The sequence below is a fragment of the Streptomyces sp. CB01201 genome, assembly GCF_002803085.1.
GTDB classification, from domain to species: domain Bacteria; phylum Actinomycetota; class Actinomycetes; order Streptomycetales; family Streptomycetaceae; genus Streptomyces; species Streptomyces hundungensis.
In genome coordinates this window covers 57,672-102,344 of sequence record NZ_NNBJ01000025.1, presented here as the reverse complement: position 1 = coordinate 102,344, position 44,673 = coordinate 57,672, and the positions used below count along the sequence as shown (strand labels likewise).

Genomic DNA, 44,673 nt, shown 5'->3' with positions numbered 1-44,673 from the left:
ACCCACACCGGACTCACCATCCACCCACCACACCCACCGAACTTACGAAAAGATCAGTAATGGAGTGACCCATCACCCCGGCCTGCTGCGGACCGCTCCCCTGCCGAGGGAGACGACCTCGTCGCTGATCTGCCGCATCGCGAGCCGCTACGGGATGGAAGCGAAGGTGTTGCGGTCGTGCTGGCAGTGGCGCAACTACCCGCCGGGGCACGACGGCGGGGGCGCGCGGGCCGACGCCGAGGTGCTGCTGAACGTGGCCGGACGGCAGCTCCTGGCAGACCTGTGCGGTGTCGAGGAGGACATCCTGGCGCGGGCGTTGCCGTCCTGGGGACAGGAGGACTCCAAGCTGTCGGCCGGAAGAAACGGGGTGCCGGCGGCGGCGTGGCGGACCGGGGGCGCGGTCGCCGGGCCGGTCGCCTTCGGCTGCCGCCTGTGCACCGCCGGGCGTACGGGGACGGCGGTGCGGGCGGTGCAGTACGCGCCGCGCTGGGAGCGGGTGTGTGTCCGGCACGGGCGGTGGCTCTTGGACGCGGACGCCGACCAGCCTCTTGAGTATCTGGACGTGCGGGGTGTGCCGGAAGTGGCTGCGGCGCAGCGGCGGTGGGCCAAGGTGGCGCAGCGGGCGGCACGGGCCGGAGTAGAGCCGGCGAGGGTGTTCGCTCTGGCTTATGCGGTGGTGGCCCGGTGGTGGGAGCAGGCCCTGCACTGGGAGCGCGAGGCGCTCTGGCCGCGGCGGCTGCACCAGGTCGCGGGCGGCAACGCCGGGACGGAACTGGAGCGGTGGCGGATCGTGGACCGGGACGCGGTCGTCTTCCCCGAGGTGGTGGCCGTGGCCGCCGCGCTGCTGGACCCGGCCATGGCTGAGCTGGCATGGACCGACAGCGGGGCCGGGCGGCCGCAGCCGCTGCCCGCCGACGGGGCGTTCTGCCGCCGGCTGGGCGAGCGGGTCGGGCGGGGGTGGCTGGGGCCGCTGGCCGCCACCGACTACGGCGGCCCGCTGACCTCGTGGATGGGCGCCGTCATCCGCCTGCGCCGTGGCGCCGGCGGGCCTCCTGCCTACGGCAACGATCCGTGGTGGCTGAGGCAGGAGCACCAGCCCGCGTCCATGGCCGCCCAGCTGCGTGTGTCCTGTCGAAGGAACGCAGCGCGCCCGGCTCGGGCACCACGTGGCGCTCTGCGGTGCCGGCCGAGCAGCGGGCGCTGATCACCAGCCTGGTCAACGACGCCGAAGAGCAGCTGACCCAGCTGCGCGGTGCCCAGTACGGCAAGACCGCCGACGCCGCTCAGCAGTTGCTGGGCAACCTCGGCCATGCCGCCACGCTGATCGAGCAGGCCGTACAGGAGACCGCAGCGGCAGCCCTCGGGGCCGGGATGGCACTGGAGGATCTGGCGCGCTGGGCCCGCCTGCCGGCCGATGTCCTGGCCGAGGCACTCGCGGACCACCGCAACGGGCGGCCGGGAAAGGAGCGGTGAGCAAGTGTCAGGAGGCAGGCAGGGTGTGCACGGACCGTGATCCGCAGGGCATACCCCATCGCCCGGCGCTCGTGATCAAAATCCGTGAAGCCGCCCGCCAGTGAGGCGGGACGGGCTTGACTGGGTCGCGTGGGCAGCAAGGACGCAGCGGCCGCAGCAGGTGGCCGCTCACAGCACATGCAGACGGACACCGGATCCGAGTGGGAGGCGGTCTTCGTCGACCCCATCGGGCAAGTGGTGCAGCAGCGGTGGGCGGACGCGGTCCTCGCGGTGGCCTTCGAAGAGCTGGAGCCGGTGTCGGCGTTCCCGGTAGTGCCGGGGCGGCGGTGGGGGCCCGGCCAGTGGTGGTCGGCCACGACCGGCCGGCATGTGGCCTGCGGGCCGGCTGCGATGCGGGCACAGCTGATGCTGCTGGACCGCGACCCCGAGGTGGTCGGCCTGGCCGGGCGGCCGGTCCGTCTGCTGTGGCGGGATGCGCGTGGCCAGGTGCGCTCGTGGGTGCCGCAGCTCTTCGCCCGCCACCGCGACGGCACCGCTGTGCTGGCCGACTGCCCCAGCCACCCGGAGGCCGGCGGCGAGCGGGCGCAGCGGGCTGCGACGGTCCTGTAGGCGGCGTGCGTGCAGGCCGGCTGGAGCTACCGGCGCCTCAAGCCGCTGGAGAAGACGCTTTCGGCGAACCTGAAATGGCTGGCCGGCTACCGCCACCCCCGCAACGCCGGCCGTCCCTCTCTCTCAGCCGCCGTCCGTGAGGCGTTCACACAGCCGGCCGCTGATCGAGGGCGCCGAAGCGGTGGGCGACCCGATCGAAGTCCTGCCCGCTGTCTTCCACGCCCTGTGGCACGGAAAGCTGACGACCGACCTGGCGACGCCGCTTAACGAGAGGGTCCTTCGTCAGCACCGGCACCGGCACCGGCAGGGTGAACGGCCGTGGCGGCCCGGGCAGCGGGGATGGGTGGTGAGCGTGCGGCGTGGCGGGCGGCCGGTGCTGCAGGTCGGAGCGCACGTCCGCTTCCGTGAGAGCACCTGGCAGGTCATCGCTGTGGCGGGTCAGCAGGTCCACCTCGCTGGTGAGACAGGCGAAGACGAGACGGTCGTGGCCGGGCATCTGTTCGCCGACGCGTCCTTCGCCATCGTGGGCGCCGAGATGCCCCAGGCCGTGACGCAGTGGGGACTGTTCGAAACCGCGTCCGAGGACGCGCGGCGCAAGGCACTGGCCTGGCAGCGGCACATCCGCGAGGTGGAGTCCGGACTGCCCGGCGGGACGGACAGCGGCGGGGTGCCCCGAGCCGAGTACGACCCCAACCGGTTCACGCTCGCGCAGCGCGAGGAGGCCAAGGCAGCAGAGCTGACCGCGATCGGCGTCGGACCGGTCTCCCGGACCACGGTGCAGCGCACGCGCCTGGCCTACCGCAAGCAGGGACTGTGGGGGCTGGTCGACCACCGCACCACCCGCCGGCCCGTGCCTACCGGGCGCACCGACGAACGCGTCATCGCCGCCATCGAGGAAGCGCTGCGCCGCCAGCGCGGCCGTTCCAAGGACACCGTCAAAGGCCTGACGCCCCTGGTCGCGCAGATCCTTACCGACCGGCACGGGCGCGGCACCGTGCCGATATCCTCCCAGGCCACCTTCTACCGGCTCGTCCACCAGCTCGCCGGTCCCGCCGAACACCCCCACCGCCCCGCCCGGACTCTCCCCTCCCCCACCGGCGGACGGGCGTTCACCCCGACCGTGGCGCTGCGGCCGGGCGAGCAGGTACAGGTCGACACCACCCGCCTCGACGTCCTGGCCGTCTTCGACGACGGGACCACCGGCCGGCCCGAACTCACCATCGCCGTCGACGTCGCCACCCGCGCCATCCTCGCCGCCGTCCTGCGCCCCGCCGGAACCAAGGCCGTCGATGCCGCCCTGCTGCTCGCCGAAATGGCCGTCCCGCACCCGGCCCGCCCCACCTGGCCCGACGCACTGCGCCTCGCCCACACCCAACTCCCCCAGCTACAGCGGCTTATAACCCTGGACGAACGCCTTCAGGGCGCCGCCGCCCGGCCGGTCGTGGTGCCCGAGACGATCGTCGTGGACCGGGGCAAGATCTACCTGTCCACGGCGTTCAGCGCCGCCTGCGAGACCCTCGGCATCAGCGTCCAGCCCACCCCGCCCCACGCCCCCGCCGCGAAAGGCATCGTGGAGCGCACCTTCGGCACCATCAACGCCCTGCTCTGCCAGCACCTGCCCGGCTACACCGGATCCGACGTCACCCGCCGCGGACCCGCTGCCGAAACCGAGGCCTGCTTCAGCGTCCCCCAGTTGCAGGACCTGCTCGACGAATGGCTGATCCACTACCACCACCGCCCCCACGAAGGCCTGCGCCACCCCACCCTGCCGAAGAAGGCGCTGACACCGAACCAGATGTGGGCCGCGCTGGTCGCCGTGGCCGGCTACGTTCCCCTCCCCTTGAGCGGCAGCGACTATCTCGAACTGCTGCCGGTGCGCTGGCAGGCCATCACCGAACGCGGCATCCGCATCGACCACCGCACCTACGACCACGACTGTCTTGCCCCCTACCGCGGCCAGCCCTCACCCGTCACCGCGCGGCGGGAAATGGGAAGTCCACACCAACCCCCGCGACGCCCGCCAGGTCTGGATCCGCCTGCCCGACGGACACCTGACAGAGATCCCGTGGATCCACCGCGACCACATCCACCAGCCGTTCAACAGCGCCACCTGGCAGCACATCAAAACCATCACCGCCCGCCACGGCGACCGCGACACACACGAGGCCGACCTCGCCGACGCCCTCGACCAGCTCATGCGCCGCGCCCAGACCAGCACCGCCACCGCAGGCGAGCAACGCCTGATCACCCGCACCGCACCGCTGAAAACGCCCCCGCCGGCGGCCGATCACCGCACGCCCCACACCCCGGGCCCTCAGGCCGACGGATGGGACGACGACAGTCTCGACGACCTGCCTGACGACCTAGAGCAGGCTGATGGCGAGGAGGAAACCATCGACAACGGCGACGCGCCCGTCCCGTACACCGGACTCGGCCTCTACGACCCCGCCCAGGAAGCCCTCAACTGGTGACCAGCCCCGCACACAACCACCACGCCACCACCGACACCGAGGCACCGCTGCCCGGCACGCACGCGGCAGAGCCGGAGTGGCCGATCACCACCTGGCAGGGCTGGCAGCACTTCGCCACCACCCCGCCCCTCGCCCCGCCCCAGCCCGGCGACGCACCCCGCAGCACGGAAGAACGCCTCGCCTACCACTCCGCGTTCGTCACCGTCCGCACCCCCGCCATCAACACCCTCGCCACCCAGGTCCGCACCCTCATGCTGCTCGGCCGCCACCAGCAGACCACCGCCCGGCCCTCACTGATCGTCACCGGCCCCGCCACGGCCGGGAAAACCACCGCCCTCCTCGAAGTCGGACGCACCTGCCACCTCGCCCACACCCGCAAACACCCCGCCCCGCCCGGACGCACCCACCAGCAGGTGCCGGTCGCGTACCTGCTGGTGCCGCCCGGCGCCACCGCGAAAACCCTCGCCATCGAATTCGCCCGCTACCTCGGCATCCCCGTCACCACCCGCATGACCCAGGCCCAGATCACCAGCGCCGTCTGCCACACCTACACCCAAGCCGGCGTCCACCTGGTCCTCATCGACGAGATCCACCGCCTCAACCCGCGTACGACCACCGGTGCCGAAGCCGCCGACCTGCTGAAGGATCTCACCGAACGGATCAAAGCGACCTTCGTCTACACCGGCATCGACGTCGCCGCCACACCCCTGTTCAGCGGCATACGCGGCGCCCAACTCGCTGGCCGTGCCAGCCTCATCACCTGCGGCCCCCTCCCCGCCCGCCACGGAAACACCCGCCCCTTCACCGACCTCATCACCGACATGGAGAACGCCCTCGACCTCACCCAGCACACACCCGGCACACTCCCCCGCCACGCCTCCTACCTCCACCAGCGCACCGCCGGCCGCATCGGATCCCTCGCCCGCCTCATCCGCCAAGCCGCCATCACCGCCATCTGCGACGGCACCGAACGCATCACCAAAAAGGCGCTCGAAGCCATCCAGCTCGACCACCTCGCCGAAGAAGCAAGCCGCCCCCGAACCCGCCAACCCGCCAGAACGGCATGATGCGGACATGAAGACGACCACCGAGACGCCGGGCGGCGACGATTTCGCTGCCCTCTGCCGGCAGGCCTGGGACACCCTGACCCCCGCCCGCGTCGGCTACCTCGCCGGCGTCTCACCTCACTACGACGAGGTCCTCCACGACGTCGCGCAGCGCACCGAGCACACCGGCAGCCTCGGCAAGACGGACATCGCAGCCCTCGTCGTCTGGAAACGGCTCTCCGCGCAAACCCGCTGGGTGACAGACCTCATGTCCCTGCCCGACACCCACGTACGAGCCGTCACCGAACGGGCCGTCACCGCCGTCCGCGACACCACCCTCCCGCGCAGCGAGGCCGGCCGCACCGGACGCGGCATCATCTGGGAACTGCCCGGCTTCCGCACCGGCGACGCCCTCGCCTCCGCCATCCTCACCGCAGCAGCACCGCACCGGATGGCCGTCTACGACCGCCGCGTCCAACACGGCCTGGACACCCTCGGCTTCACCCTCACGCCCACACCGGGACGCTACGGCCGCTACCTCCAGCTCCTCGACGACCTCCTCGAGCACGGCGCAGCACCCGCCGCCGGCTGGACCGCACGCGACATCGACACCGCGCTGTACTGGACCGGCGCCAACCCGCTCCAGCCGATACCGGTGTAGGCCCACCCACACAAGCCCTGACCACGGAACAAGCCGCTGACCAGCACAAAACCGCACCAGCTCTTTCGATGCCAGACACCATCACCAGCACCACACCTCCGTTATCAACGAACCCCGAACAACCGCAGACCAGACGCCCCATCACCACCCCCTTCAGCGTCCCGCAAGCACCGGAATCGTTATCAGAGAATCCGCAACACCCCAGCTCAAGCAACTCACACCACACCAACTAATAACCCCGGAATCACAGCCTGCGCCGGTTACGCATGCCGGCGAGGCTGTGGAGTGATAGGTGACGGATCCGTTTTCCCCGCGGCCCGCGGCCGGTGTCGTCCGGCTGGCCCCGCTGGCAGGTGAAACGACAATGTCCTTCGTGAACCGGCTGGCCGCTCGCTACAACGTCACCGTGACGGGCTTGTTGGCTGCGATGGCGGGCCCTGGCGTGCGTGGTGTCTGGGGAAAAGACTGTCTCCTCGGCGAGGTGTTCCTGGCGCCCGCTGTGCGGCACCGAGTGGCCTCCCTCTGCCAGGTGCCGGAGTCGCATCTGTCCCGGGCGTTGCCTTCTTGGGATGGGGGCGCTGATACGAACGCGAACGGTGAGCAGCCGAACGTGCGCTTCGCCTCCGGCAGCGCGGTTCCTACGGTCATGCTGGGATGCCGTCTGTGTACAGCGGCTCGGACAGGTGCTCCGTGTTCTGCCCGTCTGTACGCCGAGCTGCGTTCAAGGATCTGCATCAAGCACCAGTGCTGGTCTCTCGACTCACTGGCGCTGGACAGAGTCACGCTGGTCGAGGGACAGGTGGGCCTCGCCGGGCTCCCGGAGGTGATCCGTGCGCACCAGCGCCTTCTGCCGCTGCTGCGCCGTAGCGGCTCGTGCAAGAACGCTTTTGCCGTGGCCCAGGCGGTCGTTGCCTCCTGGTGGGATGTGCACTGGCGGGACGAGGTGCTCTGGCCGGCGCGACTTGGCCGTCTCGGCGCCGATCTTCCCGAGGGTGAGGTAGCGGTGCTCGCCCGGGACGTGGTGACGTATCCGGAGGCTGTCGCGGTCACGACGGTTCTGTGTGACCGGTTGTGGCGACAACGCGTCTTGGAAGACACGCACGGTCAGATGCCGCACACGCTGGCCGAGGTTCCCCGTCTGCTGACCGAGCTGGCTCGCCGTCTGGGCCGCCCGTGGCTGGTGGAACTGCTTGCCGCCTCCAGCGCAGGAGCGCTGTTCGCCTGGGTGCGGGCGTGTGTGCGGCGGGAGCGCGGAGCAGTGCCCGAGGAAGATGTGTGGGCGGTTCCGGTCGCGCACCGGCCTCGTGGGCTTGCGGCGCAGGTGCGGGAGCTGCGCCTCCAGCACGTCGGCAGTGTTCCAGTGGGAGGAAGGCTGTCCCGTGCAGAGCAGGCATATCAAGTCGGCCTGGCACACGCCCGTTCCTACGCGGCGCGTCACGGGCATCTCGCTGTTCCCAAGTACGGCCGTCACGAGGGATTTGCTCTGGGAGCGTGGCTGGCCAATCAGAGAATCGGAGTAGCAGCGCTCCCCATAGAGCGGGCACAGGCGTTGCATCGCATCGATCCCTGGTGGAACGGTCCCTGGCCCATCTCTTGGCGCCGGACGTACCACCGCGCCCTGGTACGCGTTCGAAAGCATGGCCCCGTCGACGCCACGGCAGGATTCCCCGGCACCAGTCTCGCCTTGGGCGAGTGGCTCCATGAGCAGTGTTCCCGGTATGACGCCCTTCACGTAGGCCAGCAACGCCTGCTCGCAGATCTCGGGATCCGGCCCGCGCACGCCCGCTCAGCACACCCTCGCCGCAAGAGCCTGGCTCAGGCCTTCGCGGCCGGCTTGGACCACGCCCGAGCCTTTGCCGCCGTCCACGGCCACCTCGCCACGTCCAAGAGCACACGCCAGGGCGGTTTTCCTCTTGGGCAGTGGTTGATGAGTCAACGCAGCCGGGCCCGTGTGGCGGAGAAGGAAACCGAACGGAGCCGTGCACTGTCTGCCATCGACCCGTGGTGGAACCCACCCTGGCGGGTCTCCTGGAACCACAGCTATCACCAAGCCCACGCCCACCACACCGCCGGCCACGCCTTCCCCGGCACGACCACTAAGACGTCGTTTCACTCGGTGAGTCGTCGGTAGTTGATGAGGCTGGTGGCGATGGCTGTGAACGCGAGGAAGTGCTCGGGTTTGCGTTCGTAGCGGCGGTGCAGGCGTCGGCATCCGTTCAGCCAGGACATGGTTCGCTCGACCACCCAGCGGTGCCGGCCCAGTCGCTGGGAGGTGTCGATGCCACGGCGGGCGATGCGGTGTGTGATGCCTCGCTCGCGAAGCCACTGTCGCAGGTGGGGATAGTCGTAGCCCTTGTCCCCGTGGAGTTTTCCGGGGCGTCGGCGCCGGGGTCCACATCGACTGCGCACGGGCGGGATCGAGGTGATCAGCGGTTGCAGTGCGAGGCTGTCGTGGGTGTTCGCAGCGGAGACAGCGACTGCGACGGGCAGGCCGTTGCGGTCCACGGCAAGGTGGATTTTCGATCCGCTCTTGCCCCGGTCGGTCGGATTCGGTCCGGTCAGCTGCCCCCTTTGAGCGCGCGGACGCTGACGGAGTCGACGGCGAAACGCGACCAGTCCAGCTCGCCCCGCACACCGAGCTCGTCGAGGATGACGCGGTGCAGCCGGGCCCACACCCGGGCCTGGCTCCATTGCGCGAAGCGTCGGTACACCGTGGGCCACGCCGGTCCGAAGAGCGGTGGCACCTGTCGCCATGAACACCCTGACGTGGCCACGAACACGATTGCAGCCAGACACTCGCGGTCCCCGGCCCTCCGACGGCCGCCACCCTGCGGGCGTATCACCACCGTCTCCGGCACCACTCGCCGGAACAACTCCCACAGCTCATCAGGGACCAGGCGCTCAGCAAGACTCGTCATACCAACACAACGACCCCCGCCGCCAAAAGAAACCACGTCTAAATGGATCCGCACCCAGCAGCAAGCCTGGAACCAGCTCTACCCCCACCAACAACACCTCCTGAGCACCCTCGGCATCCACGAATCCACATCCCTGATCAGCTACAACAGCCGCCCAACGAAACTGACCGGCAAACCGATAGAACTGACCAACGGACCTACGGCCACCCCGAAGCAGGAAACCCACAGCTCACAGACCCCGCCCGCCCCCAGCCCGCAAGCAACGTCAGCCCCTCGCCACCACAGACCACACCGCCAGCCCCAACCAGCCAACTGATCAGCCCAGTTCAACACCCCGAACACTGATCAGATAGAACGAGCCACGACATCACCGGCTACATGCCCCTGCCGCTGACCCGCAACGACTATCTGGAACTGCTGCCCGTGCGGTGGCAGGCCATCACCGAGCACGGCATCCGCATCCACCACCGCACCTACGACCACGACGTCCTCGGCCCGCACCGCGGCGAGCCCTCGCCCGTGGCCGGCCGCGGCGGGAAATGGGAAATCCACACCAACCCCCACGACGTCCGGCAGATCTGGATCCGCCTGCCCCAACTCGGGCTCACCGAGATCCCGTGGATCCACCGCGACCACGCCCACCAGCCGTTCAGCGAACAGACCTGGCGCTACCTGCGCACCACCATCGCCCGCCAGGCCCGCGAGGACGCCCCACAGGCCGAAGCCGCCCTCGCCGAAGCCCTCGACGCACTCATGCGCCGCGCCCGGACAGGGCAGGCAACCAACCAGGAGCAGCACCTCCTCACCCGCACCACCACCCCCCGCACTCCCCCACCGCCCCGCTCCCACAACACCATCCCGCCCACCCGACCCGGCCCCGGAGCCCCGCATACGGAAGCCGACAGCCTCGACGGCCCCGACCAAGACCAAGAACAGGACCAGAACCAGGACCAGGACACAGAAGACCTCGCGTACGGCCAGGCCACGGACGGCCCGGCGGTGCCGGTCGCAGGGTACGGGCTCTACGACGCCGCGGAAGAAGCCCTCAAATGGTGACCGGGCCCCGCCAGGAAGCCGGAGACAGTCCCGGACCGCAGGGCGGAAAGGACACCCGAACAGGGCACGCCCTGACCACCCCCGACAACAACGGGCCCGAAGGCGCAGCGTGGCCGGTGACGACCTGGCAGGGCTGGCGGCACTTCGCCGCCACCCCTCCCCCACAACCACCCGCACCCGGCCAACCCTTACGAAGCACGGAAGAACGCCTCGCCTACCACTCCGCGTTCGTCACCGTACGCACCCCCTTCATCGACACCCTCACCAACAGCGTCCGCACCCTGATGATCCTGGGACAACACCAACAGACCACCGCACGGCCCTCTTTGATCGTCACCGGACCCGCCGCGGCCGGAAAAACCACCGCCCTCCTGCACACCGGGCGCGCCTGCCACCTCGCCCACACCCGGCAACACCCGCCCCACGGACACAGCGCCCACCCGCAGGTCCCCGTGGCCTACGTCCTCGTCCCGCCCGCCGCCAGCGCCAAAACCCTCGCCACCGAGTTCGCCCGCTACCTCGCCATCCCCGTCACCACCCGCATGACCCAGGCCCAGATCACCGACGCCGTCTGCCACACCTACAACCAGATCGGCGTACGCCTGATCCTCATCGACGAAATCCACCGCCTCAACCCCCGCACCACCACCGGCGCCGAAACCGCCGACCTCCTCAAAGACCTCACCGAACGCATCCGCGCGACGTTCGTCTACGCGGGCATCGACGTAACTACCACTGCCCTGTTCTCCGGCGCACGCGGAGCACAACTCGCCGGGCGGGCCTCCCTGGTGGAATGCGGAGCATTCCCCGCACGCCTCGGGAAACGCGAACCCTTCCGCGAACTCATCACCGGCCTAGAAGCAGCATTCGACCTACAGGCCCACCGCCCCGGCACCCTTCCCCGCCTCGCCCCCCACCTCCACCAACGCACCGCCGGACGCATCGGAAGCCTCACCCGCCTCATTCGCCAAGCAGCCATCACCGACGGCACCGAACGCATCACCAAAACCAGCCTCGACGCAATCCGCCTCGACCACCAAGCCGAACAACACCACCGCCCCACCCCCACCCGGCCCCCACCCCACCGGTAACCCTCCAGCCCGCACCCCACGACCCCACCAGCACACAACGCCACGACCAGCGAAAACACCCACCAGCCCTTTACAGGACACAACCACCCGAGGAAAACGGAAAAACTCTCAACGAAACCGGAAGAACCCCACACCCGCCGACCTAAACCCCGACAAGACCCCGCCCACCCAGTCTCAACCAAACCCGGATACACCCAGCAAAAAACAGCACCCGCACCTCAACTACACCCCCACAAAACGACAGCCGGACGCGCCAGGCGGCTGTGGTCTCCCGGACGGTGTCGAACACGGTGCGCACCTGCGCAGTGAGCCGGTCGGGCAACTCCCCCACCGTGGAGCCATCTGCACCATAGGGGCCAGTGATCACGATCGGTCCGTACAGGAAGTAGGGCAGTTCCGTCCTCCGCCAACCGCACGCCATGGGCAACGCGGCGGCGGTCGGACTCAGCCCTTCCCGGGCCCCGGTCGCGGAAACGTGAAGCGCCGTTGCGCGGTGGTTAGGATTGTCTGCGGGACCACCCCTAAGCCCTGCTTCGTCAGCTACAGACGAACACCCCTTCACGCGCTGTTACCGTAAAGGCACCTGCCCTCTGTACAGAACGCAAGACGCGATGCCGCAGCTCGGACATTACTGAACTCCAGTGAACTCCGACAGGCAATAGCTCTTCACGCCAATCTCTGGTCGAGTCGATGTACCTGATTACAGCCTCGGGTTCCGTGATGGACATAGTCAGCTTCAGGTCATGCCGAACTACCGATTCAAACATTTTTCCCATCACCATCTGGCCGTTTTCAAGGTTGAACCGGTGTATCCTAGGGTTAACATTCATGCCGGTTTTCATTGAGCTTCCGCAAATAAATTCCAAAGATTCGCGAAAAATTTGTTCGAACTCTTCGAGATTACGCCGACTACTGGTCGCGGCCAGAAATCTCCCGTTCCTGCGGAGCACCCTTCGAACCTCCCTCAAACCTCCATCGATATCGGGCACGTTGTACAACATGTGCATGGCAAGGACGACGTCGAATGATTCGTTTGCTACTGGCAAATTCATCAAGTTGCCCACCGCAACGTTCTGCGACTGGGTGGGATGCTTTTCAATTGCTTGCCGGAGGGCTTGTGGCGACGGGTCGACACCCAACGATCTGAGGCCAGGCCTCCGCAGGCGATGCAGGTGTCGTCCGGTTCCGCAACCCACATCGATGACGTCGCGCACCTCTCCCCAAGAAATGTGGGACAAATCCCACCCTGGAATATCGACTCCGTCTGGAAGGTATGTATATATATTCATGCGAGACGCGGCGCTCTGGAATCGGCTCCAGAACATAGAAAACATCTGTGCAGCTTTCTCTACCTCCACCCCCGCGCCTGCCTCGTAACTGGTCGCATGACTGAACAGCCGCTGACGCCTCACATCCATCACCGCAGGCATTCGCTTACACTCCGCGCCGTTTTGCTTACGGCCCAGCAGGTACAGCAGGAGCTGACGGTCACGGCTGGTCAATGGAACGTCGCCAATATAGAGGAAGACACTAAGCGGAACCTGGTCGACAGTGAGTGAAACAGTCGGCCTGAGTACGACGTCCAATTCGCCTACGCGGATAGGGGTTTGGTCGAGCACCGCTTCGGACAGATCACGCCCTGCCATTCCTGACCGAACAGCACGGACAAGGAGCTCCACGTCAGACCGTCCGGTCGCAACAACAGCCGACCGATCTGATGACCATTCCCGGATGACTTGACGCTCAAATCGTTCAATGGTCGTATCTGAATCATCCTGCTGTACGTCATGCGGATAGGCGAAAGCGCGAAATTCCTGTCCGACCACACCTGCACGGTCGCGCCCATCGAGGAAACATGAGAACTTGTCCCACGTAACTTGCATAAATTTGCCTCTCGGAACTGAAAACAGGCCAGCCACTTCACAGACGGCACGAGAGGCGCGACCCTCGCGGCCATCCCATGACATTCCTTCGGTCTTTTCGGCGCTACGAGACCCGCTCACCCTGACGCCACAGAACGCCCCACGCAGTCGGCGTACTGCGGCAACATTCCGGACTGGTGTGCTTCGGCCAGCGAGGGAGCCCCTGCATCCCTGGCCGAGAGCTTCGGAGGAATATCCATAGGCCAGTCGATCGACAGGTCGGGGTCGAGGGGGTGGACCGCCTGCTCGCGTTCCGGCGCGTGTCCGGTCGAGCAGAGGTACACCATGGTGGCATCGTCGGTGAGAGCCATGAAGGCATGCCCAAGCCCTTCGGCTAGGAACAGCGCGCGCCGGGTACTCCCATCGAGGCGTACGGACTCCCAGCGCCCGAATGTGGGCGAACCCACGCGCACGTCGACCACCACGTCCAGGACAGCGCCGGTGACGCAGGTGAGGTACTTGGCCTGGCCTGGCGGCACGTCGGCGAAGTGCACCCCGCGCAGCACACCGCGGCGGGACGTCGAGCAGCTCGCCTGCGCGAGAGAGAGTTCGTGTCCGACAGCCTCACACAGCTCGTCGGCGCGGTACCACTCATGGAAGGTTCCCCGCTCATCGGGGAATACGGTGGGTTCGAGCACCCACGCGCCCGCTAGCCCCAGAGATCGCACGTTGTCACGCTCCTTCGGCGAAAGTCCGTCGTGTCGACGGTGCCGGCAACGTCGGCGCGAGGATGTTCAGTCGGCGGTCCGTCGGCGGTGCTTTCAGGACAGGCGGCGGGTGGGCACCGCGGCCGTCCGAGTGCTGATGTATTCGAGCCGGAAGTCGACGGGCTTGATGAACACCCCTCCTCCGCGCAGGTATTCGTCGTTCGCCTCGATGATCGCGTCCGCGTAGTTCCACGGGAAGATGACGCAGTAGTCGGGCGGGGCGGTGCTCAGCCGGTCCGGCGCAACCACGGGCACGGACGTCCCCGGGAGGCACTTTCCCTGCTTGTACGGGGTTGAGTCGCTGATGTACTTCAGGGGCGCGTCGGTCGCGCTCATCATGACCGCCGCTTTCGCGGGCGCGCCGATGCCCGCGAGGCTGTGGCCAGCCGCCGCTATGGCATGGAGCTCCTTGCGGGAGGCGGCGAGAAAATCTTCCACCTTGCGGGCGAAATCGGCGTAGAAGGAGACGTCAGTTATACCGACGACGGCCTCCTCCCGCAGCAACTGGTCCACGGACGGGGAGATGGCGTGCGGATCGGCACGAGCCACGACCCGCAGGCTCCCGCCGTGGAAGGCATTCTGCTCCACGTGGACGGCGGTCAGACCTGCCGCCTTCAACAGACGGTGCAGCGCGGTGAACGAGTAGTAGAAGACGTGCTCGTGGTAGATGGTGTCGAACAGCCCGCGCTCGACCAGGTCTCTGAGATAGGGCACCTCGATCACAGCCGCGCCGCCACCGTCCGCCAGCATCAGCTGCAGGCCTGACAGCACATTGATCACATCTGGCGTGTGAGCGATCACGTTGTTGGCGTGGATGAGGGAAGCAGGCCCGTAACTGCGGCGCATCTCCGCGGCCAGTTCGCGGGTGAAGAAGGCATCCAGGGTGCGTACCCCGTTCGCCCTTGCCTGCGCGGTGACATTCTTGGCTGGGTCGACGCCTAGGACCTGGTAACCGTCCGCCGCGTAACTGCGCAGCAGATAGCCGTCGTTGGACCCGATCTCCACGACAAGCCCCCCGCGCTCAGGAGCGAGCTCCTGCTCGACGAACGCGCGCAGTCGCCTACCGTGCTCCAGGACGGGCGCAGCCGCGGAGGAGAAGTAGGCGTATTCGACGAAGAGCTGCTCGGGCGACAGGCTGCGCGCCAGCTGAGCCAGCGCGCAGTCGTCGCAGTGCAGCACATGCAGGGGGTAGCTCGGGGAAGGGGCCATTTCGGGTGGTACGAACTCATTGGCAAGGGGCACAAGGCCCAGGCACAGTACGGAGGACATTTGTGTGCGCCCGCAGACGCGGCAGCGGGCATGTGCCACATCGTTTTGGCAGCGCTCGCACTCGGTTACTGTCTCTGTGGTCTTCAACGGGCTTTCCCCTTCGTCATCATGGTCCTGACAAGGCTCTCGATCTGCTTGAGGACGGCGTCGGGACCGGGCATGGCTAGCCAGGCCTTCTTGGCCTCGGCCAGGCGCTGTCGCACGGCCTGGTCGCGAGCAAGCTCGGCGACGTGGTGGACCACGTTGGCGGGCATTGCTTCGTCTGGTGTCAACACGCGCCCCAGCCCGTGCTGTTCGGCCCAGCGGGCATTGCGGTACTGCTCAGGCCCCTGCGGGATCACCAGCATGGGCACGCCCCATTCGATGCCCGCGCGGGTGGTGTTGCTCCCCCCGTGGTGCACCAGCACGGAGGTGGTGGGCAGTTCCGTGTTCAGGGGCGCGAAGTCGACGGTGCGCACCCGCCCCGGGGAGGTCTGCTGCGTACCGGGGGCCCGTGGGCCGGTCGCCGAGCTGAACCAGCCCCGCGGTCCCAGGGTTAGAGTGACCGCCATGCCGTGTTCGGCCAGCGCCTCCGCCGCCGCGCGATAGTCCTGGACGACGGCGTTGGAGACCGTACCGAAGGTGACGAGTACGCGAGGGCGCTCAGCGGGTTCGTCGGGGACAGGCGTAGCAAACACGGCGCCGTGGTAGGCGCGCAGCCCCACGAGCACACGATGCCCAAGGGCCTTTCCTTCGGAGGTCTGCAGTGCGGGGGGGCAAATGTCGATGTAGGGCTCGACGATGTCCTCGAGCGTGATGCCCGTGCCCAGGTGTCTTTCGTACAGCGGGCGGGCGCGCTCCCAGAGCAGTGCGAGCGAGTCGGCGTGGTACGGGCCGATGCTGTGGAAGAGATGCGGGATCCCGGTCAGCTTCGCCACGAGGGGCCCAGCGAGTTCGAGCGCCTCGCTGACAATGACGTCGGGCCGGTAGGCGCGCACGACGTCCAACAGCTGCTCCCATCTGCGGGCGGGCGCTATCTCGCCGAAGAGCCGGGCTCCCGCATGCCAGTCCAGAAGCGCACCGGACATTTCCTGCGGATACGACCGTTTCATCTCAGTCCGCAATCGGATTCTTCCGGGGCCAGATGCCAGCAACGGAAATCCTGCAGCTTCCACCATCGGTGCGGCCTCAAGTGCGGTACTGAAGGCCACTTCGTGCCCGTGCTCTTTAGCCGCGAAAGCAAGCGGCGCCACATTATAAAAATGGGAGTGCCCTGAAACGCACGTCCAAAGAATACGCATTACCTTCATATCCGCCTCTGCACCGGTGCCGGAATTTCGATCGCCGCTGTCCCCCGTCAGCGGGGCGTCAGTGCGTTCCGCTCCTGCTCGCAATACAGTCGCCCGGTCTCGTCGAGCAGACGGAGCGGGTGCGGCGGCCGGTCCACGATGTCGCCCTCAGCGCAGACTCCCTCCACGCTGCCGAGCGTCTGCCAGATCCGGAATCCGAGCAGGGCCCTGATGTTCTCCGGCAGGGCGGAGACCACCTCGGGCGCGAGAGACAGCGAGAAGTTCTCCTGTTGGCGGACGAACGGACGGCAGAAGTAGGTCAATACGGCGAGTCTGGCCCGATCGGTGGTGTTGACATGGGTTCCGTGAACAATGCGCCCATCGAAGATCAGCGCGCTGCCGGCGGGCCCGCACACCGGGATCCCGCCCTTCCTGATGAGCCGTGCCCGCTGCACGGCCGCGCGCGGATCACTCCGCTCGTCTGGTACGTGGGTGTTCGGAACGACGGTGGTGGCTCCATTGTCCTCGGTGAAGGCATCAATCATCCAGATGACGCTGGCCGTCATCGCGTACGGCGGCCAAGGCCGTGGCACATAGCCCTGGTCGGAATGGAGCGGCAGCGGATCGTCCCCGGGAGATACGAAGTTGGCCTGGATCGCGGAGAGAAGATAAGGATCCCCCAGTATCTGAGCCAGCAGTTGCCCGACATCCGGGTGGTCGAGCAGCCGCTGGAAGACGCTGCCCTTGTTGAGGAGCGTCCATACCCGTTTATTGTCCCGTTCCCCGCGCCCCGACCCACCGAGGTACAGCCCCTCAGCGGATTCGCCACCGAAGGCGCCCCGGGACCGCTCACCCGCCGCCTGTTGGACAATGCGTTCCCGCAACTCCTCGCGCAGCGGCTCGTCGAGCGCGCCTGCGAGCACGCAGTACCCGTATGTCCTGAGATCCTGCGCGGCCCGCGCTCGATCGGTCGTGGGTACGGGGACTTCAGTCATCGCTTTGCCTTTCTTGAATTCCACCGCTCAATTGCACGCGGCCACACGAAAGATGGCCCCTTTTAGCGCACCCTAACACCGGGAATGCGTGTTCAACCTGGCTCGCCTTCACCTGTACGAAGGGGCCCCGCCATACTGTTCGCCGTCGATGACCACGCGAAAGGAAACCCTGTGCTGCGTAGTGAGCTCGCAGAACTCGCCGAATTCTTCGGCACCCCCTTGTATGTATATGACCTCGACCGGGTGGACGCGGCGTACACGGCCCTGCGCAGCGCCCTGCCCGCACCGAGCGAGCTGTACTACTCGCTCAAGGCCAATCCGCTCGCGCCGCTCGCCGCAAGGCTGGCAGACCTCGGCTGTCGCGCCGAGGTCTCCTCTCAAGGCGAGCTGACCGCTGCGGTGGGAGCCGGGTTCGACCCCGGCGCATTTCTTTACACCGGTCCGGCGAAGCGGCCGGCGGACCTCGACGCCGCCCTCGCGCTCGGGTGCACGCAGTTCTCGATCGAGTCCCCGGCCGACGCGCGGCTCGTCCACGCGGCGGCCGCGCGCGCCCGCCGCACCGTGACCGGTCTGATCCGCGTGAACGTGGAGCGCGCCCCGTCCGGCACACCGATGGCGTTCGCCGGTTCGCGCTCATCCTTCGGCACCGGCCTGTCCACCGTCCTCGCGGAACCGCATCTGTTCCGTCCCGGCCGTCATCTGCGCATTGCGGGGGCACATCTGTTCCTCGCCGGAAACATCGCCGACGGGGCAGTGCTCCTGGACACGCTGGGCCTGGCCGCACGCACCACGGGGATGCTTGCGCAGGCGGGCTTCCCGCTGGAGATCGCGGACCTGGGAGGGGGGTTCGGATCCCCCTACGCACAACCCGGGTCGCCCTACGACTTCTCTCAACTCGCGGGGGGCCTCGCACCCGTACTCGACGAGGCCCTGCCGGGCTGGCGTGCAGGCCACCCCTCCGTGCGTTTCGAGTCGGGCCGCTATCTGGCCGGATCTGCGGGCACATTGGTGGTCCGGGTCCGGGACGTCAAGCAGTCAGGCGGGCAACGGCAGGTCCTTGTGGACTCGGGTATCCATCACCTGGGGGGCATGGCGGGACTGCGTCGAGTGCCACCGGCCCAGGTCGTACCCCTGACGGGCAAGACGGAAGGGCCGCAGCGGGCGGCTCGACTGGTCGGCGAGCTGTGCACGCCGCTCGACCTCTGGTCCTCCGGCGCGAGCCTGCCTGAGTCCGTCGCGCCGGGCGACCTGCTGGCCGTGCCGAATGTCGGCGCCTACGGCCTCACGGCGAGCCTCGTCGGCTTCCTCTCCCACCCCTGTCCTATCGAGGTGACCGTGGCCGACGGCCAGGTCACCAGTGCCACGCGAGCGAGGATAGTGCGGGAGGACGCGGTTGTGAGCGAACGGACGGCATCCGCAGCTCTTTCCGCCGCGCCGCTCGGTCGGTCACACCCCCCACTCTCGTGATCCGACCCGTCCTGGGTCGATCCGGTCCTTCATGAGCCGATCCGGACGGCGCTGTGGTCGCCCAGGACCAGCCGGTGACCGGGCGCACTCGCCGGGGCGCCGGTCACCTCAGCGTTCCGACCGATGACGGAGGACTCGATGGCGCGTACCCTGCGGATCACCGCTCCCGCGCACACTACGGACCGCCGCAGGGCCGTATCGGCGAGTACGCAGTCCTCTCCGACGACGGCGTAGGGGCCGATATCGGAGTTAGTGATCACCGAGCCGCGGCCGATGACGGCCGGCCCCACGACGCGGGAGCCCCGGATCGAGACGCCTGGCTCCACGACGACCGCGCCCACCAGTTCGCTCTCCGGATCGACGGCGCCCTCGCAGCGCGATGTCACGCGCTCCAGGGCTGAGAGGTTCGCCTCCAGATAGTCGGCGACGTTGCCCGTGTCCTTCCAATAGCCGGAGATCACGGAGGAGCGTACATCGGCTCCCGTGTCGATGAGCCACTGCAGGGCGTCGGTGATCTCCAGTTCGCCACGGCCGGAGGGCCGGATGTGCGCGATGGCCCGGTGGATCAGATGGGAGAAGAAGTAGACGCCGACCAGCGCTAGATCACTCGGGGGCACTGCAGGCTTCTCCTCGACGGACCGGACGGCTCCTGTCGCATCGAGCACCGCCACGCCGAACTGTGTCGGGTCGCCGACTCTGGCGAGCATGAGTTGGGCGTCGGGACGGGTGGCGCGGAAACGGCACGTCTGCTCGGTGATCCCGTCATGCAGAATGTTGTCGCCGAGGTACATGACGAAGTCGTCATCCCTCAGCCAGCGGCGCGCCACCGACACCGCGTGGGCGAGCCCCAGCGGCCGGCCCTGGCGGATATAGGTCACGCGCAGCCCGAAGCGCGCGCCGTCGCCGACGGCTGCTCGGATCTCCGGCTCCGTGTCGCCGACGACGATGCCTACATCGGTGACCTGGGCCGCAGCAACGGCTTCGAGGACGTGAAAGAGGATCGGCCGGTTCACCACCGGCACGAGTTGCTTCGCCGATGTGTGGGTGAACGGCCGCAGCCTGGTGCCAAAACCGCCGGCCAGGACGAGCGCCTTCAGAGGCCGCAGGGAATCAGTCATCGGCTCTTGTACTCCGGGTTCTCGGGTTGCCGGGGAGGCGGCTTTGTATAGATCGGCCGTTGCGCGGTCGGCGCGGCCAGTTCGTCGGCGAGGGCGGCGCGCCAACTACGGGCGGGCGGCAGGCCCAATTCGGACCACCGGCCGTGGCTCAGCACCGTCCATCGCGGCCGTGTGACGGCGCCGCGCCATTCGGCGCTGGTCGAGGGCCGCACGAGAGCGGGGTCGGCTCCCGCCAGGGCGAAGACCTCCCGGGCGAGCCCGTACCACGAGGTCCATCCGGCACTCGTCGCGTGGAAGACGCCATAGGCCCGGCACTCGGGCAGCGCCCCCAGATCGATCAGCCGGTCGGCGACGTCCGCGGCGCAGGTCGGCTGGCCGTACTGGTCCGCGACGACATCCACGGCCAGGCCAGCCCGGGCTCGCCGCAGCATCTTCCCGACGAACCCCGAACCGTCACGTCCGTAGAGCCATGCGGTGCGCACGACGGCCCCCCCGCCCGGCAGCCGCGTCAACACCTCCCGTTCCCCCGCCAGTTTTGTGCGTCCGTACGCCGTGCCCGGGGACGGTGCGGCATCCTCGGCATATGGGACGCCAATGTCGGCGGACGGCCCCGGGAACACGTAGTCGGTCGACACGTGCAGCAACCTCGCTCCCGTTCTGGCACAACTGTTGGCCAGGTTCCGCGGGCCCTCTGCGTTCACGCGAGAGGCCATGTGCTCCTGAGCCTCGGCCCCCTCCACGTCCGTCCACGCGGCGCAGTTGACAACGACGCCGGGACGCACCGCGTGCACAGTGGCATCGACCGTGCGGGCATCGGTCACATCGAGGTGGCGGCGCGTCAGAGCCACGACGTCGGCGCCGCGGGTGGTGAGCCGGCCGTGCAGCTCTCGGGCCAATAGCCCCGCAGCACCGGTGATCAGCCATCGAGTCGTCGACGGATCCCGAGACGTGCTCGCGGGGGTCATCGACGCCTCTTAACGGGCTGCGTCGGACCGGTTCTCAAACCCATGCTCACAGTTGGCCGGCGCGTTCCTCGGAGAGGGCGCCGAGTCGAACCCGGTCGACCTTCCCGTTGCGGGTCACGGGCAGTTCGTCGACAACGACGAGGTCTCGCGGCGTCCTATGGGGGCCGAGTTCGCGGGCAAGGCCTTTGCGCAGTACGTCGGTGGAGATGGCGCTCTCCACGAAGACCACCGGGGTCAGCCGTCCCGGGGTCCGCGCGACCCCGACCGCCCTGACGCCCGGCACACGTCGGGCAGCCTTCTCGATCTCCAGGCCGCCCACCCGAATCGATCCGATCTTGAACGTGTCGTCGGCCCGGTGGGAGTAGCAGAAGCGCCCCTCCTCGTCGATCCACCCATAGTCCCCGCTGTACAGCGTCGCGTGCGCCGACCCGTGGTTCGCCGGGCCGGCGAAGCGCAGCTGGCTCTCCGGCGGAGCTCCCCAGTAGCCGCGCATCACGTGCGGGCCGCTCACTACGAGCTGACCGATGCGGCCGGGTGCGCACAATTCGCCGTGCTCATCACGTACTTCGATACTCGTCCCGGGCAAAGGTCGACCGCACGCGTCGGGAGCGGTGCGATCGTCGTCGGGCTCGCCGACGGTCACGCGCTTGCACTCAGTGAGCCCGTACATGCGTACGACCTGCGCCCCGGGGAAGCGCGCGCGTAGGGCTCCGCAGTCCTCCGGCGCGAGCGTGTCGCCGGTGTTGGTGAACAGCCTGACGGGAGGGCGCTCGGTGTGCGCACGTCCGGCAAGGGCGCACAACCGCCGGGCCACGCTCGGCACCAGCGGGATGACGGTGGCGCCCGAGCGTGTGGCGTGGCGCAGCAGTGCGGGGCCCAGGTCGTGGGGCGCCAGCACCAGGGCACACCGGGCACGCAGGGCGAGGAACAGTTGGTAGAGGCCGTAGTCGAAGCTCATGGGCAGACAGCCGAAGACGACGTCCGAGGACCGGTAGCCGAGCCGGCCGGCGATTGCGTCGATGGCGAACGAAACCTGCTCGTGCGGGCAGACAACGCCCTTGGGCGTTCCGGTCGATCCGGAGGTGTACATGATCAGGGCGATGTCGGATCGTGCGCCGTCGGTCGATACGTTCGGGGGCGTGGGCGCGCCACAGACCTCTGCAAAGCATGCAGGATCGGTACGGAACACCCGCGGGGCCAAGGCGGCGGTCTCCGGCTGTGCGAATGCGTCCCGCGCGGTGAGCAGTGCCTCCGGGGTGCAGTCTTCGCAGACCGCCCGCAGGTGGCTCCACGGGCTGTCGGGGTGCAGGGGCACGGCAACAGCGCCCGCCCGCATCACGCCGAACAGGGCGGCGGCCAGGGCGATGCCATTCGGCAGCGCCATGACCACACGGTCGCCGGGCTTCACGCCTGCGGCAACCAGCTCCTGCGCCCAGACCCACGCCCTCGCGGACAGCTCGTCCACGCGGCAGGAGCCGTGGGCGTCGCTGATCGTTTGCGCGTCGTCCGCGGCCTCAAGGAGGTCCGGCACCCAGGACCCGGCTGTAGTGGACACACCAGTGTTCATCTTCGCTCTCTTCCGCGGCTTGTGTTACCGCGCGGTCTCGGCAAGGAGGCGGCGGTAGGCGGCGATCGATCGGTCGTACCCGGGCGCGAAGAACTCGTGGACCCTCAGGACGTCGGGGCGCGGCCAACGCGCCGCGAGGCTCTTGAGTCCGCTGCCGTTCACGTAGCTACGCAGCCCCCGCCAGTGTTCGAGCAGAACACTGTTCGCGCGCCGTTCCAGCACCACGTCGATGCTGGCCTCCGCGAGCTTGAGTCCGAAGGCCTGGTCCGAGTTCATATTGGGGATGTCCTCGTCATAGCCGCCGAGGGCGAGGTAGGCCTCGCGGGGCATCGTGTGATTGCCAACGCGCACGCAGAGCCAGCGCAAGTCCTGCCGTGGCGAGGCGAGTTCTTCGTACATGTCACGAAAGTTCGGCGTCAGGGCGGAGCGCGCCGAGAGCCCCTCGAACCCGAACCGCACGTCGTCAGGTGTCACAGTCCACTCGCACAGTCCGAGGTAGTCGGCGAACCGGCGCAGGTCAGGGACCCCAAGCAGCGCGCCGAAGGTCCGCACGGACAGGTCCTGGCGGTCATGCAGGGTGCCCTCGATGATGTTCCGGAACAGCACACCGTAGAGATACTGACGCTCAACTCCCGTTACGTAGACGGGTGCGTCGTACCGTGACAGAGCCAGCGCGTGCGCCGACAGGCAGTCAGAGGCGAGCAGCGAATCGTCGGTGGTCAGGAATACATAGCGGCCTCGCGCGTGAGCGCAGCCGATGTTGTAGGCGGCGGCCGTCCCGTGCGCAGGTCCGTCGTTGCGGATGACTCGCGGCCTGAGGCTGGGGATCCGCTCGGCGCGCGCCCGTACCCAGTCGGCCAGGTCGATGTCGCTGCCGTCGTCCACGATGACGACTTCCATTCGGTCTCGCGGGTAGTCCTGTGCGTCAAGGGAGACGAGGCTCAGTTCGAGGAGCGCGCCACGCATCTCGACGCCGAGTTCCCCGCTGAGGCGGCACGGCAGGACTACGGATATCAGGGGCTCAGGCATGGCCGTCTCCAAGGGGCCGGGCTTCGGGGGCAGGCTCTCCCAGCAACGCGTGGGGCCCGCGCACGCGGACCGACTGCCGCGTGGACGCCCTCGTGGCATGTGTCTCCAACACCGTCGGAGCACCGGCGCCGTGCAGCGCATCGACGATGTCGGACCGGGTGATATTCCCGTCGCTCAGTGCATCCTTCGCGGCGACGCCGCGGCGGAAGAGGAGGTCGATCACTGATAGGGCCTGAGGCGTCGCGGAGCATGGTGCGCCAGTCTCCGGGAGACGGTAGCTCTGGTAGAAGATGGAGATTCCGTTCTCCAGGAAGTGCTCCTCCTGCAGATAGTCCTTTCCGTGCGTCCCCGACACGTACAGCGAAGCGGCCGATCTGAGGCACTGGTCGAGGACGAGATCGGACTTTGCTCCGGTGCTGCCGAGTTCACTGGCGAGCACGAACTCCACGTCGATCTTCAGCCATGCCACCAGCAGGCGCAGCAGGGCGGTGTTGAGATCCATCAATTTGGTCCACGTGCGACCGAGGTACAGCTCCTCCAGCTCGGCGGCATAGCGGGACCAGTACGGGGCCCGCCCGTAGCTCAGTCGCAGGCTGTTCCAGTGATCCCGCTGCCACTTCGGCACGCTCATCCCGGCGTGCTCCGCGTCGCGTACCCCGTCCTGGGAAGCGATGCGTACATCGCGCAGCCGACGGGACGGGGACGCCTTCAGCGCGAGCGGAACCGTCACCCAGTGAGGCCGCCCATCCGCCGTCATGATGCGGTTTCTGCTCTGGTTCCCTCTGCGGGAGAAGTTGACGGTGTCCATCACCACGAAGACGTCCGCCAGCACCAACTTGTGGAAGAAGCCGGGCCAGGGGAGGTAGACCGGCTGATGGCAGGTGACCAGACGGGGACCAGTCATGCGGGCCACCCCACGACTTGCCGGGCCACCTCGAACGCCTCGGCGAGAGGCACCGCGACCTGTGAACCCCGGTACGCGGCCAGTGCCCTGACACCCTCTTCGCTGCGCGGCTGCGGCCATTCCTCGCGTTCGGCTCCGTACGCTCGCAGCGCGGCGAGCTTGCGCTCCAAGTGTGCCTCCGACACGACGTGCCAGCAGTTCGGACTGAAGGCGGGGCGGATCCCCGACGCCTCTGCCCAGTCGGTCGACGAGCGGATCTCGAAGGACCGGACCTCGTGGACGCCGGACCGACCCGGACGGGCAGCGATCCGCGCGGCGAGGCCGACCAGTCGGTGGTCGTTGTTGAGGTCGGCGAGGGCGGTGGTGAACACGGCATCTGGCGCGAACCGCCGCATCTGCCCCTCGACTACGCGGTTGAGCTTCAACTGGCCCACCTCGTCCAAGCGGTTGTCCCCGAAGCGGTGCACGTACACCTCCTGGATGCCCAGCAGGTGCGCGGCGTTGTGGATCGCCTCCTCGCGGTCGCTCCCTCGGTCGCCGGGGTGGCGGGAGCCGTCGTCGTGCGTGAGCACGCACAGCCCGATGGCCACGCCCTCATCGCTGAGGCGTGCGAGTGTGGCGCCCGCGCCGAGCGTCTCGTCGTCACCATGCGCGGCGACCACCAGTAGTCGTTCCATGATTCTCTTCCCACGCTCTCCAGCTGGCCCGGAGGCCGTCACAGCAGTTCTACGAAGTCGCTAGCGGGCAGCGCGCCCCTGGTGTCGAGGACGGGGCAGCCCTGTCGGCTGATGGACTCCAGGTCGAAGGCCGCGTGCGCCTGCAGCAGCACCGCCATGTCGCACGAGGCGAGCGCCGCCGAGGTGTCCCGCTGCCGCGGAATAGCCCTGCCGTCCACGCGCCAGGCGTCGACCAGCGGGTCAACGAAACTCACGGTCGCTCCCAACAGGCGCAGCCCACGTTCAATCGGCATCGCGGGTGACTCGCGGAGGTCGGCAACGTCCGCCTTGTACGTGACGCCCAGTAGCACCAGGCGCGCGCCGCGCAACGACATTCCGCGCCGGTCGAGGTTGCGCCGCACCCGCTCGACGACGTAGCTGGACATGCTCGCGTTCACCTCGCGCGCCAGGTCCACGAACCGGGACCGGCTGCCGGCCTCCGCGGCCGCATGGGAAAGATACTCCGGGTCCACGGGGATGCAGTGCCCGCCCACACCCGGTCCGGGCAGGAACCTCTCGAAGCCGAATGGCTTGGTCGCCGCCGCCGTGATGGATTCCCACAGATCCACGTCCATGGCATCGCACAGCACGGCCATCTCGTTGACGAGCGCGATGTTGACGGCCCGGTAGGTGTTCTCCAGGAGCTTGGCCATCTCGGCCTCCCGCAGTCCGCTCACCGGGACGACCTCATCGACCAGCTTCCCGTAGAAGACCTCGGCCCGGTCGCGGCACCGCGTGGTGTACCCGGCCACAACCTTCGGGGTATTGCGCAGGTAGAAGTGCGGGTTTCCGGGGTCAACCCGTTCGGGAGAGTAAGCCAGGGCGAAGTCCTCTCCCGCGCGCAGTCCCGAGTGTTCGAGCAGGGGACGCACCACTTGGTCGGTGGCCCCCGGCCAGATCGTGGACTCCACGACGACCAGACAGTCCGCACGCAGATGCCTGGCCACCGTCGCGGCGGCCTCCCGAACGCTGGAGACGTCGGGACGTCGGTCAGCGTCCAACGGCGTGGGCACGCACAGCACGACGACCTCGCTGTCAGCGAGCACCGAGGCGTCGGTCCCGACCGAGAGACCGGCCTTCAAGGCGGCCACGAGCTCGGCGTCCGGCACGTCGTCCACGTAGGACTCTCCCGCGACGAGGGCCGCCGCCCTGTGCGGGTCGCTCTCCAGCCCGGCTACCCGCAGGCCGCTGCGCACGCATTCCACGGCCAGAGCGAGGCCCACGTAGCCGAGGCCAATCACCGCCACGTCGTAGGTCATCCGATGCTTCCCCCTGCACGCAGCGCCTCCCGGCGGACTTCCGCGATCACGTCGAGGAGGATGTCGTCCAGGCCGCGCAAGGGGCGCCATCCGGTGAGGGCAGTGATGCGGCTGACGTCGGGCACCCTGCGGTATGACTCCTCGAAGTTCGGCCCGTACACCTCCTCAAAGGAGGAGAAGCGGATCTCGGACGCCGATCCGGTCAGTTCCTTAACCCGCTGGGCGAGATCGAGCACGCGCACCTCGTCCGTCGAGCCCAGATTGACGGTGGCGCCGACCGCCCGCTCCTCGTCGAGAAGGGCGAGCAGGGCCCGGACTGCGTCGTCGACGTGCAGGAAGCACCGGGTCTGGCCGCCGTCGCCGTACACGGACAGGGGCTCGCCTCGCAGTGCCTGACGCACCATGCGGGGAATGACCATGCCGTGAGTGGCGCTCTGGCCCGGGCCCGCCGTGTTGAAGAGTCGGACCACGACGGTCTGCACACCGTGTTCGCGGTGGTAAGTGTCGGCGATCAACTCCATGATCGATTTGGCCATGCCGTACGACCAGCGCGGAACCCGTGGGCTGCCGAGCACTCGGTCGACGTCCTCGCGCAGCGGGAGGTCCTGACTCTTGCCGTAGATCTCGCTGGTGCTGGCCAGCAACACCTTGGCCGCGTGGCGTTCGGCGGCGCCCATCACGTTCTCCGCCCCGTGCAGGTTCACCGTCAGGGAGGGCAGCACCCGGTCGACGATGGTACGCACACCGACCGCCGCCGCCAGATGGACGACGACGTCGCAGTCCGCGACCAACTCGTCGAGCAGCGACGCGTCCAGGACGGAGCCGTGGACGAAACGGACCGGCTCGGGCAGGGGACCCGGCGGCTCGGCGGGCTGGTGTGCGGACAGATCGTCGAGGACCACCACAGCATCACCTCGGGCGGCGAGCGCTCCAGCCAGCCGGGTGCCCACGAATCCGCGGCCCCCGGTCACCAAGTATCGCAACGTATTTCCTCCCTCTCGGTCATACCGGGGACTGCGAACGGGCCTGGGGCCGCTCGTAAGAGAAGAGCCGCTCGATCACTGTCTGCGCCGACCACCGAAGCGGTTGCAGCAGATCGATGCCGCCGTACTGCCACAAGAACTCCGCGTCGACTCCGCCCTCCCGTGCCAGTGCTTGCAACACTTCGGCGGGGATCGCGCCGGGGAACAGGGCCTCGGCGCCGGCCAGGGCGTAGTACAGGTTCCTGCCGGCACCGGCCTCTCTCGCAATCTCCAGCAGAAGGTCCCAACGCAGTCCCGGATGGCGCCGCACAAGAGCCACGATGTCGATGTACTGCAGAAGACGCTGGTGCTTCCCCTTCTCGATGTAGCGCAGTGTCGTCGACTCCTTGTAGAGGTGCGCCGAGACATCGAGCAGGAAGTACTCGGGGCGGAAGGCGGAGATGGTCGTGCCCTGCACCTCGTGCGTGGTGAGGTCGACCATCAATCGCTCGGCCGGAATGTCGCAGCCGCTGGCCGGGAGGAACAGGTTGAAGCACACGTCGACCGCGAGCGTCGGCTGAAGCGGGTCGTCGTGGGCGCGCAGCAACGTCGGCAAGTTGTTGGTGTGTACCGACCAAAAGATCTCCTGCCGGCGGGACAGCCGCGTGATGCGTCCCGCGCGGTCGACGACGCCCGGCGCATAGCCATCGTCGGCCAGTACTGCCGCCACGTCCTTGGCCGCCGACCGATCTACGAAGAGGTCGATGTCGTTCATGGGACGCAGGCCAAGGTCCCGGTACACGACGGGCGCGAGGAAGGCTCCCTTCCGCACCGCCACTGCGATGCCCGCGGCCCGCAAGCGCTCGGTGAGCCGGGCGGTTTCCTCGATGAGGACCCTGTTGCGTCTGCTGTTCAGCGCATAGGCGGCAAGGAGGGCGTCCTGCACGTACTCGTGACGGCTCTCAGGCTCGAAGGTCTGCGCGGCGGCCAGCGCGCGTCCCGCAAGGGCCGCGACGCGGTGCCGGAAAGCGGAGTCGAGGAAGAGTCCCCAGTCGCGCTCCTCGACGTCCGTCCGCAGGTTCACGCCGTCGGCGAACGGATCGGACGCCCGGACGAGAAGGTCGATCTCAGTGTGCATCTGCTGACTGTTTCCTGTCCTGTCGGGAACCGGGCCTGCGGTCGGCCCGTCATGCTGCGGATGCGGTGGACTCGCCGACGAACGCTCGTCAGGCTCAGGCACGTTTCGGCTGCTCCGTACTACTGAAACGCGCCCGCCTCAGGGGACTACCCTCGAACGGAGGATGGCGGTCAAGGTGGTCGATCCGGCCGTTGACGTATACCGCGTTCACGTCAAGGCGCGCCCGCTCGAAGATTTCCCGTGCCACGCTGGGCAGTTCGATCGGTGGCTCGCTCGACCGCCAGTGCGGGTCGTAGGTCAGCGCCAGCATGAATCGGGTGCGATCGGACACGTTGGGAGTGCCACGGTGCCACAGCCGGGGATCTCTGATGATCACTCCGCCCTCGGCGGTGACGGCCCGCACGGGGGGCCGCAGCTCACGCCGCTCGGCAAGTGCGTCCGGTGCGACCGTGAGCCCGACGCGGCGGTTCACTTGGCCCTCGACGCCGGCCTGCTTGGCCACACGGACGTATTCCAGGGCGCGCAGCAGGCCCTCGCGTTGCGTGGACGAGTACTGGCACACACTGACGTCGTCGTGAGTGCCGGGCCACACTTCGAGTGCGCCGCCCTCCTCCGAGGTCGTCGTGAGCGGGATGTTGACCGTGAGCCGGGCCGGGGGGTGCGCAACGGGCAGTCCGGGCCACAGCTGGCCCTCGTCCACATGGACCGCCTGGGCGCTCGATCCCGGCATGTTGGTGTTGTTGCTGTAACCGGTCAGCCGCAGTGGCTGGCTCATGACGGCACGGCAGACCGTGAGCACGAAGGGATGCGCCAGGATCTGAGACGCCAGTAGATCCGGCTCGGGTGGCGGATCCTGCTGCAGATGCCCTGGCGCGAAGTTCTCGGCCCGGTCCGGGCGCGGGGCCAGGACCTCCAGGTCGGCGGCCATCCGTGCCTTGATGCGGCGCAGGATCGAAGGGTCGACGACGTTCTCGATGATGACCACGCCATCGTGCCGGACGGCCTCGACAGCGAGGTCCACGACTTCGGGGGCGTGCCGAACCCGGTCGCCGCCGGGCACGCCGAGGTCGAGTCGGACTACGCCGTGAGCGGCGCCCGATTCCCGGTGGTTCTCCCTCATCAGCGCGAAGTCGCCTTAATGCGCTCCACCAGATCCGCAACCGTACCGACTGAGGTGAAGTTGTCGGCCAGCATGTCTTCGTCCGGTATCACGATCGAGAACGACTCCTCGATGTTGATGATCAGCTCAACCAGACCGAGCGAATCGATGCCCAGGTCGAGCAGTTTGTCATCCGCGGTCAGCGGGCGTCCCTCGGACAAGTCGGGCGCCTGGTTTCGTATGACGGTCTGTAGTTCTTCGCCGATCACAACACTTCCCTTTCAGCTCTCATGCTGTCGCCTTTTCGCTGCTGCCAGAACACGGCATATCGCAGATGCGCGGCCAGAAACTCGGTGTCCCGCTCGGTCAGACGCTCTTCGGAACGCACCACCAGACGGTCGGCCTTGATGTCGAAATCCGCCTTGATGCCCGCGCGTTCGAGAAGCGACCGGACGGTGTCCTCAGTGGGGACCGGCGGTGCGGCGCAGGCCGACAACTGTTCCGGCGAGCAGCACCCCATGCACCGCGGCTCTCTCCCGGTGGCCAGGTCATAAGCCTTGAGGCCTTCCACGTTGGGCACCGCGGATCTATTCAGTCGCGACAGCATGACCGTAAGACCACAGGATTGATCACCCACTATGACACTCGTCAGGCCGAGTCGTCCATGAATTCCGAGTATTCGCTCCACCAGTTCGCGAGGGAAATACTTCTCCTCCCTTTCCGATGACAGCAGGGGCAGGCTCAGCCCACGCCGCCGGCCGAGCTCGGCCAGGTTGGGGATCTCCTTGAGGCCACCGATGACCGAGGCACCGAGCGCCTCTCCGAAGGTCAAGGCCTCGATGATCTGGTCTTCGCTGTCGTTCCAACCTGGCACGATGGGCCGGTAGTAGTGGGCTGCGGCAAGATGTGGCCAACGGGCGAGGCGTGCGACCGTGCGCTGTTTTCTAGCGAGGTATTCCGGCCCCGCACCCATTTTCTCCATTCCTTCGGGCGCCGCGTTGTGGGTGAGAAAGAGCAGAATCCGGAACGAGGTGAATGAGGCCAGCCGGTCAATGTCCTGATCACGCAGATAGCATTTGGTAATGATCATGACGTCATTGGTCCAACCCCTCCGCTCCAGGATTTCGAGAATCCGGAACGTGCTGTCCCGCACCTGTGGCAGAAAGGGGTCCGTGGTCGCAGTGTGCAGTCCCAGCTGCGTCGTCCCGGGCACGAACAGCGGATGCCTGGCAAGCCTGTCGACCAGGACGTCCTCTTCAAGCACCTTGGTGGGCCGCCCACTCAGGAACCAGTCGACGCTCTCCCGCTGTTCGTCGGCGCGAAAACAGTACACACACCCGAAGTTGCAGCCAAGTATCGGGTTCAGGATGAGCATTCCGGCGTGGGGCCAGACAGGTTCCACACCGTCCGGATCCCGGTAGAGGCCAAGTTCGCGCATGGTGTGCAGCGTTTTCGCACTCAGGGTGCGGTGCACCCGCGTGCTCAGCTCGGTCCTCGTCGTGTGGCGGGCTTGCGGAGGGTGCAGAGCCCCGACCACGCGGGCCAGCGAGATCAACTCGTCGGCGACATCGGGCGCGTCGGCGCTGACGTTGACGCCGCCGTTGGCAATGTCGATGGCGGCGGCCAGCACACGCTGCTCGTAGGCGGACAGGTCATTGAGGTGTGCGCGCAGCTCTTGGTGCAGTCTTTCTGAGCTAAGGCCCGCGTGTTCGGCCAGCCGCTCGGCGTCAGGAACCATGGGGCACCCCGCTTTCAACCGTCGTCATGGCCGCTCGGCCGGATCGACGGCCGCCTGCTCCTTCTGTTCGTTCCAGCCTTTGCACTTTCGCCTTCTTGAGGGGGTTCACGTCGGGAAGGACGAAGGGAAGGACCAGGGACCCCTTCTCGTATGCCTGGCGCAGATGCTTCAGATGGCGCACGCGCAGCGCAGTCAGATGGTCCCCGGCGCGCAGTGCCGGATAGGCGCCGCTCGTGCTCCGGGTTCCGTCCGGGGACATCGGCGCGATCTCCTCGTGAAAATCCGGACCATAGAAATAGGTAAGGGAGAAGCGGTCCCGCTCACGGGGACGCACCCAGTGCAGGGTCGACTCGATGGCGCCATCGGAAAGGACTTCCAGAAGGTCACCGATGAGCACCACGAAGGTACCTCGCGGTGCGTCGAGTAGGCGGGTCCGGCCGTCCCGACCGAGCACCTCAAGTCCCGCTGACGATTGCCAGATCAAGGTGAACCACTCGTAATCGGTGTGTCCGTTGGGTACTTCGTCCAGGTCGAGGGCGGGCACCGGATAATGCAGCAGGCGCAGCAGTGAACAGCCCCGAGTTGACCGTTCGGCAATGTGGCTCGGCACCAGCCCGCACAGACGCGAGAACATCTGCGACAGGGACTCGGCACACGACCGCACGGCCGCGTGGTAGTCCCTCACGGCGTCGGCGAAACCGGGGAGGTCGGGCCAGAGGTTCGACCCGAGCAGGATCGACTCCAGAGCCCCCGGGTCGTCATGGAGTTCCGGTCCGACGTCGAAGGAGGCGTAGTCCCGCACTAAGCGGCGTGTGTGTGCACCGGCCGGTCGGAGATCGTCCGGGACATAGCCACGGTTGCCCAAGGACCGCTGTATGGCCCATCGCTGCGCGTATGGCTTGTCGCGGGCGTAGAAATCCTCGGCCGCCGCCAGGCACGCGGCAAGGACGTCGGCCCGCACGCCGTGGTGACGAAGGGCGAAACAGCCGACCTCGGTAACGGCCTCGCGCCAGGGTGCGAGGGCATCGAACGAAGGATCTCGCACGTCGTTCAGATCCAGCACGGGAATCTTCAGTGGATCCACCATTCATCCTTTCATCGACCCGGCCGGCCGGACACACCGCACACGCCGGGCTTGTCCCGACGGGTTCGTGCGCCCAAGGTCAGGACAGACACACGTCCTTGTCGAGGGGCACGAGAGCGCCGGTCACCACGAGCAGGCGGTCGTCGGAGTTGTTCAGACTCGCTGAGCGCAGATCGCGGAAGACTCGCTCAGCTGGGAAGGGCGAGTCCTCCAGATAACCGCGGGTCAGGCCCGCCAGCTGCATGAGCCGGTCGGCGGCACGGAAGGTGAGTTCGGCGGCCGAGACCTTCAGCAGGTTCAGATGGATCTGCGTGGCGGGACGGTCCAGGCGCCCCCCTGAGGCACGTATCAGGGCGACTTCGTCGCAGACCCTCTGGAGATGACTACTGACCAGCTCGAGGTCCATCCTGGCCCGCGCCAGGCGTTCACGCACCAGTTCAGAGCCGACGTCGAGCGGCCAGGCGCGCGATCGGACCGCCCCAAGCATCTCCCGGAACAGGCCGCGGGCGCCGCCCAGCCAGCAGGCGGCCCAGCCGAGGTGAGCAAGGGGGATCATGCTGTCCATGGCCACCGCACGGAAGTCGCCGGGCCGTCCGATGAAGTTCTGCTGCGGAACACTGCCCGAGATCCGTATCCCGGCGCTGCTCGTGCCGCGCATGCCGAGGGAACGCCACGACCGGCCCTCGTCGATCTTCAGCTGAGCGCGCTCGGCGTAGACCAGCGAGACCTCGTGCGCAGCGGCATCCTCGTCGGCCCGCATGGTGATGAGGAAGCCATCGGCGATCATGCCGCCGGTCACCACGGGCGCGTCACGCTCGATGCGCAGTGTTCCCGCTTCCGGCCGCAACGGGCTCTGGGCGCGCAGCAGATGGCCCCCCTTGGCGGCCTCGGTGGTGACCGAGGCGAGATGATGCCCGTCCTCGGCGATCCTTGGCAGCAGTTCATCGCGCAGTTCCGGGCCGCTGTGCCGGACGACGGCGTCGACTTGCTGGCAGTGCATGGACCAGATCAGGGCTGTCGACAGACAGCCGCCAGCGAGCCGGCCGGCGATCTCCACCATGTCCTCAAGGCCGCCGCCGAGACCCCCATGCTCGACCGGGACGAGCAGTCCGAGCAGTCCGGTGCGGCGCATCGCGTCCATGGCCTCGGCGGGGAACCGGGCTTCGGTGTCGACCTCCCGGGCGTGCGCCCGGGCCACCCGCACGACGTCCTCCGTCGCAGTCAGCCATCTCTCTGTCACCATGTCCGGTTCTCCCACGTCGGCGCGCTTTTCGCACGGTCACGCACCGAGCAGCTCGCTTGCGGTGGTGCGGCGCCCCCTCGACGGGCCAGGACTGAGCGTGCGGCTCGGGAAGAATTGCTCAGGCAGCGCGGCAGCGGCAACGTTCAACAGCGCGTTCAACTGCGCGTTCCGCACGCTTGGACGGGCCAGCCCACGCAGTGGAACGACCCCGCCGCGCCATGCGTCCGGCCGCGCGGACCGGTCCGGCACGCACCCGTTGTACAAGGTCGGCACCCGTCACAAGGCCGGGCCGGGTACGACCTGACCCTGCGGCCTTCGAGCGGTGCCGTTCGACCCGGTGGGGCGCTCCACGGCCCCTGGGCAGCCGGTGGACTCGATGCGCGGGCTTCGGGGACGTACTGGCGCACGATCCGGCGGTCACTCCGACCCTCTTCACCGACTCCATAGCGGCCGATGATCGGTTGACGGCCGACTCCCCCGGCGCGCCCGACTACGACGCCCATTGCCGCGTCTCCTTGTCTCTCTCGGGCTTCGGCCGAGGACTTCCCGGTCCGGACGCGGTTCTTGGCATCCCCAACCACAACCAGTGCCGGACGGCGGCGATGGAACAGGTATCTTCCATCACACTGACCGAACTCTTCGCGAATCTTCTGGACATGCGACGTGGAGGATCCGTCGTCGCTCCGCCGCACGGCCCTTGAGAGCACGCGTTCCGTGCATGCCGGGTCAGTCTCCGTACGCTGCGGCCTGCAGGGCGTACAGCTCGGCGTAGAGGCCCTTGTCCACGACGAGTTGGTCGTGGCTGCCGCACTCGGCGATCCGACCGTCCTTGAGCACCACGATCAGATCAGCCATGCGCACCGTTGAGAAGCGGTGGGAGATCAACAGGGTGACCCGGCCGTCGGCCCTGCCCTGTCGTGCCTCGGCAGCAACCTGCTCGAACAGGGCGTGTTCAGTGCTCGGGTCCAGACTGGCCGTCGGCTCGTCGAAGACGGTGAGCAGCGGGCGGCGGCGCATCATCGAGCGAGCGAGCGCGAGCTTCTGCCACTGCCCGCCGGACAGTTCCACTCCGTCCCGCCAGCCGGCCCCGAGTGGGGTTTCCAGCCCCTGCGGTAGCTCCTCGGTGAAACCCGCTCCGGCGCTCGCCAGGGATGCACGAACGGCCGCCGGGTCCGTCATCCGGTCCAGGTCTCCCACCCCCACGTTCTCCCGTACGGGCAGCTCGAAGCGCGCGAAGTCCTGGAATACGGCGGTGACGTGCTCGCGGTAGGCGTGCGGTTCGAGGTCTGCCAGGTCGGTCTCGTCGAGCAGGATTCGTCCGGCGGTCGGCTGGTACATGCCGCACAGCAATTTGACGAGGGTGGTCTTGCCCGCGCCGTTCTCTCCCACAAGGGCCACAATTGTTCCGGCAGGCAGTTGAAGCGAGACATCGGACAGCGTCTGTCGCTCAGTGCCGGGATAGGAGAACGCCAGGTTCTCCACGGCGATGCCTCGGGTCAGCTCGGCGGGCGGTTGGTCCGTGCCGACGGCTGCTCCCGCGCGAGCGCGCAACCACTCGTAGTGCTCGGCGGTGACGCGGGTACGGGTCACGGACCCGGCCAGTCCGGACAGCGCCACCGCGGCGCCCACCACGGCCGAGGCGAGGCCGAGTGTCAGGGCGACGTCACCGGCTGTGGCCTGCCCTCGGCTCGCCTGCCGCAGCACCAGCAGGACTGCCGCGACGTAGGCGCCGGCGAACAGCAGCCAGCTACCCGTACGCACCAGCACCGAACGCAACAGCGCCGATTCGGTGGCGCGCTGCCGGTTGAGGGAGGCGGCTTGGTGTCGCCTGACGAGTTCATCCTCAAGACCGTATACACGCAGTTCGGCACCCGACTCCGAAGCGACGGCGAGGTCGAAAACATGCTGTGCGGTGCGCCGGTCCGCTGCGGTGCGCAGTTCGGCCTGGCCGTACAGCTCCTCCGCCTTCTGTGCCAGCCGGGTCGCAGGCAGGGCGATCAGCGGAAGTATCAGGAGCACGGGCTGCACCTCGGCCAATAGCCCCGCAACCAGAACCAGTTGGGCGATCACCAGCGGTCCCATGACGGCCAGCGTCATGCCGTCGGCCAAGTCCTCGACGTTGCGCTTGAGTAGTTGGAGGCGGTCCTGGAACTCGGGTAGCTCGAAGTGCTCCAGACCGGGCGCTTCGGCTGACATTGTCAGCACCCGCCGCTGGACAACCATGCGCGAACGTTCGCGCATCCGGATGGTGGCCCACCGGTAGCCGAGGGGCGCGAGGGCCGTCACCAGCAGCGCGACGCCGACCGGGACGGCTCCCGCGGCGACCTGATCCGCGTCGTGCGCGGCCGCCCCGTCGGCCAGGGGGCGCAACCCAAGTGCAAGCAGCAGCGGTCCCACGAGGGAGATCGCGCTGACGCCGATGAACAGCGCGCACAGGCCGATGCCCACCTCCCGGCCTATGTCGACCAGCAGCCGCCAGGTGCGCAGCAGACTCCTCATGCCTTCGTCTCCTTCCTGCGGGCTTCGGTGTCGGGATCGTCTACATGGCGCTGGTCGGGGCCGGACAGCGAGGCGACGTCGAACCGGGCTGCTTGGAGGCGGAACATCGTGGCGTACTGCCCCTGGGCGGCCATGAGTTCGTCATGCGTGCCCTGTTCCACCACACGTCCGGCGTCGATCACGGCAATGCGATGGGCCTGCCGGACCGTGGAGAAGCGGTGAGAGATCACAACGGTGGTCAGTCCCCGGGTCAGCTCCATGAACTCTTCGTACAGCCGCGCCTCCGCGCGCACGTCCATATGTGCGGCGGGTTCGTCCAGGATCAGGAGATCGGCGCCCCGCTCGATGGCGAACAACGCCCGGGCCAGAGCCAGACGCTGCCACTGCCCACCGGAGAGATCCACCCCGTCCGTGTACGAGGCCGCCAGCGGCGTTTCCCAGCCGAGGGGCAGAGCCTCGATTTCCGCAGCGATTCCTGCCCGTTCGGCGGCGGCACGCACGTCGGCCGCAGTGGCGGGGGTGTCGAGTCCGCCGAGGGTGATGTTGTCGCGGGCCGGTAGGGCGAAGCGCAGCGAATTCTGGAAGACGGTGGCAATGCGGCGGCGCCAAGCTGCGGCATCCACATCAGCGAGATCGACGTCCGCCACAGCGATGCGGCCGGCCGTGGGCTCGTACAGTCGGCACAGCAATTTGACGAGAGTCGTCTTTCCCGCACCGTTGGCGCCGACGACAGCGAGCGAGCGGCCCTCCGGTATCTCCAGATCCAGCCCGTCGAGGACGTCGGACGAACGGCCCGGGTAACCGAAGGACACTCCCTCGAACCGGATATCTCCGCGCGGGGCCCCGACGGTTGTAGCTGGCGTCGCGACGGCATCGTCAGACTGTCGGGCGGCCGTCCGCGGCGAAGGTGTCCGGGCCGTTCCGGGCTCGGTCTCCGTGACGGCGGCGACCGCTGCGTCGAAGCGATGCAGCGTCGCCATCGCCAGTTCCGTCTGCAGGCTCATCCACGAGGACTGCTGCATGGCGGCGAGCGCTGCCATCAGCGCCTGGACCCACATCGCGGCCGCTCCCGGCGTGACGTGTCCCCCGGCGGCCTCGGTCACGATCCAAGCCAGGCCGCCCAGCACGACTGCTGCCAGGGTGAGGCCGGCGGCAACCGGGCGTGGCGGCAGCGGTCCGATCACCTCGGTCATCGAGCGGCGCCACGTTTGCAGGAAACGGTCGGTCAGAAACCCGGGCAGACCGAAGACGCGAACCTCCTTGGCGGCGGGGGGCTCGACGCCCAAGGCGTAGTAGTACTCCAGCCGTCGGGCTCCCTCGCTGTCGCCGTAGTGGTGCGCCGACTCGGTGCGCGAGGCCGCCTTCTCCTCGTACGCCGCCCACACCGCGGCGAGCAGCAGTGCGGCCCCCAGGAGCATATGGAAACCTGCGAGGAGCGCACAGGTGCCGAGCAGGGTGAGCCGACCCGCGACCAGCCCGCCGACGGCGGAGATGAGCCTGCCCGGGCGGCCCCACGCACCGCGGAACGTTTCGCGGCCTACGCTGATCAGGTCGACGGTTGCCGGCTCCTCCAGGTGAGCGGTCCCGGTCGGGGTCATGACCGCCCGCATCAGCTCACGTTGCAGCAAGGCGTCGATGCGGTCGCCCAAGGCAGTGGCCGCGGCGGAGCGCAGGGCCGCCGCGATCCACAGCAACAGAAGGGTCAGCCCGGCCAGAGCCGCCCAGCCGAGCGCCTGTCGGCCGGGCGACGAGTCGAGCCCTTGGGCAGCCACAAGCGGAACCGTCTCGACCAACGCCCCGATCGTGGAGATCAAGGCCAGCGGAACGACCGCGGCGAGCAGGACCGTGCCGAAAGCGACCACGGTAAGACCTCGGCCCGCTCGCCAGGAGACCCGTGCGAACCGCCCGTAGTCACCGGCGCGAATCCCCGGCGGCCGATCCGATTTCGCCGGGCTACGACGCCCGTTCCACCTAGCCACTCCAGAACTCCCATCTATTGGCCGGACTGTGGGGAATCGGCTCATCATCCTGATCATCGTGTGGAGCCGCAAGGACGTTCCAAAGTGCTACCTCGGCCGATGCGGCTGTTCACACGACCGGCTGGGAAATCTACCGGGTTGATGCGAGGGTTTCGCCCCGTCAGATCGCAGAGCGGCAGAGAATTTGAGGCATCCCGTGCTCGTCGTTGTCGACGGAATTTATTCCGCAGGTAAGTCAACTCTCATCAAGGGGTTGCTGAGGCGTCTGGATGAAATAACGGACAAGCCCGTCGAATTCACCGATTGGAATTCGTCCGAGTTGACCGGCGACCTCCTTCCGCAGTGGAAGCGGGAAGGCCGACTCGGGGCACATTCCCTGCTGTTGGCGGAGGCCATGGACCTGGCGCATAGGTGCGAGAAGGACATCCGTCCGTGGCTCGCTGAAGGCAGTGCGGTGGTGGCGGACCGCTATGCGATGTCGGGCATGGCTCGGGGCGTGGTGCGAGGCGCGGACCCCGAATGGGCGGCGCAGGTCTTCGCGTTCGCGCCGAGGGAGACGCTGACGGTCCTGGTCGAGTGTTCTGCCGAGGAGACGCTGCGTCGGCGGAAGTCCCTCGGCAAGGTTCTCGGCGGTTATCACAGCGGGCGGGACTTTCGGCGGACGGACTCGGTGGAGGCCGATTTCGTCCGGTACCAGGAGGAGATGCTTGGGGTCTATCGTTCCCTCTCCTTGTCCCGTGGCCCGGTCATCACGGTGGACTCGGAGCGGACGTCGACGGAGGCGAGTGTCGACCAGGTGCTGAACGCGCTGGCCTGGGACGGGTCCGTCGGCGCCGGACGGAGGTGAGCGACGCGCGCCGGCCGTGGCATTGGGCCGGACTCGAAAAGCGGGCAGCGGGCCCCGGTCCCGCGACATCTGAGGCCGGGGCCGGGCCGACTCGTGCGTGCTTCAGGCCGGCTGGCGAGGACCGGATGCCCCGGCCTGCCGAACATCTCACCCTCGACCAGCAGGTGCGTCACCGCTCAGGGCAGCTGTGCCACGGCGGCTCCGTGCGAGTCGCCTCGCTTCACCGTCTCAAGCCGTTGAGCCAGTTCGCTCCACGCATTGGCACATTCGCGCGCCAGGAGGGCGACATTGCGTGCGCAGTGGGAGGGAACCGCGTCGGACATCGCGGAGAGCGTGGTGTGTGTGCCGAGCAGCCTCAACAGCTGTCGGCCGCCTTCTGTGTACCGCAAAGAGGGGTCGCGGCTGAGCCGGCTCCAGATGAAGTTTACGTCGACTGCCGGAACGCCTGCGACGGTCGCCGTGGCCACTGCCGGGCGGTCCCCCTCGGCGGACCGCCCCGCCGGAACGGGGTCCTCTCCTCTTTGCACACGGCGCCTGACGTCGGTCACGGTTCCGAGGGAGAGGCCCGTCTCCTTGGCGATCTGCCGTAGCGAGGCATCCGGTCGCTCGGCCATTATCTCGCCGGCTCTGCGCCGCCCCTCCGTGGTGCTGATGGGCCGCAGCCGCCCGTCCCTGCCCACCCGGGCGTTCAACTGTGCGGCGGTCACTGTTGAACGGCGTACCGAGGCGACGGTGTGCGCCGACATGCCCACAATTTCAGCGACCGCACGGTCCGACCACTCGGGGTGCGAGGTGAGCAGTCGAAGCGCTGCGGCCCGTCGGTCCTCGGCGGACAGTGGCAGACCATGCGAGTTGTTTGCCGTCACGGAGTGGACGAACGCTTCCTCCGCGCTTCCGTCGAAGAAGACGACCTGTATCTCGCGGTCCCCCCTGCGACTCGCCGCTTTGAGGCGATGCATTCCGTCGATCACCTGCAGCGTCTGGCGGTGGACGGTGATGGGAGGCAGGTCCTTCTCGGATTCCGCGATCAATGCAATGTGTTCCTCGTCCATGCCCGTCAGACGTGGAGAGTCGGCAGGCAGAAGCCATCCCAGCTCCACCGTGACCACATCACCCGGCCCATAACGTAGTAACGAGTACGTTTTCATATCTCTTCGCCTGTCAAACATTTTCACATTGCGCAAAAAATCGTCGGCACCGGATACAGGATTTGCTTCCATGATTGAACTCCACGGCAAAGCATGGATCATCCGAAAATCGCCCAAGACGCGAATCGGCCAAAAGTTACATAAGCCATGGGGGCGCCACAGATGATCCACTCTCCGCCACTTCATATAGGCCTCGGCGCATGTGAACGGCTCCCGGAGTAACCATTACAAGTGCCAGCTGTACGGGAAATCAGCCAGTCAACGCAAGTTATAGAGGTGGGACGGATCGGGCCCGCTGAATAAACTCAAACTTCCGCTGCAACAAATCTTGATCGATGACCATCGCAGCTTGTACTCCCTGCGCGGCGGCAACAACGATCTGATGAGGCGAAAACTTGGAAGTTCGAGATCTGGCCATGTCGCCTGCCGCGAACACACCTCGAACAGTGGTCTGAAAATACTGATTAGTGGCGACTCTGCCGTCATCGAGCAGCTCACAATCGAGCATGGCAGGCAGGCCGGAACCTTGTTCGCGCTCAGGAAAGACAAACAATCCGCCGAATTTCCGCGTCACGCCACTTTCGGAATGCACACACACAGAGCCGGTGGAAAATCCTTCCACCCTTGACACGCGTTCAGCCACTATCTCGATGGAATTCTCAGACAACAGCGAAGCCGTCTGCGAATCCACCCCGGAGTCGCCCTGCTCATACAGGACGACATTCTCGCTGAGCTGTTTCAGGTGCACGGCGACACGAGCGTGAGCCAAACTCGATCCCAACACGGCGACCGGCATTCCTCGGATTTCCCAACCTGAACAGTAGACACAATGATGGACGCTCCTTCCCCACGCCTCCGAGAGGCCAGGAATGGGGGGCAGTACGTCCCGTAGTCCGCTGGCCAATAGGACGCGGCGTGTTCGTATCGAAGCGTCTCCCTCAAGCCGCGCGGAAAAAAATCCGTCATCAATCTCTATCCCGACAACAACACCTCTGCGCACTTTGACATCTGGATATGTGCCCAACTCGGCGACCCCGCGCTCGCGAATCTCTTGAGGAGAAGCTCCGTCGCGAGTCATGAAGCCGTGCGCTTCGAGCGATGCCCCGTTACGCGGCTCCCCCGAGTCGACAGCGATGACGGGGCGCTGCATTCGCCCCAGCGTGACGGCTGCACTGCATCCAGCCGGCCCGAGGCCGACAACCAAGACGTCATACAAAGCACTGCTCCTCGATGTTGCACGCCACATGAGGCTTGTCCGTCGTTTCGTTCCGCACCTGGGGGGAGCTTTTCGGCTCCCCCCAGGATTCACAGAGCGACGATCAGGTGCAGGTACCACAGACGATCATGGTGGTTCCGCCCGACATGTCGTCGAATTCCTCTTCAGCAAGGGAATTGATGTCGACGATATCGAAGTTGTATTCCATCTGACACCTCCTTTCGGTGCGACAATATGCAACCAATTTCGGCTGCATGGGTATAGTAGGCTGAAAATTTTCAGCGAGTCAAGAAGTTAATCGAAAGCAGGAAGACAATTATCCGCCTCATCTACATTTTAACTTGCGACCTCTTTCGCCAGCCTACGGAAGGAGGTTGCCATGTTCATGGCTGCCACGGCGCCCAGACTGGTGCAATTCGCAATGAGCTCCACCTTCAGAGACCGATCGAAATTACTTGCCACCTGTAGATAAAGCGCCGGGGCCAGTGGCCTGAAGCGCGGCTTATAGTAGTCCGTGTCAACCGTCAAATCAGCTAGGTCCGGTGAAGCTGTTGCCCTGCCGACCTCTACGTAATTGGCCTGTATCTGTGATCTGAGAGGGATCTGATCCAGATTATGCCCATATGCATCCACAAGAGTTTGAGGAGAGATGTGACCATGCATGGCTGTCTGCAGCACGCTGTCTCGAACTTCGCGTTGGTGTGCCTCGACAGTCGATTTCCGGTTAACGACGACCGGCAGGCTGGCCGCGAACATACCCAGAGTTCCTACGTTGGCACGTTGCCTGATATCGAAGGGCATGTGGATCAGTATCTTCCTTTGATCGCTCAGACGGAAGACACTAGAAGCGAAAATACCCAGCAGTAATTGGAATACCGTTGATCCCGTCACGGCAGCAACGTGCTCAAAATTGTCGCGTTCTCGGGGAGAGAAATCAATCTCGATCCGATGAGTTTCTTCGAAGTCTTGCCTCCCTCCATCGGCGCTCCCCAGCGGGGTGACATCAAGCCCTCTCGGAACCGAGTCCAGCCGATTCTTCCAAAATCTTGCATTACGGGCGGCCAGCCGTTCAACGAACTGCTGCTGTTGACATGCAGCACCCAGGAATCCACTCACTGATTCCCCACTCTCGTCCAGCGCCGGCTCAAGGAGACGCTTCCCGCGATAATGAGCCCACAGGTCGCGTTCGAGAACACCCATCCCGCGAAGGTCGATGACCGCGTGCTGAACCGTGACGACGAGAGCATGCAGCTGCTGCGACATGCGGATGAGGCGAAACCGGAAGGGATAATCCTCCCGCTCGTCCCAGGAGGCAAGAATGTCTTTGGCCAGCACCGCTCGGACGTACGCGCGGAAGCGCTCTTCGGACGCGCCGTCCACACGTTGACAGTTGATCAGCCGTGCAGCTGACGGCATCAGAATCGGCCTCTGCCGGTAACCTTCGTCGGTGGGAACAAAAGAAACTCTCAGCGCCTCATGCCGCTGAACCAGGGCACGTACCGCATCCAAAAGGGACGGAACATCGAGTTCGCCCGCAAGGCGGAAAGATCGCTGGATGGCGGTCCGGCGGCTGGGTTGTAGAAGTTGTCTCGCATGATGATGCTGCTGTCCGACGGTCAACGGAAACATGCGACACGCCCCGTGGATCGGAGGTAAATCCCTGCCGGAGATTGGGCTGACATCGATGACGCTCTCCAACTCTGTGATCCCGCGACTGTTGATCCGGTCGCCTAATCCGGCAGCTCGTGGGGGAATCGACCATCGCGCTTGCTTCACGCTGCTGGACGCGAGGTCCTATAGGTCGGTTCAGGGGGTTGGCATGGCTCTTTTCGGAAACGTATCAGCAATCACCGTGCGCGGAACTTTTGTACGAGGCGGGAGCAATAACTGGCATCTTCAATCCACCACTTTCGATCTTCGCCAGTAAATGTACCCAGCACTTCCGCACAAAAACAATGTGACCTGTCACACATTTCCTCATTCCAGTGTAATGTTTCTACTCTTATAAAAGTTTGTGAAAGTTGCCAGGTAGAATCACCGCTTTTCTGGTGCTGCTCGACATGTCGGAGGACACCGCCGACCGGCACCGCGACCTGGAGCAACTGCTGCAGCGGCTGGTCTGGCTCATGCCCAACGCGCTGTTCATTACCAGCGGCTGCAACCGGCTGCAGCGGGGCGACCCAGCCCTGCACGGGCAGGTCGGCTGAGCCGGCCCCGCCGCAGGGCCCGGCCTCGACACCCCCACCGCCTCCGGCCTGCCGTATCCCGGTCCGGGAGGCCAGCCGGGCGCCAGCACCTCATCGGCGACCTCGTCCCCCGAGAACTGCGACACCCCTCGCACGCCGCCTCGTCAGAAACGGGCAGCCGCTCCCCCCGTTACCTTCTTCGTGGCTCCGCAACGGGGCTCCCGGCCTCCGGTCCGGCATGACTGTTCCCCCCTGTAGTTCGCATGATCCGGGGGGTGGTGTCACCGGGCTGGAGGCATCGGTAGACCGCTGATAGAGGCAGGACCACCAGCTCGCTGGGAGGCTCTTCGTAACGTGGATGCCGGCGACTGGTGCCCCGCCAACGATGCCGGGACAGCACGACCTCGTAAAGGGATCAGCGTGATCAACACCGGCGATGTGGACGTCTTCCTGGGCCTGGACGTCGGCAAGGGCGAGCACCACGGCACCGCGGTGACCCGGGCGGGCAAGCGGGTCTTCGACAAGCGGCTGCCGAACAGCGAGCCCAAGATGCGGGCCGTACTCGACAAGCTCACCGCCAAGCACGGCACCGTCCTGGTGGTGGTCGACCAGCCCGCCTCCATCGGCGCCCTGCCCTTGGCGGTCGCGCGGGACGCCGGCTGCCGCGTCGCCTACCTGCCCGGCCTGACGATGCGCCGCATCGCCGACCTCTACCCCGGCGAGGCCAAGACCGACACCCGCGACGCAGCGGTCATTGCGGATGCCGCCCGGACCATGCCGCACACCCTGCGCGGCATCGAGCTCACCGGCGAGACCGTCGCCGAGCTGGAGATGATCGTCGGCTTCGACGACGACCTCGCCGGCGAGGCCACCCGCATCGCCAACCGGCTGCGCGGCCTGCTCACCCAGATCCACCCGCACCTGGAGCGCGTGTTGGGGCCACGGCTCGACCACCCGGCGGTGCTGGCTCTGCTGGAGCGGTTCGGCTCACCGGCCACCCTGCGAAAGGCCGGACGCCGCCGC

37 protein-coding genes and 2 pseudogenes (1 of these 39 cut by a window edge) are annotated in these 44,673 nt (G+C 67.0%); 13 read left to right on the top strand and 26 right to left on the bottom strand.

Annotated elements, in window-relative coordinates; genetic code table 11:
* The first annotated feature begins 64 nt into the window (after positions 1 to 64).
* The 3 genes from CG740_RS35600 (at position 65) to CG740_RS41310 (ending at position 2,082) form a co-directional block, all read left to right on the top strand.
* Positions 65 to 1,204 (top strand): DNA-binding protein, encoded by a 1,140-nt coding sequence (locus CG740_RS35600; protein ID WP_234376681.1) that lies wholly within the window; start codon positions 65 to 67, stop codon positions 1,202 to 1,204.
* A complete protein-coding gene (locus tag CG740_RS41785; RefSeq protein WP_234376680.1) occupies positions 1,180 to 1,473 on the top strand; it encodes a hypothetical protein in 294 nt (97 codons plus the stop codon). The genes CG740_RS35600 and CG740_RS41785 overlap by 25 nt, the downstream gene beginning before the upstream one ends.
* Positions 1,474 to 1,602: 129 nt before the next feature.
* Entirely contained in the window at positions 1,603 to 2,082 is a 480-nt protein-coding gene (locus CG740_RS41310; protein WP_234376679.1) for a TnsA-like heteromeric transposase endonuclease subunit, read from the top strand.
* 145 nt (positions 2,083 to 2,227) lie between these two features.
* On the opposite strand, the gene CG740_RS41305 is transcribed toward CG740_RS41310, so the two are convergent.
* A complete protein-coding gene (locus CG740_RS41305) occupies positions 2,228 to 2,578 on the bottom strand; it encodes a hypothetical protein (RefSeq protein ID WP_234376684.1) in 351 nt (116 codons plus the stop codon).
* Here CG740_RS41305 and CG740_RS35590 point away from each other — a divergent pair.
* The 4 genes and pseudogenes from CG740_RS35590 to CG740_RS35575 all read left to right on the top strand — a co-directional run bounded on the left by CG740_RS35590 (position 2,459) and on the right by CG740_RS35575 (position 8,391).
* Positions 2,459 to 4,553, top strand: a pseudogene (locus tag CG740_RS35590) (transposase). The gene CG740_RS41305 and the pseudogene CG740_RS35590 overlap by 120 nt on opposite strands.
* A gap of 83 nt (positions 4,554 to 4,636) precedes the next feature.
* Positions 4,637 to 5,620 carry an ATP-binding protein gene (locus tag CG740_RS35585; RefSeq protein ID WP_100579457.1) on the top strand — a complete coding sequence of 328 codons (984 nt, stop codon included), beginning with the start codon at positions 4,637 to 4,639 and terminating at the stop codon, positions 5,618 to 5,620.
* 7 nt (positions 5,621 to 5,627) lie between these two features.
* Entirely contained in the window at positions 5,628 to 6,260 is a 633-nt protein-coding gene (locus CG740_RS35580; RefSeq protein WP_100579445.1) for a hypothetical protein, read from the top strand.
* A gap of 292 nt (positions 6,261 to 6,552) precedes the next feature.
* Positions 6,553 to 8,391, top strand: a complete 1,839-nt coding sequence (locus tag CG740_RS35575; protein WP_267895440.1) for a Helicase associated domain protein — start codon at positions 6,553 to 6,555, stop codon at positions 8,389 to 8,391.
* Here the strand turns inward: CG740_RS35575 and CG740_RS35570 are convergent.
* Positions 8,370 to 9,178 (bottom strand): IS5 family transposase gene (locus CG740_RS35570; RefSeq protein WP_442802873.1). Its coding sequence is split into 2 segments (ribosomal slippage): positions 8,370 to 8,824 and positions 8,824 to 9,178, totalling 810 coding nucleotides; the frame shifts between segments, so codons are not numbered across the junction. The two genes, CG740_RS35575 and CG740_RS35570, sit on opposite strands and share 22 nt — an antisense overlap.
* Positions 9,179 to 9,556: 378 nt before the next feature.
* Between CG740_RS35570 and CG740_RS35565 the strand changes: the two genes are divergently transcribed.
* Together CG740_RS35565 and CG740_RS35560 are read left to right on the top strand one after the other, a co-directional pair.
* Positions 9,557 to 10,234: a Mu transposase C-terminal domain-containing protein gene (locus tag CG740_RS35565; RefSeq protein ID WP_199846673.1), complete on the top strand. Its 678-nt coding sequence runs from the start codon at positions 9,557 to 9,559 to the stop codon at positions 10,232 to 10,234.
* Positions 10,235 to 10,350: 116 nt separating this feature from the next.
* Positions 10,351 to 11,325: a TniB family NTP-binding protein gene (locus CG740_RS35560; protein WP_234376683.1), complete on the top strand. Its 975-nt coding sequence runs from the start codon at positions 10,351 to 10,353 to the stop codon at positions 11,323 to 11,325.
* A 536-nt stretch (positions 11,326 to 11,861) separates the two neighbouring features.
* Here the strand turns inward: CG740_RS35560 and CG740_RS35550 are convergent.
* From CG740_RS35550 to CG740_RS35530, 5 genes are all read right to left on the bottom strand, one after another.
* Positions 11,862 to 13,244 (bottom strand): class I SAM-dependent methyltransferase, encoded by a 1,383-nt coding sequence (locus CG740_RS35550; RefSeq protein WP_159030516.1) that lies wholly within the window; start codon positions 13,242 to 13,244, stop codon positions 11,862 to 11,864.
* Positions 13,245 to 13,324: 80 nt separating this feature from the next.
* Positions 13,325 to 13,915: a dTDP-4-dehydrorhamnose 3,5-epimerase family protein gene (locus CG740_RS35545; protein WP_100579440.1), complete on the bottom strand. Its 591-nt coding sequence runs from the start codon at positions 13,913 to 13,915 to the stop codon at positions 13,325 to 13,327.
* 93 nt (positions 13,916 to 14,008) lie between these two features.
* Positions 14,009 to 15,262, bottom strand: coding sequence for a class I SAM-dependent methyltransferase (locus CG740_RS35540; RefSeq protein ID WP_267895442.1), 1,254 nt, complete (start codon positions 15,260 to 15,262; stop codon positions 14,009 to 14,011).
* Between the two features lie 44 nt (positions 15,263 to 15,306).
* Complete coding sequence (locus CG740_RS35535; RefSeq protein WP_159030515.1) at positions 15,307 to 16,290, bottom strand: glycosyltransferase; 984 nt, start codon at positions 16,288 to 16,290, stop codon at positions 15,307 to 15,309.
* A gap of 269 nt (positions 16,291 to 16,559) precedes the next feature.
* The gene (locus tag CG740_RS35530; protein ID WP_159030514.1) at positions 16,560 to 17,510 is read right to left on the bottom strand and encodes a phytanoyl-CoA dioxygenase family protein; all 951 of its coding nucleotides are present in this window, start codon (positions 17,508 to 17,510) and stop codon (positions 16,560 to 16,562) included.
* A gap of 147 nt (positions 17,511 to 17,657) precedes the next feature.
* Between CG740_RS35530 and CG740_RS35525 the strand changes: the two genes are divergently transcribed.
* Entirely contained in the window at positions 17,658 to 18,953 is a 1,296-nt protein-coding gene (locus CG740_RS35525) for a type III PLP-dependent enzyme (RefSeq protein ID WP_199846672.1), read from the top strand.
* A 29-nt stretch (positions 18,954 to 18,982) separates the two neighbouring features.
* Here CG740_RS35525 and CG740_RS35520 read toward each other — a convergent pair whose 3' ends face one another.
* From CG740_RS35520 to CG740_RS35445, 16 genes are all read right to left on the bottom strand, one after another.
* Complete coding sequence (locus CG740_RS35520) at positions 18,983 to 20,050, bottom strand: glucose-1-phosphate thymidylyltransferase (RefSeq protein ID WP_100579456.1); 1,068 nt, start codon at positions 20,048 to 20,050, stop codon at positions 18,983 to 18,985.
* Between the two features lie 17 nt (positions 20,051 to 20,067).
* Positions 20,068 to 21,036 (bottom strand): dTDP-4-dehydrorhamnose reductase, encoded by a 969-nt coding sequence (gene rfbD, locus CG740_RS35515; protein ID WP_100579435.1) that lies wholly within the window; start codon positions 21,034 to 21,036, stop codon positions 20,068 to 20,070.
* Positions 21,037 to 21,082: 46 nt separating this feature from the next.
* Positions 21,083 to 22,603, bottom strand: a complete 1,521-nt coding sequence (locus tag CG740_RS35510) for a class I adenylate-forming enzyme family protein (RefSeq protein WP_100579434.1) — start codon at positions 22,601 to 22,603, stop codon at positions 21,083 to 21,085.
* Between the two features lie 24 nt (positions 22,604 to 22,627).
* Positions 22,628 to 23,632 (bottom strand): glycosyltransferase, encoded by a 1,005-nt coding sequence (locus CG740_RS35505; protein ID WP_159030513.1) that lies wholly within the window; start codon positions 23,630 to 23,632, stop codon positions 22,628 to 22,630.
* The gene (locus tag CG740_RS35500; RefSeq protein WP_159030512.1) at positions 23,625 to 24,536 is read right to left on the bottom strand and encodes a WbqC family protein; all 912 of its coding nucleotides are present in this window, start codon (positions 24,534 to 24,536) and stop codon (positions 23,625 to 23,627) included. The genes CG740_RS35505 and CG740_RS35500 overlap by 8 nt, the downstream gene beginning before the upstream one ends.
* Positions 24,533 to 25,213: a PIG-L deacetylase family protein gene (locus tag CG740_RS35495; protein ID WP_234376677.1), complete on the bottom strand. Its 681-nt coding sequence runs from the start codon at positions 25,211 to 25,213 to the stop codon at positions 24,533 to 24,535. The genes CG740_RS35500 and CG740_RS35495 overlap by 4 nt, the downstream gene beginning before the upstream one ends.
* A 38-nt stretch (positions 25,214 to 25,251) precedes the next feature.
* A complete protein-coding gene (locus tag CG740_RS35490) occupies positions 25,252 to 26,511 on the bottom strand; it encodes a nucleotide sugar dehydrogenase (RefSeq protein ID WP_100579431.1) in 1,260 nt (419 codons plus the stop codon).
* Entirely contained in the window at positions 26,508 to 27,482 is a 975-nt protein-coding gene (locus tag CG740_RS35485) for an NAD-dependent epimerase/dehydratase family protein (RefSeq protein ID WP_234376682.1), read from the bottom strand. Before CG740_RS35485 ends, CG740_RS35490 begins: the two co-directional genes overlap by 4 nt.
* Before the next feature lie 31 nt (positions 27,483 to 27,513).
* Positions 27,514 to 28,611, bottom strand: a complete 1,098-nt coding sequence (locus tag CG740_RS35480; RefSeq protein ID WP_100579429.1) for a nucleotidyltransferase family protein — start codon at positions 28,609 to 28,611, stop codon at positions 27,514 to 27,516.
* Between the two features lie 94 nt (positions 28,612 to 28,705).
* On the bottom strand, positions 28,706 to 29,731 hold the full coding sequence (locus tag CG740_RS35475; RefSeq protein WP_100579428.1) for a phytanoyl-CoA dioxygenase family protein: 1,026 nt from the start codon (positions 29,729 to 29,731) through the stop codon (positions 28,706 to 28,708).
* Positions 29,731 to 29,979, bottom strand: a complete 249-nt coding sequence (locus CG740_RS35470; RefSeq protein ID WP_100579427.1) for a phosphopantetheine-binding protein — start codon at positions 29,977 to 29,979, stop codon at positions 29,731 to 29,733. The genes CG740_RS35475 and CG740_RS35470 overlap by 1 nt, the downstream gene beginning before the upstream one ends.
* Entirely contained in the window at positions 29,976 to 31,448 is a 1,473-nt protein-coding gene (locus tag CG740_RS35465) for a hypothetical protein (protein ID WP_100579426.1), read from the bottom strand. Before CG740_RS35465 ends, CG740_RS35470 begins: the two co-directional genes overlap by 4 nt.
* Entirely contained in the window at positions 31,438 to 32,535 is a 1,098-nt protein-coding gene (locus CG740_RS35460) for a 2OG-Fe(II) oxygenase family protein (RefSeq protein ID WP_100579425.1), read from the bottom strand. The genes CG740_RS35465 and CG740_RS35460 overlap by 11 nt, the downstream gene beginning before the upstream one ends.
* Positions 32,536 to 32,611: 76 nt before the next feature.
* Positions 32,612 to 33,775 (bottom strand): acyl-CoA dehydrogenase family protein, encoded by a 1,164-nt coding sequence (locus CG740_RS35455; protein ID WP_100579424.1) that lies wholly within the window; start codon positions 33,773 to 33,775, stop codon positions 32,612 to 32,614.
* A 726-nt stretch (positions 33,776 to 34,501) separates the two neighbouring features.
* Positions 34,502 to 36,274 carry an ABC transporter ATP-binding protein gene (locus CG740_RS35450; RefSeq protein ID WP_100579423.1) on the bottom strand — a complete coding sequence of 591 codons (1,773 nt, stop codon included), beginning with the start codon at positions 36,272 to 36,274 and terminating at the stop codon, positions 34,502 to 34,504.
* Complete coding sequence (locus CG740_RS35445) at positions 36,271 to 38,136, bottom strand: ABC transporter ATP-binding protein (protein ID WP_159030511.1); 1,866 nt, start codon at positions 38,134 to 38,136, stop codon at positions 36,271 to 36,273. Before CG740_RS35445 ends, CG740_RS35450 begins: the two co-directional genes overlap by 4 nt.
* Positions 38,137 to 38,449: 313 nt before the next feature.
* On the opposite strand from CG740_RS35445, the gene CG740_RS35440 reads away from it, so the two are divergent.
* Positions 38,450 to 39,100, top strand: coding sequence for a dTMP kinase (locus CG740_RS35440; RefSeq protein ID WP_159030510.1), 651 nt, complete (start codon positions 38,450 to 38,452; stop codon positions 39,098 to 39,100).
* 176 nt (positions 39,101 to 39,276) lie between these two features.
* Here the strand turns inward: CG740_RS35440 and CG740_RS35435 are convergent, their stop codons facing one another.
* From CG740_RS35435 to CG740_RS35425, 3 genes are all read right to left on the bottom strand, one after another.
* Positions 39,277 to 40,350 carry a ParB/RepB/Spo0J family partition protein gene (locus CG740_RS35435; RefSeq protein WP_234376676.1) on the bottom strand — a complete coding sequence of 358 codons (1,074 nt, stop codon included), beginning with the start codon at positions 40,348 to 40,350 and terminating at the stop codon, positions 39,277 to 39,279.
* Positions 40,351 to 40,516: 166 nt separating this feature from the next.
* Positions 40,517 to 41,494, bottom strand: a complete 978-nt coding sequence (locus tag CG740_RS35430) for an NAD(P)/FAD-dependent oxidoreductase (protein WP_100579420.1) — start codon at positions 41,492 to 41,494, stop codon at positions 40,517 to 40,519.
* A 306-nt stretch (positions 41,495 to 41,800) separates the two neighbouring features.
* Positions 41,801 to 43,162, bottom strand: coding sequence for a condensation domain-containing protein (locus CG740_RS35425; protein WP_199846671.1), 1,362 nt, complete (start codon positions 43,160 to 43,162; stop codon positions 41,801 to 41,803).
* Positions 43,163 to 43,512: 350 nt separating this feature from the next.
* On the opposite strand from CG740_RS35425, the gene CG740_RS40050 reads away from it, so the two are divergent.
* Positions 43,513 to 43,671, top strand: a complete 159-nt coding sequence (locus CG740_RS40050; protein ID WP_159030507.1) for a hypothetical protein — start codon at positions 43,513 to 43,515, stop codon at positions 43,669 to 43,671.
* 399 nt (positions 43,672 to 44,070) lie between these two features.
* Positions 44,071 to 44,673: pseudogene (locus CG740_RS35420) on the top strand (IS110 family transposase) (it continues 602 nt past the right edge of the window).

What these genes read in the sequence shown, in the direction of transcription:
- CG740_RS35565 (WP_199846673.1), top strand. Translation starts at nt 9,557, where the DNA reads ATGCCCCTGCCGCTGACCCGCAACGACTATCTGGAACTGCTGCCCGTG.
- CG740_RS35435 (WP_234376676.1), bottom strand. Translation starts at nt 40,350, where the DNA reads ATGATCCATGCTTTGCCGTGGAGTTCAATCATGGAAGCAAATCCTGTA.
- CG740_RS35455 (WP_100579424.1), bottom strand. Translation starts at nt 33,775, where the DNA reads ATGGTGACAGAGAGATGGCTGACTGCGACGGAGGACGTCGTGCGGGTG.
- CG740_RS35495 (WP_234376677.1), bottom strand. Translation starts at nt 25,213, where the DNA reads ATGGAACGACTACTGGTGGTCGCCGCGCATGGTGACGACGAGACGCTC.
- CG740_RS35460 (WP_100579425.1), bottom strand. Translation starts at nt 32,535, where the DNA reads ATGGTGGATCCACTGAAGATTCCCGTGCTGGATCTGAACGACGTGCGA.
- CG740_RS35500 (WP_159030512.1), bottom strand. Translation starts at nt 24,536, where the DNA reads ATGACTGGTCCCCGTCTGGTCACCTGCCATCAGCCGGTCTACCTCCCC.
- CG740_RS35535 (WP_159030515.1), bottom strand. Translation starts at nt 16,290, where the DNA reads ATGTCCGGTGCGCTTCTGGACTGGCATGCGGGAGCCCGGCTCTTCGGC.
- CG740_RS35505 (WP_159030513.1), bottom strand. Translation starts at nt 23,632, where the DNA reads ATGCCTGAGCCCCTGATATCCGTAGTCCTGCCGTGCCGCCTCAGCGGG.
- CG740_RS35490 (WP_100579431.1), bottom strand. Translation starts at nt 26,511, where the DNA reads ATGACCTACGACGTGGCGGTGATTGGCCTCGGCTACGTGGGCCTCGCT.
- rfbD (WP_100579435.1), bottom strand. Translation starts at nt 21,036, where the DNA reads ATGACCCCCGCGAGCACGTCTCGGGATCCGTCGACGACTCGATGGCTG.
- CG740_RS35580 (WP_100579445.1), top strand. Translation starts at nt 5,628, where the DNA reads ATGAAGACGACCACCGAGACGCCGGGCGGCGACGATTTCGCTGCCCTC.
- CG740_RS35430 (WP_100579420.1), bottom strand. Translation starts at nt 41,494, where the DNA reads ATGTGGCGTGCAACATCGAGGAGCAGTGCTTTGTATGACGTCTTGGTT.
- CG740_RS35475 (WP_100579428.1), bottom strand. Translation starts at nt 29,731, where the DNA reads ATGAGGGAGAACCACCGGGAATCGGGCGCCGCTCACGGCGTAGTCCGA.
- CG740_RS35480 (WP_100579429.1), bottom strand. Translation starts at nt 28,611, where the DNA reads ATGCACACTGAGATCGACCTTCTCGTCCGGGCGTCCGATCCGTTCGCC.
- CG740_RS41305 (WP_234376684.1), bottom strand. Translation starts at nt 2,578, where the DNA reads ATGCCCGGCCACGACCGTCTCGTCTTCGCCTGTCTCACCAGCGAGGTG.
- CG740_RS35465 (WP_100579426.1), bottom strand. Translation starts at nt 31,448, where the DNA reads ATGGTTCCTGACGCCGAGCGGCTGGCCGAACACGCGGGCCTTAGCTCA.
- CG740_RS35450 (WP_100579423.1), bottom strand. Translation starts at nt 36,274, where the DNA reads ATGAGGAGTCTGCTGCGCACCTGGCGGCTGCTGGTCGACATAGGCCGG.
- CG740_RS35510 (WP_100579434.1), bottom strand. Translation starts at nt 22,603, where the DNA reads ATGAACACTGGTGTGTCCACTACAGCCGGGTCCTGGGTGCCGGACCTC.